Annotated in this window: 47 protein-coding genes and 2 pseudogenes (1 of these 49 only partly in view); 29 read left to right on the forward strand and 20 right to left on the reverse strand. The window is 72.9% G+C overall.

Features of this window, described 5'->3' with window-relative positions:
* On the reverse strand, window positions 1–1,260 hold a 1,260-nt coding region (locus C2142_RS40020; RefSeq protein WP_241002664.1), incomplete at its 3' end, for a DnaA/Hda family protein.
* Between the two features lie 475 nt (window positions 1,261–1,735).
* On the opposite strand from C2142_RS40020, the gene rpmH reads away from it, so the two are divergent.
* The 9 genes from rpmH (at window position 1,736) to C2142_RS19415 (ending at window position 8,603) form a co-directional block, all read left to right on the forward strand.
* A complete protein-coding gene (gene rpmH, locus C2142_RS19375; protein WP_148643823.1) occupies window positions 1,736–1,873 on the forward strand; it encodes a 50S ribosomal protein L34 in 138 nt (45 codons plus the stop codon).
* A gap of 18 nt (window positions 1,874–1,891) precedes the next feature.
* Window positions 1,892–2,320 carry a ribonuclease P protein component gene (gene rnpA / locus C2142_RS19380; protein WP_148643824.1) on the forward strand — a complete coding sequence of 143 codons (429 nt, stop codon included), beginning with the start codon at window positions 1,892–1,894 and terminating at the stop codon, window positions 2,318–2,320.
* A complete protein-coding gene (gene yidD, locus C2142_RS19385; RefSeq protein ID WP_148643825.1) occupies window positions 2,317–2,688 on the forward strand; it encodes a membrane protein insertion efficiency factor YidD in 372 nt (123 codons plus the stop codon). The genes rnpA and yidD overlap by 4 nt, the downstream gene beginning before the upstream one ends.
* Window positions 2,685–3,854, forward strand: a complete 1,170-nt coding sequence (gene yidC / locus C2142_RS19390) for a membrane protein insertase YidC (protein ID WP_148643826.1) — start codon at window positions 2,685–2,687, stop codon at window positions 3,852–3,854. The genes yidD and yidC overlap by 4 nt, the downstream gene beginning before the upstream one ends.
* 82 nt (window positions 3,855–3,936) lie before the next feature.
* Window positions 3,937–4,470, forward strand: coding sequence for a R3H domain-containing nucleic acid-binding protein (locus tag C2142_RS19395; RefSeq protein WP_148643827.1), 534 nt, complete (start codon window positions 3,937–3,939; stop codon window positions 4,468–4,470).
* Window positions 4,471–4,650: 180 nt separating this feature from the next.
* Complete coding sequence (gene rsmG, locus C2142_RS19400) at window positions 4,651–5,502, forward strand: 16S rRNA (guanine(527)-N(7))-methyltransferase RsmG (protein ID WP_148643828.1); 852 nt, start codon at window positions 4,651–4,653, stop codon at window positions 5,500–5,502.
* 322 nt (window positions 5,503–5,824) lie between these two features.
* The gene (locus C2142_RS19405; RefSeq protein WP_148644884.1) at window positions 5,825–6,775 is read left to right on the forward strand and encodes a ParA family protein; all 951 of its coding nucleotides are present in this window, start codon (window positions 5,825–5,827) and stop codon (window positions 6,773–6,775) included.
* The gene (locus C2142_RS19410) at window positions 6,772–7,863 is read left to right on the forward strand and encodes a ParB/RepB/Spo0J family partition protein (protein ID WP_148643829.1); all 1,092 of its coding nucleotides are present in this window, start codon (window positions 6,772–6,774) and stop codon (window positions 7,861–7,863) included. Before C2142_RS19405 ends, C2142_RS19410 begins: the two co-directional genes overlap by 4 nt.
* Before the next feature lie 122 nt (window positions 7,864–7,985).
* Window positions 7,986–8,603 carry a GNAT family N-acetyltransferase gene (locus C2142_RS19415; RefSeq protein ID WP_148643830.1) on the forward strand — a complete coding sequence of 206 codons (618 nt, stop codon included), beginning with the start codon at window positions 7,986–7,988 and terminating at the stop codon, window positions 8,601–8,603.
* Between the two features lie 177 nt (window positions 8,604–8,780).
* On the opposite strand, the gene trxA is transcribed toward C2142_RS19415, so the two are convergent.
* From trxA to C2142_RS19450, 7 genes are all read right to left on the reverse strand, one after another.
* The gene (trxA, locus tag C2142_RS19420; protein ID WP_148643831.1) at window positions 8,781–9,107 is read right to left on the reverse strand and encodes a thioredoxin; all 327 of its coding nucleotides are present in this window, start codon (window positions 9,105–9,107) and stop codon (window positions 8,781–8,783) included.
* 136 nt (window positions 9,108–9,243) lie between these two features.
* A complete protein-coding gene (gene trxB, locus C2142_RS19425) occupies window positions 9,244–10,209 on the reverse strand; it encodes a thioredoxin-disulfide reductase (protein ID WP_148643832.1) in 966 nt (321 codons plus the stop codon).
* Window positions 10,210–10,382: 173 nt separating this feature from the next.
* Window positions 10,383–11,381, reverse strand: a complete 999-nt coding sequence (locus C2142_RS19430; protein ID WP_148643833.1) for a zf-HC2 domain-containing protein — start codon at window positions 11,379–11,381, stop codon at window positions 10,383–10,385.
* A complete protein-coding gene (sigM, locus tag C2142_RS19435) occupies window positions 11,378–12,130 on the reverse strand; it encodes an RNA polymerase sigma factor SigM (protein WP_148643834.1) in 753 nt (250 codons plus the stop codon). Before sigM ends, C2142_RS19430 begins: the two co-directional genes overlap by 4 nt.
* A gap of 51 nt (window positions 12,131–12,181) precedes the next feature.
* Entirely contained in the window at window positions 12,182–14,188 is a 2,007-nt protein-coding gene (locus tag C2142_RS41630; RefSeq protein WP_148643835.1) for a protein kinase family protein, read from the reverse strand.
* A gap of 308 nt (window positions 14,189–14,496) precedes the next feature.
* Window positions 14,497–17,058, reverse strand: a complete 2,562-nt coding sequence (murJ, locus tag C2142_RS19445) for a murein biosynthesis integral membrane protein MurJ (RefSeq protein ID WP_148643836.1) — start codon at window positions 17,056–17,058, stop codon at window positions 14,497–14,499.
* 58 nt (window positions 17,059–17,116) lie between these two features.
* Window positions 17,117–19,585 (reverse strand): DUF6049 family protein, encoded by a 2,469-nt coding sequence (locus tag C2142_RS19450; protein WP_153882799.1) that lies wholly within the window; start codon window positions 19,583–19,585, stop codon window positions 17,117–17,119.
* 378 nt (window positions 19,586–19,963) lie between these two features.
* Between C2142_RS19450 and C2142_RS19455 the strand changes: the two genes are divergently transcribed.
* Window positions 19,964–21,388, forward strand: coding sequence for a CCA tRNA nucleotidyltransferase (locus C2142_RS19455; RefSeq protein WP_148644885.1), 1,425 nt, complete (start codon window positions 19,964–19,966; stop codon window positions 21,386–21,388).
* Window positions 21,389–21,486: 98 nt separating this feature from the next.
* On the opposite strand, the gene C2142_RS19460 is transcribed toward C2142_RS19455, so the two are convergent.
* From C2142_RS19460 to C2142_RS19480, 5 genes are all read right to left on the reverse strand, one after another.
* Window positions 21,487–22,515 (reverse strand): hypothetical protein, encoded by a 1,029-nt coding sequence (locus tag C2142_RS19460; RefSeq protein ID WP_148643837.1) that lies wholly within the window; start codon window positions 22,513–22,515, stop codon window positions 21,487–21,489.
* 52 nt (window positions 22,516–22,567) lie between these two features.
* Window positions 22,568–23,233 (reverse strand): hypothetical protein, encoded by a 666-nt coding sequence (locus C2142_RS19465; protein ID WP_148643838.1) that lies wholly within the window; start codon window positions 23,231–23,233, stop codon window positions 22,568–22,570.
* 97 nt (window positions 23,234–23,330) lie between these two features.
* The gene (locus C2142_RS19470; protein WP_241002665.1) at window positions 23,331–24,668 is read right to left on the reverse strand and encodes an MFS transporter; all 1,338 of its coding nucleotides are present in this window, start codon (window positions 24,666–24,668) and stop codon (window positions 23,331–23,333) included.
* Between the two features lie 121 nt (window positions 24,669–24,789).
* On the reverse strand, window positions 24,790–25,872 hold the full coding sequence (locus C2142_RS19475) for an inositol-3-phosphate synthase (RefSeq protein WP_148643840.1): 1,083 nt from the start codon (window positions 25,870–25,872) through the stop codon (window positions 24,790–24,792).
* Between the two features lie 127 nt (window positions 25,873–25,999).
* A complete protein-coding gene (locus C2142_RS19480; RefSeq protein WP_148643841.1) occupies window positions 26,000–26,701 on the reverse strand; it encodes a PadR family transcriptional regulator in 702 nt (233 codons plus the stop codon).
* Window positions 26,702–27,054: 353 nt separating this feature from the next.
* On the opposite strand from C2142_RS19480, the gene C2142_RS19485 reads away from it, so the two are divergent.
* Both C2142_RS19485 and C2142_RS19490 read left to right on the forward strand, forming a co-directional pair.
* Window positions 27,055–29,706 (forward strand): transglycosylase domain-containing protein, encoded by a 2,652-nt coding sequence (locus tag C2142_RS19485; protein ID WP_241002666.1) that lies wholly within the window; start codon window positions 27,055–27,057, stop codon window positions 29,704–29,706.
* A 161-nt stretch (window positions 29,707–29,867) separates the two neighbouring features.
* Entirely contained in the window at window positions 29,868–31,472 is a 1,605-nt protein-coding gene (locus C2142_RS19490; RefSeq protein WP_148643842.1) for a glycosyltransferase 87 family protein, read from the forward strand.
* A 6-nt stretch (window positions 31,473–31,478) separates the two neighbouring features.
* Here C2142_RS19490 and C2142_RS19495 read toward each other — a convergent pair whose 3' ends face one another.
* The 3 genes from C2142_RS19495 to C2142_RS19505 all read right to left on the reverse strand — a co-directional run bounded on the left by C2142_RS19495 (window position 31,479) and on the right by C2142_RS19505 (window position 34,192).
* Entirely contained in the window at window positions 31,479–32,513 is a 1,035-nt protein-coding gene (locus C2142_RS19495; protein WP_148643843.1) for an alanine racemase, read from the reverse strand.
* Window positions 32,514–32,559: 46 nt separating this feature from the next.
* Entirely contained in the window at window positions 32,560–33,678 is a 1,119-nt protein-coding gene (locus C2142_RS19500; RefSeq protein WP_148643844.1) for a peptidoglycan bridge formation glycyltransferase FemA/FemB family protein, read from the reverse strand.
* Between the two features lie 217 nt (window positions 33,679–33,895).
* Window positions 33,896–34,192 carry a hypothetical protein gene (locus tag C2142_RS19505; RefSeq protein ID WP_148643845.1) on the reverse strand — a complete coding sequence of 99 codons (297 nt, stop codon included), beginning with the start codon at window positions 34,190–34,192 and terminating at the stop codon, window positions 33,896–33,898.
* Between the two features lie 299 nt (window positions 34,193–34,491).
* Between C2142_RS19505 and rpsF the strand changes: the two genes are divergently transcribed.
* From rpsF to rplI, 4 genes are all read left to right on the forward strand, one after another.
* Window positions 34,492–34,782 (forward strand): 30S ribosomal protein S6, encoded by a 291-nt coding sequence (gene rpsF, locus C2142_RS19510; RefSeq protein WP_148643846.1) that lies wholly within the window; start codon window positions 34,492–34,494, stop codon window positions 34,780–34,782.
* Between the two features lie 96 nt (window positions 34,783–34,878).
* Window positions 34,879–35,478, forward strand: coding sequence for a single-stranded DNA-binding protein (locus tag C2142_RS19515; protein WP_148643847.1), 600 nt, complete (start codon window positions 34,879–34,881; stop codon window positions 35,476–35,478).
* Window positions 35,479–35,557: 79 nt separating this feature from the next.
* A complete protein-coding gene (rpsR, locus tag C2142_RS19520) occupies window positions 35,558–35,794 on the forward strand; it encodes a 30S ribosomal protein S18 (RefSeq protein WP_030304537.1) in 237 nt (78 codons plus the stop codon).
* Window positions 35,795–35,811: 17 nt separating this feature from the next.
* The gene (gene rplI, locus C2142_RS19525) at window positions 35,812–36,258 is read left to right on the forward strand and encodes a 50S ribosomal protein L9 (protein WP_148643848.1); all 447 of its coding nucleotides are present in this window, start codon (window positions 35,812–35,814) and stop codon (window positions 36,256–36,258) included.
* An 86-nt stretch (window positions 36,259–36,344) separates the two neighbouring features.
* Here rplI and C2142_RS19530 read toward each other — a convergent pair whose 3' ends face one another.
* Window positions 36,345–37,673 (reverse strand): MATE family efflux transporter, encoded by a 1,329-nt coding sequence (locus C2142_RS19530; RefSeq protein ID WP_148643849.1) that lies wholly within the window; start codon window positions 37,671–37,673, stop codon window positions 36,345–36,347.
* A gap of 471 nt (window positions 37,674–38,144) precedes the next feature.
* Between C2142_RS19530 and dnaB the strand changes: the two genes are divergently transcribed.
* From dnaB to C2142_RS19545, 3 genes are all read left to right on the forward strand, one after another.
* On the forward strand, window positions 38,145–39,740 hold the full coding sequence (gene dnaB, locus C2142_RS19535; protein WP_174315664.1) for a replicative DNA helicase: 1,596 nt from the start codon (window positions 38,145–38,147) through the stop codon (window positions 39,738–39,740).
* Between the two features lie 118 nt (window positions 39,741–39,858).
* A complete protein-coding gene (locus tag C2142_RS19540; RefSeq protein ID WP_153882800.1) occupies window positions 39,859–41,541 on the forward strand; it encodes a hypothetical protein in 1,683 nt (560 codons plus the stop codon).
* Window positions 41,542–41,679: 138 nt separating this feature from the next.
* Window positions 41,680–43,068 carry an acyltransferase gene (locus tag C2142_RS19545; RefSeq protein WP_162002506.1) on the forward strand — a complete coding sequence of 463 codons (1,389 nt, stop codon included), beginning with the start codon at window positions 41,680–41,682 and terminating at the stop codon, window positions 43,066–43,068.
* A gap of 100 nt (window positions 43,069–43,168) precedes the next feature.
* Here the strand turns inward: C2142_RS19545 and manA are convergent, their stop codons facing one another.
* On the reverse strand, window positions 43,169–44,368 hold the full coding sequence (gene manA / locus C2142_RS19550; RefSeq protein ID WP_148643853.1) for a mannose-6-phosphate isomerase, class I: 1,200 nt from the start codon (window positions 44,366–44,368) through the stop codon (window positions 43,169–43,171).
* Between the two features lie 291 nt (window positions 44,369–44,659).
* Between manA and C2142_RS19555 the strand changes: the two genes are divergently transcribed.
* The 5 genes and pseudogenes from C2142_RS19555 (at window position 44,660) to C2142_RS19575 (ending at window position 49,063) form a co-directional block, all read left to right on the forward strand.
* Window positions 44,660–45,433, forward strand: a complete 774-nt coding sequence (locus tag C2142_RS19555) for a polyprenol monophosphomannose synthase (RefSeq protein ID WP_194235793.1) — start codon at window positions 44,660–44,662, stop codon at window positions 45,431–45,433.
* Window positions 45,434–45,839: 406 nt separating this feature from the next.
* Entirely contained in the window at window positions 45,840–46,811 is a 972-nt protein-coding gene (locus C2142_RS19560) for an MBL fold metallo-hydrolase (protein WP_162002507.1), read from the forward strand.
* Window positions 46,812–46,845: 34 nt separating this feature from the next.
* Window positions 46,846–47,421: pseudogene (locus tag C2142_RS19565) on the forward strand (NTP transferase domain-containing protein); the annotation flags it as partial.
* A 182-nt stretch (window positions 47,422–47,603) separates the two neighbouring features.
* Window positions 47,604–47,855: pseudogene (locus tag C2142_RS19570) on the forward strand (DUF6457 domain-containing protein); the annotation flags it as partial.
* Window positions 47,852–49,063, forward strand: coding sequence for a molybdopterin molybdotransferase MoeA (locus tag C2142_RS19575; RefSeq protein ID WP_241002667.1), 1,212 nt, complete (start codon window positions 47,852–47,854; stop codon window positions 49,061–49,063). The pseudogene C2142_RS19570 and the gene C2142_RS19575, both read left to right, overlap by 4 nt.
* Window positions 49,064–49,108: 45 nt before the next feature.
* Here C2142_RS19575 and C2142_RS19580 read toward each other — a convergent pair whose 3' ends face one another.
* Window positions 49,109–50,128, reverse strand: coding sequence for a potassium channel family protein (locus tag C2142_RS19580; RefSeq protein WP_241003228.1), 1,020 nt, complete (start codon window positions 50,126–50,128; stop codon window positions 49,109–49,111).
* Window positions 50,129–50,426: 298 nt separating this feature from the next.
* Between C2142_RS19580 and C2142_RS19585 the strand changes: the two genes are divergently transcribed.
* From C2142_RS19585 to C2142_RS19605, 5 genes are all read left to right on the forward strand, one after another.
* On the forward strand, window positions 50,427–51,404 hold the full coding sequence (locus C2142_RS19585; RefSeq protein ID WP_148643859.1) for an NAD(P)H-quinone oxidoreductase: 978 nt from the start codon (window positions 50,427–50,429) through the stop codon (window positions 51,402–51,404).
* Window positions 51,405–51,554: 150 nt separating this feature from the next.
* Window positions 51,555–52,652 (forward strand): hypothetical protein, encoded by a 1,098-nt coding sequence (locus C2142_RS19590; protein WP_148643860.1) that lies wholly within the window; start codon window positions 51,555–51,557, stop codon window positions 52,650–52,652.
* A 210-nt stretch (window positions 52,653–52,862) separates the two neighbouring features.
* Window positions 52,863–53,423, forward strand: a complete 561-nt coding sequence (locus C2142_RS19595; RefSeq protein ID WP_148644887.1) for a bacterial proteasome activator family protein — start codon at window positions 52,863–52,865, stop codon at window positions 53,421–53,423.
* A gap of 304 nt (window positions 53,424–53,727) precedes the next feature.
* Window positions 53,728–55,119: a protein kinase gene (locus C2142_RS19600; RefSeq protein ID WP_148643861.1), complete on the forward strand. Its 1,392-nt coding sequence runs from the start codon at window positions 53,728–53,730 to the stop codon at window positions 55,117–55,119.
* A gap of 111 nt (window positions 55,120–55,230) precedes the next feature.
* Window positions 55,231–57,024, forward strand: a complete 1,794-nt coding sequence (locus C2142_RS19605) for a protein kinase (RefSeq protein WP_148643862.1) — start codon at window positions 55,231–55,233, stop codon at window positions 57,022–57,024.
* Between the two features lie 137 nt (window positions 57,025–57,161).
* Here the strand turns inward: C2142_RS19605 and C2142_RS19610 are convergent, their stop codons facing one another.
* Window positions 57,162–57,671: the 3' portion of a phosphotransferase gene (locus C2142_RS19610; protein WP_148643863.1), read on the reverse strand. It continues 579 nt past the right edge of the window; the window shows 510 of its 1,089 coding nt (coding positions 580–1,089); the start codon falls outside the window, past its right edge; it ends in the stop codon at window positions 57,162–57,164.

Genomic DNA, 57,671 nt, shown 5'->3' on the forward strand with positions numbered 1-57,671 from the left:
TGCTTGTTGGTGCAGGGTGTTGAAGGTGTGGAAGAACTCCTCCTGCGTGGACTCCTTGCTCGCCAGGAACTGCACGTCGTCCACGAGCAGGATGTCCATGTCCCGGTAGCGCTTGCGGAACGCGTCCGCCTTGCCGTCCCGGATCGAGTTGATGAACTCGTTGGTGAACTCCTCCGAGGACACGTAGCGCACCCGGGTCCCCGGGAAGAGGCTGCGCGAGTAGTGCCCGATGGCGTGCAGCAGGTGGGTCTTGCCCAGCCCGGACTCGCCGTAGATGAAGAGCGGGTTGTACGCCTTGGCCGGGGCCTCGGCGACCGCCACCGCAGCCGCGTGCGCGAAGCGGTTGCTCGCGCCGATGACGAAGGTGTCGAAGAGGTACTTGGGGTTCAGCCGGGCGGCCGGCTCGTCCTTGCGGGAGCCGCCGGCCGGAGGGGCGCCGGGCGGGGCCGGGACGCCGGGCACGGCCGGACGGTCGGTGGCGCGCTCGGCCGGGGCCTTGTCCGAGGGACGGCCGGGGGCCGGGCGGCCCGAGGGGGAGCGGCGGCCGGCGGCGGTCCGCGGGTGCTCGCCGGGGCCGGGGCCGTAGGCGCCGCCGAACAGGTCGCCCTGGGTGGTCGCGGGCGGACCGGGGACCGGACGGGGAGCCGGGCGCGAGGTCGGCGGCTCGGGCTCGGGATAGCCGGGGGACTGCTCCGGGTACCCCTGGTGGCTCTCCCACGGCTGCTGGGCCGGCCCGCCGTAGGGCGAGGGCTGGCCGCCGTACGCGGGGCCCTGGTGCTCCTCGTAGCCGCCCGCCCCGTAGTGGTCCTGCTCGTACTCGGACTCGTACGGCCGTTCGTACGGGTGGCCGGGGTGACCCGGGTGGGGCTGGCGGGCCTGGTGGGACTGGTGGGCCTGGTGGCCGTACTCGCCGCCGCCCTCGGAGCGCGTCCACGGCTCGGCGGCCTGCGGTTCGGCGGTCGGCGGTTCGGCCGGGGCCGGCGCGGTGGGCACGGCGTTGGCGTCGACCATCACGGCGATCCGGACGGGACGGCTGAGCTCGCGGCTGAGGGCCTCGGTCAGCTGCGGCAGCAGCCGGCCCTCCAGCACCTGCTTGGCCCGCTCGTTCGGGGTCGCCAGCAGGGCGGTGTCGTGCATCATCCACATCGGCTGGGTGCGCTGCACCCACTGCTTGTCCATCTCCCCGATGTCCGGGTCGCCGACCAGCCGCTCGACGACTCTCGCCCAGACCGGGACGAGGTCGCTGTTGACATCAGCCACTGGTGCACGCTTTCTCGGGTCCCCGCGGCTCCAGCAGGGGTAATGGATCAAGAGACTGTGGAGCTGTGGTTCGTTGGCGTCCGACGACGCAGAACAAACCAGACAAGTCCTGCAACGGTAGTCAGCGAACAGAGCCGGATCAAGTCGTTGTCCACAGGCTGTGGGCGACGGGGTCGGTGGGTGGGACGGCCGCGGGCCGCCGGGCGGGTCCGGGCCCGCCCGGCGCGAACGGCTGGTTTGACCCTCGTGCCCCGTCCCGCGTACCGTAACCAGGTCGAGTTGTCGATGGCCGCTGCCGCATGTCCGCGGGTCCACCCGCTCCATAAGGCGCGCAGCACGGGCGCCGTGGATTGCCTCAAACCCCAGCCGAACTGGGGCGATGGGCCGGATTTCCGTATCAGGGGAGATCACGCGGACGCACGGTGACGGCCAAGCGACATCCCGTCATCCTACGATTCACCTCAGGAGCCCCCGAGTGAGCAAGCGCACCTTCCAGCCGAACAACCGTCGCCGCGCGAAGACCCACGGCTTCCGGCTGCGTATGCGTACCCGCGCCGGCCGCGCCATCCTGGCCGCCCGCCGTGGCAAGGGCCGCAGCGCCATCTCCGCCTGATCCGCGCCAGAGTCTGTTGTGCTGCCCACCGAGAATCGGCTGCGGCGGCGCCAGGACTTCGCGACCGCGGTGAAACGCGGTCGCCGGGCCGGCCGGCCCCTACTGGTCGTCCATCTCAGCAGAGAGGGTGACCCGAAGGGGCAGGCCGACCGGACCAGCGACTCCCGCCCGCACGTCGCCGAGGGGACTCCTTCGGCGCGTGCGGGTTTCGTCGTGAGCAAGGCCGTCGGCCCGGCCGTCGTCCGGAACCTGGTCAAGCGCCGGCTTCGCCATCTCGTCCGTGATCGTCTGTCCAGGCTGCCCGCCGGTAGCCTGATAGTGGTGCGTGCGCTGCCCCAGGCCGCGTCCGCCTCGTACCAGGACCTGGAACGCGATCTGGACGCGGCGCTCAAGCGGTTGCTGAAGGCGGAGCCCGCCGTGACGGCGCCGACGGGAGCAGGGCGATGAAGTACCTGCTGATGGGTCTGATCCGGGTCTACCAGTGGACCATCAGCCCACTGCTCGGTCCGGTGTGCCGTTACTACCCCTCCTGTTCGCACTACGGCTTCGAGGCCGTGAAGGTGCACGGGGCGGTCAAGGGCGGCGGCCTGACCGTCTGGCGCATCCTGCGCTGCAATCCGTGGACGCCCGGCGGGGTCGATCATGTCCCGCCGCGCAAGCACCCGGTGTGGCACCGCCGACTGCGAGACCTGCTGAACAGCCGGTCCGCCGCCGGGCAGCCGGTGACCACGCCCCCCGCCGGTCCGGACCCCGAGGGCCCGGCGACCATTGGTCCCTTGGGGCCGATCCCAATGTCCAAGGAGCCTGACCGGTGACCTTCTCCTTCCTGAATCCCCTGTACACAGCGGTGTCCTGGATCATCGTCCAGTTCCACTCGCTGTACAGCCACATCTTCGACCCGGACGGTGGCTGGGCCTGGGGTCTGGCCATCGCCTCCATGGTGGTCGTGATCCGGATCTGCCTGATCCCGCTCTTCGTGAAGCAGATCAAGGCGACCCGGGCCATGCAGGCGATCCAGCCGAAGATGAAGGCCATCCAGGAGCGCTACAAGAACGACAAGCAGCGCCAGTCCGAAGAGATGATGAAGCTGTACAAGGAGGCGGGTACCAACCCGTTCTCCAGCTGCCTTCCCATCCTCGTGCAGGCGCCGTTCTTCACCGCCCTCTACGGCGTGCTGGCCTCGGTCGCCAAGGGCAAGCCGATCGGTGTCATCCACGGCGACCTGCTGGTGAGCGCCGGCAAGGCGCACATCTTCGGTGCCCCGCTCTCCGCGACCTTCGTCGGCAGCACCGAGACCAGCGTCAAGATCGTCACCGCGGTGATGATCATCCTGATGTCGCTGTCGCAGTTCATCACGCAGCGCCAGCTGATGACCAAGAACGTGGACCTCACGGTCAAGACGCCGTTCATGCAGCAGCAGAAGATGCTGATGTACGTCTTCCCGATCATGTTCGCCGTGATGGGCATCAACTTCCCCGTCGGTGTGCTGGTCTACTGGCTGACCACCAACGTCTGGTCCATGGGCCAGCAGCTGATCGTCATCCGCAACAACCCGACTCCGGGCAGCAAGGCCTGGGACGAGCGCCAGGCCCGCCTGAAGAAGCAGGGCCGGCTCAACCCGGACGGCTCGGTGATCAAGGGCTCGCTCTGGGGCATCCTGCCGCCGAAGAAGACGGCGGCGACCTCCGCCGAGGCCGTGGTCGAGGACGCCGTGCAGGTGCGCCGCCAGCAGCCGCGGAAGCAGACCAAGGCCCAGCGCCAGCACAGCGGCGGCGCCCAGACCGCCAGCCTGACCAAGGACGACGCGGCCCCGGCCGAGGAGCCCGTGGAGTCCGCGGGAACCGTTCAGGCCGACTCCGGCAGCGCCAAGCCGGCCGCGAGCCGGCCCGGTGGCGCCAAGTCGGGCCCGGCCCGGCAGGGCGGCCGGCAGCAGCCGAGGCGCGGTGGGCAGGGCGGCCAGAGGCCGAAGAAGAAGTCCTGACCGGATCGGCCGGCCCCGCCCGGCGGCCCCCGAACCTCGTTCCCGGCCCACCACCCGGGCCCATCCTTGAAGGAGTCCATCAGTGACGGAAGGCACCACCACCTCCGCCGTCGAGGTCGAGGACGCTGCCAGCGCCGACGAGAGCCTCGTCTCGCGTCTGGAGCAGGAGGGCGACATCGCGGCGGACTACCTGGAGGGTCTGCTCGACATCGCCGACCTCGACGGTGACATCGACATGGACGTGGAGGGCGACCGCGCCCTGGTGTCCATCGTCAGCGACGGCAACGACCGCGCGCTGCAGCGCCTGGTGGGCCAGGACGGCGAGGTGCTGGAGGCGCTGCAGGAGCTGACCCGGTTGGCTGTCCACCGGGAGACCGGCGAGCGCAGCCGCCTCATGCTGGACATTGCCGGCTTCCGGGCCCGCAAGCGGTCCGAGCTGGCCGCGCTCGGGGCCAAGGCCGCGGAGCAGGCCAAGAGCACGGGGGAGCAGGTCAAGCTGCAGCCGATGACGCCGTTCGAGCGCAAGGTCGTCCACGACGCGGTGGCCGCGGCCGGACTGCGCAGCGAGTCGGAGGGCGAGGAGCCCCAGCGGTGCGTGGTCGTGCTGCCGGCCTGAGCCAGGGGAAGTCGATGACCGGCCGCGCAGGCGACCGGTGACCGTCAGAGGACTCGACCCCGTCCGCCTCGTGCGGGCGGGGTCGTCGTCCCTTCGCGGGGTGTTGCTGCCCGCGAGAGATGTTTCACGTGAAACGGTGCGGAGAACGGGTCGGTGGATCCGGGGAGCAGAGAGGTCGAGATGGACACGGAGAGCGCGGCTGCCGGAGGACCGGTGGCGGGTGCCGGCGGTTCCGGAGCCGAGGGTCCGGCGGGTCCGGGCACCGATGGCGCGGCCGACACGGCCGCCGAGGGGCTGGCCCCGGCCCCGGCCGTGGCCCGGGAGGTCTTCGGTGACCGCTTCGACGCCGCGGTCCGCTACACCGAGCTGCTGGCCACCTCGGGCGTCCAGCGCGGGCTGATCGGCCCCCGCGAGGTGCCCCGGCTCTGGGACCGCCACGTGCTGAACTGCGCGGTGCTGGCCGAGCTGTTGCCGCCCGGCTCCACCCTGTGCGACGTCGGCTCCGGAGCCGGGCTGCCCGGCATCCCGGTGGCGCTGGCCCGCCCGGACGTCTCGGTGACGCTGCTGGAGCCACTGCTGCGCCGGACCACCTTCCTGGAGGAGGTCGTCCGGGAGCTGGGGCTGGAGAACGTCACGGTGCTGCGCGGCCGGGCCGAGGAGATGGTCGGCAAGCTCGCGGTGGACGTGGTGACGGCCCGCGCGGTCGCGCCGCTGGAGCGGCTGGCCGGCTGGGGCCTGCCGCTGCTCCGCCCGCACGGGCAGATGCTGGCGCTCAAGGGTGACAGTGCCGAGCAGGAGCTGGCGGAGTCGCGGGCCGGCCTGGCCAAGCTGGGCGCGGTCGAGTGGACGGTGATCTCGGTCGGCGAGGGCACCCTGGAGACCTCGACCCGGGTGGTCCAGGTCAAGGCGGGGGAGAGCCCCGGCGGCGTGAAGGCGGCCACCCGGCGGGCCAAGGCGGCCCGGGCCGGGCGCAACGCCGGTGCGGTGCGCGGGGCCGGGACCGGCCGCGGCGGGCGGCGCCGCAGCCGCTGAGGCCGCTGCGAGACGGTGTTCCACCCCGGGCGGGTGGTCCTCGGACCACCCGCCCGGCGGCTTTCGGGGGCTTCCCGGGTCGTCGGCGACGGGCGGGTGACGGGCGGGGGCCGTCCGGGTGACGGAATCCCATCGGAGTGTCGCACCGTCAGATTTCCGACATAGCGGGCATGGTTTTCACGTGAAACGTCGCTCTCTCCTCACGGACAGTTTGGATCTGCGGCTCCGCCGCGGGCTCGGTATCTTCCGGGCGGCGACTGTTGCCGCTCCGGTTTCACGTGAAACACTGACCTCCATGCAGGACTCGGAGACCATCGACCAGATCGATGACACGCCCATCGCGCGTGCTGCCCAGGCTGCGGTCCAGGCGATCGGCCGAGCGGGCGAAGGGCTGCCCCGGCCCGCCGCCACCCGCGTGATCGTGGTGGCCAACCAGAAGGGCGGGGTGGGGAAGACCACCTCGACCGTCAACATGGCCGCCGCGCTCGCCATGCACGGACTGCGCGTCCTGGTGGTGGACCTCGATCCGCAGGGCAACGCCTCCACCGCGCTCGGCATCGACCACCACGCCGAGGTGCCGTCCATCTACGACGTCCTGGTCGAGGGAAAGCCGCTGGCCGACGTGGTGCAGCCGGTGGTGGACGTCGAGGGCCTGTTCTGCGTCCCCGCCACCATCGACCTGGCCGGTGCGGAGATCGAGCTGGTCTCCCTGGTCGCCCGGGAGAGCAGGCTCCAGCGCGCCATCGCCGCGTACGAGCAGCCGCTGGACTACATCCTGATCGACTGCCCGCCCTCGCTCGGCCTGCTGACGGTCAACGCGCTGGTCGCCGGCCTGGAGGTGCTGATCCCGATCCAGTGCGAGTACTACGCGCTGGAGGGCCTCGGGCAGTTGCTGCGCAACGTCGAGCTGGTCAGGGCGCACCTCAACCCCACGCTGCACGTCTCCACCATCCTGCTCACGATGTACGACGCCCGCACCCGGCTGGCCGCCCAGGTCGCCGAGGAGGTCCGGACGCACTTCCAGCAGGAGGTGCTGCACACCGCGATCCCACGCTCGGTCCGGATCTCGGAGGCACCGAGCTACGGTCAGACGGTGCTCACCTACGACCCGGGCTCGACCGGTGCGCTCTCCTACCTGGAGGCGGCCCGGGAGCTGGCGATGCGGGCGGTGCCCGCAGGAGGCGGCGGCTCGTTGGTGGGGCAGCAGCGGGACGGCGAGCCGGGGCGGAGCGCCCCGATGGCACAGCACGGTACGACGGAGGGCAATCGGTGAGTGGTCGCAGCAGGGGTCTGGGTCGGGGGCTCAACGCACTGATCCCGGCCGGTACGCCGACGGCGGGCGCGACGGCGGTACAGCCCGCGGCGGCCGCGGTGATGGCGACCGGCACGGTGTCGCCGACAGCGGTGCCGGTACTGCCGAACGGCCGGGGCACGGTGGCGGCCCGGGCGGCCGCGGAGACCCTGCGCGAGCAGGCGGAGCAGGACGGTGCGGTGGCCGGGACGGAGCCGGCGCAGGAGGTCACCGCCTTCTTCGCCGAGCTGCCGCTGGACTCGATCACGCCCAACCCGCGCCAGCCGCGGGACGTCTTCGACGAGGACAAGCTGGCCGAGCTGGTCGCCTCGATCAAGGAGGTGGGCCTGCTCCAGCCGGTCGTGGTGCGCCAGGTCGCGCCGGAGCGCTTCGAGCTCGTCATGGGAGAGCGCCGCTGGCGGGCCTCCCGGGAGGCCGGGCTGGAGCAGATCCCGGCGATCGTCCGGGCCACCGAGGACGACAAGCTGCTGCTGGACGCCCTGCTGGAGAACCTGCACCGGGCGGAGCTGAACCCGCTGGAGGAGGCCGCCGCCTACGACCAGTTGCTGCGGGACTTCTCCTGCACCCATGACGAGCTGGCCGACCGGGTCGGCCGCTCGCGTCCGCACGTGACCAACACCCTGCGGCTGCTGAAGCTCTCGCCGTCCGTGCAGCGCCGGGTCGCCGCCGGGGTGCTGACCGCGGGCCACGCCAAGGCCCTCGTCGGCGTGCCGGACGCGGAGCGGCAGGAGGAGCTGGCGAAGCGGATCGTCGCGGAGGGCCTCTCGGTGCGGACCACCGAGGAGATCGTGAAGCTGATGGACCCCGAGCCGCAGCAGCAGCGCCCGGCCGGGCCGAAGGCCGGCAAGCTGCTCTCCCCGGCCTTCAACGACCTGGCGAGCCGCCTCTCCGACCACTTCGACACCCGGGTCAAGGTCGAGGTCTCGCAGCGCGGCGGCAAGCTGGGCAAGGGCAAGGTCGTGCTGGAGTTCGGCTCGGTGGAGGACCTCAACCGGATCCTGGACAGCCTGGCCCCGGGCGAGGACGGTCTGCGGCTGTCGCAGGGCTGATCAGGCCGAGGCGGCGACCCGATGGGTGCATGTTCCACGTGAGCGGTGTTTCACGTGAAACATGCACCCATCGCCGTTCGGAGGGAATGCTCGACTGTGGAGTGGACGAGGAGGTACGGGGAATGGGACGCCGGATCGCTCCGCTGACACTGGACAACCTCGCGGATCTGCCGACCACCTGCCGCTCCTGCGTGTTCTGGGAGCTGGACCCGGTGAGCGGCCGCGCGGCGGTGGAGGCCGGGAAGCCGGAGCTGGAGAAGGAGGGGTGGATCTCCGCGGTGCTGCTGGAGTGGGGCTCGTGCGGCCGGATCGTCTACGTGGACGACAACCCCGTCGGCTTCGTGCTCTACGCCCCGCCCGCGTACGTCCCGCGGTCGCAGTCGTTCCCGACCAGTCCGGTCTCACCCGACGCCGTCCAGCTGATGATCAGCCGGGTGCTGCCGGGCTACCAGCGGCAGGGGCTGGGCCGGGTGCTGGTGCAGACGGTGGCCAAGGACCTGCTGGGGCGGGGGGTGAAGGCGATCGAGGCGTTCGGCGCCGTCGGGCGGCAGCCGCCGAGCTGCGTCCTGCCCGCCGACCACCTGCTCGCGGTCGGCTTCAAGACCGTCCGCCCGCACCAGCGCTACCCGCGGCTCCGGCTGGAGGCCCGCACCACGCTCTCCTGGCGCGGGGACGTGGAGGTGGCGTTGGAGCGGCTGCTGGGCGGTGGGCGCAAGGAGCCGGCCCTGAGGCCGTTCTAGCCCCGGAGCGGAGACGAAGCGGCCGGCAGGACGCGGGCCGGGAGCGTCGGGGCCGGGAGGACGCGGGCCGGCAGGACGCGGGCCGTGCGACCGCAGGCCGGGCGCGGACGGCGGATACGACGAGGGCGGGGCTCCCGGTGGGGAGCCCCGCCCTCGTGGCGTCGCGGTGGGCCGGACCTAGATGAACTCGGCCAGCTCGCGCAGCAGCGCGGCCTTCGGACGGGCACCGGTGATCGACTTCACCGGCTCGCCGCCCTTGTAGACGATCAGGGTCGGGATGGAGATCACGTTGTACGCCGCAGCGGTCTGCTGGTTGGCGTCGACATCGAGCTTGGCGATGGTCAGCTTGTCGGCGTGCTCGGACGCGATCTCTTCGAGGATCGGGGCGACCTGGCGGCACGGGCCGCACCAGGTGGCCCAGAAGTCGACCAGGACGGGCTTCTCGCTGTCCAGGACATCGGCCTTGAACGTCGCGTCGGTGACGGTGGTGGTGGCGCCGGCCACGGGGACTCCTCGGGGTCAAACGGAGAGGGCTGCTGCCAGGAGAACAACGGGCGGGCCCGTTCTGTTTCCTTCCTGGCCGGGGCGGGGGTGTTCCACGTGGAACACCCCCGTGGGGTCGGTCGGGTCGTGCGGGGGCTCAGACCGCGACGGTGGCGGCCTGGGCCTCCAGGTCGGCCAGCGAGGCCAGGTAGCGCTCGGCGTCCAGCGCGGAGGAGCAGCCGGTGCCGGCGGCGGTGATCGCCTGGCGGTAGGTGTGGTCGACGACGTCGCCGGCGCCGAAGACGCCCGGGATGTTGGTCCGGGTCGAGGGGGCCTCGACCTTGAGGTAGCCCTCGGCGTCGAGGTCCAGCTGGCCCTTGAACAGCTCGGTGCGCGGGTCGTGGCCGATGGCGATGAACAGACCGGTGACGGCCAGCTCGCGGGTCTCGCCGGTGGTGGTGTCGCGCAGGGTGACGCCGGTCAGCTTCGGGTCGCCGTGGATCGCCTCGACCGCGCTGTCCCACTCGAAGCGGATCTTCTCGTCGGCGAACGCACGCTCCTGCATCGCCTTGGAGGCGCGCAGGGTGTCCCGGCGGTGGATGATCGTGACGCTGCGGGCGAAGCGGGAGAGGAAGGTCGCCTCCTCCAGCGCGGTGTCACCGCCGCCGACCACCGCGATGTCCTGGTCGCGGAAGAAGAAGCCGTCGCAGGTGGCGCACCAGGAGACGCCGCGCCCGGAGAGCTTGTCCTCGTTCGGCAGGCCCAGCTTGCGGTGCTGCGAGCCGGTGGTGACGATCACGGCGCGGGCCTGGTGGACGTTGCCCTCGGAGTCGGTGACGGTCTTGATGTCGCCGGTGAGGTCGACCGCGACGATGTCGTCCGGGATCAGCTCGGCGCCGAACCGCTCGGCCTGGGCCCGCATGTTGTCCATCAGCTCGGGGCCCATGATGCCGTCGCGGAAGCCGGGGAAGTTCTCCACCTCGGTGGTGTTCATCAGCGCGCCACCGGCGGTGACGGCGCCCTCGAAGACCAGCGGCTTGAGGGAGGCACGGGCGGTGTAGAGCGCAGCCGTGTAGCCGGCCGGGCCGGAACCGATGATGATCACGTTACGGACGTCGCTCACTGCATCTCCTGGTTCGCATCGCGACCCGCGTTAGGTGCGGGGAGGGCGGTCCTGATCCGCCGCCCGGGACAACGACTCACCAGTCTCTCGCATTCCCAGGCGGATCCGTACCAGGCGCCCGCACTGTGGGAGCGTCGGACGGCCCCGGGCGTGGATCGCACGGGAACGGCCGTTCAGCGGGCCGGGACGGTGCGGTGCAGCAGGACGGGCCCGCAGCCGGGGGAGCGGAGGTAGACGTCGAGCTTCTGCGGCTGGTCCGGTACGGCGTACACCAGGACCTCGGCCGGGGCGCCGGAGTAGCTGCCCGTGTCGGTGGCGAGCAGCGGTCCGTCGGCGGGCGCCGGGCAGGCCGCGGTGCCGGGGCCTCCGGCGATGCCCTGCTGCGCGTCGGCGGGCGGTACCTCGGACTTGCCGGTGGACGGCCTGGAAGCCTGGCCGGACGGCTGGGCGGAGCCGTTGGGCGTGACGCCGGTCCGGGCGAGCAGCTGTTGGACCTGGGCCGCCAGCTGGTCGTCCCGGTAGACGGTGCCGCCGTTGGCGTGTTCCGCCCGGGCGCTCTTGGGCGTGCCGCTCGGCATGGCCCCGGCGGTGGGGGCGGCGGCGGAGACCGCTGCGGTGTCCGAGGCCTTCCGGTCGGCCCCGGAGAACAGCAGGGAGCCGCCGAGGCCCGCCGCGAGCAGGGCGGCCGCGGCGCCGAGCAGCAGGGCGGTCCGGCGTCGCCGTGAACGGGAGCGGCCGGGCCCGGTGGCCGCCGCCGGGGTGGCGGGCCGTCCGGGCGGCCCGAGGGGGGCAGGGGCGGGCCCGGACGGGCGGGCCGGGGCACTGGCCGGTCCGGCCGTCGCGGAGGCCTGCCGGGGGGCGCCGGGGCCTTCCGCGGCGGTGTCGCGCTCGTCGGCCGCCGCGGTCAGGGCGGCGTCCAGCCGGGCGGCGACGTCGGCGGGCATGGCCGGTGGCTCGGCGGAGCCGAGCAGGGCCTGCACCTCGGCGAGCGCCTCGGCGGTCTCGCGGCACTCGGCGCAGCCGGCCAGGTGGTTCCTGAGCGCCTCCGCGTCGTCGGCGGACCCGATCAGCCCTTCGGCGAGGTCGGCCAGCTCGTCGACGCAGGGGTGCGGTCCGGCGGCGTGCGGCTCCACCGGGTCGCCGTCGTCGGGGGAGGAGAGGGGGGCGGTCATCGCTTGCTCGCATCTCCTTCCAGAATCGGCCGGCCGGTGTCCGGGCCCGTCCTTGTGACGGCCCGCGCCCCGGACGGGTTCCCGGGCGGTGGGGCTGAGCCCCGCGGGGCGCGGGCCGCTCCCTCCGTTCCACGTGGAACGGGCTCGCCCGGTGCGGCGGCCGGCGCCGTGCCGTCCTCGCGCAGGTGGCGGACCAGCGGCAGCAGCCGGGCCCGGCCGCGGGCGCAGCGGCTCTTCACCGTGCCGACCGGGACGCCCAGCACCTCGGCCGCCTCGGCGACCGGGTAGCCCTGCATGTCGACCAGGACCAGTGCGGCCCGCTGCTCGGCCGGCAGCTCGGCGAGCGCCGCCGCCAGTTCCCGGTGCACCTCGGCGCGGACCACCGGGGAGTCGGCCGGTTCGGCCTGTCCGACCAGGGCGTCGAGGCGCTGCGGGTCGTCGTCGAGCGGTTTGGTGCGGCGGGAGGCGGTGCGCCGGGCGCGGTCCAGGCAGGCGTTGACGACGATCCGGTGCAGCCAGGTGGTGACGGCCGACCGGCCCTGGAAGGTGTGGGCGGCGCGGAAGGCGGAGACCAGGGCGTCCTGGAGCGCGTCGGCGGCCTCCTCGCGGTCGCCGAGGGTGCGCAGGGCGACCGCCCAGAGCCGGTCGCGGTGGCGGTCGACCAACGTGCCGAAGGCGTCCCGGTCACCGGCGACGTGCCGGGCGAGCAGCGCCGCGTCGTCGTCCGCCGGGACCGTTCCGTCCGCCACTGCCACCCCTCGTCGTGCCTGCCGTGCCCGTGCCACCGCAGCGGCCCCGCGTCAGCCGAAGACCTTCACCTCGGCGATCTGGCCGCGGTACTCGCCCTTATCCTTCGGCAGGCTGGTCAGCCAGATCAAGAGGTAGCGCGTGGTGACCGGGCTGTCGACGCTGTAGTCGACCGTGGTGCCGGACTTCTTCCCGAGGACGGTGAAGTCGCTCGGCCGGGCCCCCAGCGGATCGGCGGCGGCCGAGGCGCTCGGCACCCTCAGCTCGGCGGTGGTGGTGCCGACGAACTGGACGTTCACCGAGCTGACCGCCTGCGGCGAGCCGAGGTCGATCAGCAGGCCGGTGCCCTCCTTGAGCGGCTTGGTGGGGCCGAACGGATCCTGGTACCCGAAGGTGGTCCAGACGGTGGAGGTGTCCCCGTCGAAGGCCTTGGAGAGGGAGAAGGTGCCCTCGGGGCCCTGGGTGCCCAGCGGGTTGTACGACTGGGCCTCCTTGATGGGGATCCCCACGGGGGCGTGCGTGGCGGTGTGCGCGCTGGGGGTGGCGGAGCTGACCGTGGGGTTGGGGGCGGCCGAGATGGTCTGCCCGTTGTTGCGCAGGCTGTCCACCAGTTGCCAGGAGGCGACGCCGATCGCGCCGAGGGCGACCGTCCAGGCCGTCATCTTGGCGACCCGGCGCAGCCGCCGCCGGGTCCGCCGGACCGGGGCCGTCCGGGCCGGGGCGGGGGCCGTGGCGGCGCCGGGGGCGGCGATCACCCGGGTCGGGTTGGGCGCGGTGGGCAGCGCGTGGGTGTTGTGCCGCGGCGGGGCGGTGAAGGCGGGCAGCTCCGGCTCGGGCTGGCGGATGCGCGGCATCAGCGCGATCGCCTTGGCGAGCTGCTCGGGGGTGGTGATCGGCTCGGCGTGGTGCGGCGGGTGGTCGAACAGGGCGCGCGCGGCCAGCTCGGAGAGGCCCTTGTGGACCCCGGCCCGGACCTGGTCCGGCGGCACGTCGCGGAGGTTCCTCGGCAGGCCCCTGAGGTCGTAGCGGTCCTCGGGGAACGGCCAGCGGTGGGTGAGCGCGGCGAACAGCAGGGCGCCGATGGCGCGGGTGTCGGTGCGCTCGGCGTCCTCGCCGCCCCCGTCGGGCAGGCCGCGCAGGGCGGCGTCGACCGCGATGCCGTTGATCCGGTACTGGCCGCTGTCGGTGCGCAGCACGCAGCGCGGCGTCAGGCGCAGATGGGCCTGGCCGCGCCGGTGGGCGGCGGCGACCGCGTCGGTGACCTGGCGGACCATCTGGTACGCGTCGTGCGGCTCCATCGGGCCGTCGGCGAGCAGCTTGGCGAGGTCGGAGGCGTGCGGCAGCCACTCCCGCACGACGTAGACCAGCTCGCCCTCCTGGACGGCGTCCAGCACCTGGACGAAGCGGGGGTCGCCGAGCAGCGCGGCGGACTTCGCGGCGGCCAGGACCTTGCGGGCCCGCTGGTGGCCGGAGGCCATCAGGTGCACGCCGACGGCCCGGCGGAGCTTCTCGTCGACGGCGCGCCAGCTGCTGAAGGTCTCGGTGTGGGAGATGCACTCCTCCAGCCGGTACCGGTGGCCGATCTTGTCGCCGCTGTGCCGCAGCGGGGCCGGCAGGGTCTTCGGCAGGGTGCCCGTCGCGCGCGGGTCGTGGGTGGGCTGCGGGTCCTGCGGCGGCCGGCCGGGGCGGTGGGCCGGTGTGGCCTTCGCGGCGGCGGCCTTGCGCGCGGCGCCCGCGGCCAGTTCGGCGCGGATCTCGTCGGCCGAGAGCGGCGCGGTGATCTCCGAGGTCTCCTCGCTGACGGAGGTCGCGGTGGACGGCTCGTCGTCGCCGCGGTCGTCACTCGCGTCGGTGCCGGCGTCACCCGCCTCGCCGCGGTCGTCACCCGCCTCGGCGACGGCGTCGGACGCGCCGGTCCGGCCGGTGTCGGTGCTCGTGCCGGCCGTGGTGGCCCGGGCCGTCCCGTCGGCGAGCTCGTCGATCGCCGCGGCCAGTGCGGCCTCGTCCGCCGCCCCGTCAGCTGCTGACGTGTCGACGACCGCCTTGGTGCCATCAGCCACCGTGGTCCTGCCTCCCCTTGTGTCGCCCCGGCCTGAGAGAGTCGTTGGAGCGGACCGGGCCGAGGCCCTGTGCTCCAGGACAATTGTGCCCACTCTTCTCCACCGGGTACGACCGCTGAAAGGTCCGCGTGGTTGCGCGATGGTGGAGAGATGTGGTGCAGATCCGGCACTGGGCCGCCGCTCCGGGCCCGGGAGGACCCGGGGTGCGGAGGGCGGCCCAGCACCAGCCCCGATGGGGCGGAGAACCCCGTCCGTCCGGTTGACGCCCGGTCAGGGCGGTGGCCGGGACGGCCGGTTGGTACGGCGGGTCAGCGGCCCAGTCGGCCGCGGACCATGCCCAGCATGGCGTTCAGCTCCTCGATCCGCAGCTTCTTCGCGATCAGCACGAAGACGGCGAGCTGGAGGCCGCCGGCCAGGACGATGGTGAGCACACTTCCCAGCCAGCCGCCGAGGACCTGCTGGACCGCCAGGCTGACGCCGACCCCGACCAGCGCGGCCGGCACGCAGGCGGCGATCAGCCGGGCGTAGGACTTGCCGATCCGCTTGGTGTCCAGCCCGCCGATCTTCTTCTTCAGCTTGGGCACCGCCACCGTCACTCCGACGGCGTACGCGAGACCGTAGCCGAAGGCCATTCCGACCACCGTCCACTCGGCGGGCAGCAGGAACCAGCAGGCGAGCGAGAAGACGGCCTGGCAGGCCGCCACCCAGACGGTGTTGGAGAACGGCGTCCGGGTGTCCTCGTAGGCGTAGAACCCGCGCAGCATCACGTACTGCGCCGAGTACGGGATCAGGCCCAGGGCGAAGGCCGAGAGCATCAGACCCACGTTGGTCGCGCTGTCGAGGGCCGTCTCGCTGCCGCCCACCGCGTAGATGGCACGGCCGATCGCCGGCCCGAGGGACAGGAAGAGGAAGGCGCCCGGGACGACCGCCACCGCCGTGGTCCGCAGCCCGTACGAGATGTCGTCGCGCACCGCGCCGGCGTCGTCGTCGGCGGCGGCCCGGGAGAGCCGGGGGAGCACCGCGCTCATCAGGGAGACGACGATGACGGCCTGCGGGAGCTGCCAGATCAGCAGGGCGTTGGAGAAGGCGGCCAGGCCGACGCCGTTGTGGCCGCCCTTCTCCGCGGCGCTGCCGGCCGCGGTCGCCAGCTGGGTGATGACCAGGTACCCGGCCTGGTTGGCGAGGACGAAGAAGAACGTCCACTTGGCGAGCCGGGCGGCCTTGCCCAGGCCGTGGCCGCGCCAGTCGAAGCGCGGCCGGAAGTGGAAGTCGGCGGCCCGCAGGTACGGGATCATCGCGAGCGACTGGACGACGAGGCCGACCAGGGTGCCGATGCCGAGCAGCCGGACGCCCTCGGGGCTGATGCCCTCCGGGGTGACGTGGGTTTCGCCGAAACCGCCGTAGACCCAGATGTAGGCGCCGAAGGTGAAGATCACCACGATGTTGTTGAGGACCGGGGTCCACATCATCGCGCCGAACCGGCCCCGGGCGTTGAGGATCTGGCCCATCACCACGTGGATGCCCATGAAGAAGATGGTCGGCAGGCAGTACCGGGCCAGCGCCACGGTGGTGTCCGCCCGGGCCGGGTTCGCCATCATCGGGTGCGAGATCAGCTGCACCAGCAGCGGGGCACCGGCGACGGCCAGCAGCACCACGGCGCCGAGGCCGACCATCACCAGGGTGAGCAGCCGGCTGGCGTAGGCGGTGCCGCCGTCCGCGTCGTTCTTCATGCTGCGGACCAGCTGCGGCACGAACACCGCGTTCAGGGCGCCGCCGCCGATCAGGATGTAGAGCAGGGTCGGCAGGGTGCCCGCCGCGTTGTAGGAGTCACCCATGATGCCGACGCCGATCGCGGCCGTGATCACCATGGTCCGGACGAAGCCGGTACCGCGGGAGACCAGGGTGCCGGCCGCCATGATGGCGCTGGAGTTGAGCAGGCTGGCGACCTTGCCGCCGCCGGCCGCCGGAGCGGGCGCCGCGGGGGCGTGCTCCTCGGCCGCCAGGTCCTCCAGCGGCTCCACCGCGGGCGGGATCTGGACCGCCGCCACCTGCATGGTGGCCTCCTCCTCGGAGAGCGGCGGGTCGAACTCGATCGGCGGGACGAAGACGGACGGGCGCTGCCCGTCCTGGCCGTTCGGGCCGCCCGGGTGGCCGTGCCCGCCCGGACCGCCCGGTCCTCCCGGACCGCCCCGGTACGCGTCGGCCGGGGGGAACGGCGCGGACGAGGGGTGCGGCGCGGGGGCGACGGGCGGCTGGGCGAGCAGGGGCTGGACCTGCGGCTGCTGGACCGGGGGCTGCTGGGCGGGCGGCCGGACCTCGGCGGCCGGGTCGGCGAGGCCGGTCCGGCCGCCGCCGAACAGCGCGTCGACGCCCACGTACTCGGTGGACTCGGAGTCCCAGGCCGAGTGCGCCGGGCCCGGCTGCCACTGCTGGTGCCCGTGCTGCTGCTGCTCGTGCTGCTGACCCTGCTGCGGTCCGGCCCACTGGCCGCCGACCGGTGCGGGCCGCTCCCACGCGGAAGGGGCGTCCGGCCAGTCCGCCGCCGGCTCCTGCGGCGGGGTGTCCCAGCCGGGCTGCACCGGCGGGACGGGCGGGGCGAACGACGCCGGCGGCACCGGCGTGGGGTAGCCGCCGCCCTGCGGCGGAAGCTGCGGCGGCACGTCGTACGCGGCGGCCTGCTGCTGCGGCGCGGCGGGCCGGGCGGCCCGCAGGCCGTACGGGTCCTGGCCGTCCTCGGGGCCCTGGTACGCATCGGCCGCGTACGGGTCCTGGGAGTAGGTGTCGGCCACGTACCAGTCGCCGGACGGCGACTCGGCGCCCGGCCGGCCCTCACCACGGCCCGGCGGCCGCTCCTCGCTGCGCCCGGTCATGTCACCTCTTCGCTGTCGTGGGGGAGGCCGACCCGGCATCGGGCGGGTGTCGGCGGTATCAAGGACCAACCTTCTCATTGCCGACGGCCCGATCCCGGCCATCTGCGGTGCTGGCGCGCGGTGTCTGCCCGTCGCCGTCGGGTTCCCCTCCCCCGGCGGGGCCGGTGCCCCGCCCCCCGGTCTCCGCGGCGCCGGCCCCGGCGCCGTCCCGGTCCCCGGCCCCGGCGTCGTCCGCCGGGTCGTCGGCGAGCGGGGCGTCGCCGACCGGCTCGCCGTCGTCGCCGTTCTCCGCGCGGCGCTTGCGCTGGCGGAAGAAGCGCAGCGCCGCCAGCAGGAGCAGCACCAGGCCGCCCCCGAAGACGTAGAGCACGCCGTTGGTCACCGAGGTGACCTCCACCGTGAACGTCTGCGCCGTGCCGTACAGCTGCGGGTTAGGCCCGGTGGTCCAGAGCTCGGCGGTCACGGTCACCGGACCGTTGTTCTGTGCCTCGGCGGGGAAGCGCAGGGTGACGCTCTGCGAGGCGGGCAGCACCAGCTCCTCGGCCGGGTGGATCTTGAGCCGGTTGGCCTGGGTCGGGCGCAGCACCAGCTTGAGGTTGGTGACCGGCTGGGTCAGGTCGTTGCGGACGCTGACCTGGAGCACGCCGGTGTCGCCGGCGAAGGTGATGGAGGTCTTCTGCGGGACGTTCACCGCCTTGATCAGCTCGTCGAGGTAGGCGTCGACCCCCTGCCGGTAGAGGGCGCCGGCCGGGGCCTCGGTCCGCCACTCGGTCGACATCGACCGGACCATGGCGGCGCTGAACGGGCCGCGCACCCGCTGCGGCAGGGTCAGGACGCGCATCAGCATGTCCAGCTTGGACTGGATGCCGGTGGTGTCGGTCAGCGCCGAGGACGGCAGCTCCGAGGCCCGGGCCTGCGCCGGGTAGTCGGTGGCGGCCGGGACGCTGCCGTTGGCCTTCGGGTCGGCGGGGCCCTGGGCGAGCACGTCCAGCTTGACCGGCTCCACCCACTTGCCGGCCTGCGCCGCCTGCACGGCGGTGGCCAGCACCCTGGCGGTCTCGGCGCTGAGCCCGCGCGGCGGCATGACCATCAGGCCGCGCGGGTTCTGCGGCTCCTGCCGGGAGATCACGAAGGTCTCGGCGAGGAAGCGCTGCACCGCCAGGGTCTGTGCCTGCGGGGTGTTGAGGTCACCGGCGAACAGGTCCGAGACCTCCTCGTCGGCCACCACCGCGGTCTGCCCGTTCCCGATCGGCCGGACCGCGTTCGGGGTGTACTTCAGCGAGTCGGGCTCCGGCAGGCTCGCGCCGTTCACCAGCAGCAGCCCGCTGCCGACGCGCTGGGCCATGCCCGCGATCTGCTGGTCCAGGTACCCCTGGTACGGCCAGGCGACGTCCGAGCGGGTGTCCACCGCGAGCCGGCCCTCGACGGTCAGCCGGCCGGCCGTGGCCGCCTTGCCGAGCGCGGTGTCCACCCCCTGGAGCTCGGCGGCGTTGTGCGCGATCGAGGCGAGGTCCGGGTCGGCGTACGGCAGCGCGACCACCTGGCTGCCGTTCTTGGCCACCGCGGCCCGCAGCTTCTCCAGCCAGGCCGTGGCGGCGGCCGTGCCGGTGCCGTCGACCGTGTTCTCCTCCTTCGCCGCCTTCTTCTTGCTGTCGCCGATGCCGGGCTTCTGCACCCGGTACCGCTTGGTCATCGCGAACGCGGTGTCCAGCAGGTCGGGGTCGATCACCCAGGTCAGGCCGTTCAGCGACGAGCCGGTCTCGACCAGCTCGTACAGCCGGCCGCCCGGCGCGAACTCGGCCGCCAGGCTGTCGTCGCGCAGCACCGGGATGGTCAGGTCGTTGTCGGACATGGTCTGCGCGACCAGCACCGGCGCGTGCACCAGCGGCCAGAGGGTGGTGACCTTGGACGGCTGGGCCTCGGTCGGCGTCGGGTCGTACGGCAGGAAGGTCCGGGCGATGCCCAGCGCCCGGTCGCGCTGGTTGTCCGCGGTCGAGCCCCAGACGTCCACCGCCAGCTCGTAGACGCCCTCACCGGAGAGCTGGAGGTCGCTCACGGCGACGCTCAGGGTGTACGGCTGGCTCTGGCCCGGGCCGAGCTCGTTGAGCGCGTACTGCGGGCTCTCCAGGGCGACGCCGTCCCAGCTGGACGGGTTGGTCCGGCCGACGACCGAGGCCAGCTCGCTGCGCGTGGTCAGCGGCTTGCCCCCCGCCGGCTTGCGGACCGCCGCGTGGGCGGACTTGAGGACGGACCTGCCGCCGTTGGTGATGTGCCCGGAGATCGTCACGGTGCCGTTCGGAACGGCCACCGGCTTGTTCACCGACTCGATGGTCATCGCCACCGGGTACTCCGCGGAGACCCCGGACTCGGCGGCCGGGCGGGTGCCCCCGGCGGGCAGCGCGGCGGCCGGCAGCGCCGGGAGCAGCACCAGCGCGGCGCCCAGCGCGGCGGCGAACCGCCGTACGGTCCGCGCCGTGCGGCGCCCGGGCAGGCGGTCGTCCCCGGCTCGCTCGCTACGCCCGCTCATGCGCTACGCCCTCGCTCATGGGCTTCGCCCTCGCCGTTCTCGATCGCTTGCTGCTCGATGCTGTGATGCCGCGGACTCCCCGCCCGCCGGGAGGGCCGGCCGGGTGGATCAGCGGTGGAGAAACGCGACCGGGCATGGCCCGGCCGACCGTACTGGCACGCGGCACCGCTGCCCCTCGTCGGTGCCCGCGACCCGCTCCACCGGCATGGTAACGATGCAGCCGGGGGTGCAGTGTTGCGGGCCTTGGGGTGAGCACCGGAAAACGCGCGGGCGGCGGGGCCGCCGGGGCACGTACCCTTGTGAGCCGTGTCCACTGCCAATGAGCCCCACGAGTCCGGCGTCCATCATTCCAGCACCGCCACCCAGGTCGTCCCAGGCCTGAGCGAGGCGCAGGCCCTGGGTCTGCAGGAGCTGCTGCGGGTGTCCCCGGTCGCCGACGAGATCGCCCGCCGCTTCCAGGCGGCCGGTCACCGGCTCGCGCTGGTCGGCGGCTCGGTCCGGGACGCACTGCTCGGCCGGCTCGGCAACGACCTGGACTTCACCACCGACGCCCGTCCGCAGCAGATCCTCAAGCTGGTCAAGGGCTGGGCGGACGCCGTCTGGGACGTCGGCATCGCCTTCGGCACGGTGGGCGCGCGCAAGGACACCCCGGAGGGGTCCTTCCTGATCGAGATCACCACGTACCGCTCCGAGGCGTACGACCGCAGCTCGCGCAAGCCCGAGGTGACCTACGGCGACACCATCGAGCAGGACCTCGTCCGGCGCGACTTCACCGTCAACGCGATGGCCGTCGACCTGCCCGGCCGGGGCTTCGTCGACCCGCACCGCGGTCTGGAGGACCTGGAGGCCCGGGTGCTGCGCACCCCCGCCACCCCCGAGGAGTCCTTCTCCGACGACCCGCTGCGGATGATGCGGGCCGCCCGCTTCGCCGCCCAGCTGGACTTCGAGCCGGCCCCCGAGGTCGTCGCCGCGATGACCGCGATGGCCGAGCGGATCACCATCGTCTCGGCGGAGCGGGTCCAGGCCGAGCTGAACAAGCTGCTGCTGGCCGCCCACCCGGTGAAGGGCCTGCGGCTGCTGGTCGAGACCGGGCTGGCCGGCCACGTGCTGCCCGAGCTGCCGGCGCTCCAGCTGGAGCGGGACGAGCACCACCGGCACAAGGACGTCTACGAGCACTCGCTGACCGTCCTGGAGCAGGCCATCGACCTGGAGCAGGACGGCCCCGACCTCACCCTGCGGCTGGCGGCGCTGCTGCACGACATCGGCAAGCCGCGCACCCGCCGCTTCGAGTCGGACGGCCGGGTGTCCTTCCACCACCACGAGGTGGTCGGCGCCAAGATGACCCGCAAGCGGATGCGCGAGCTGAAGTACTCGAAGGAGCTGACCGAGGACGTCTCGCGCCTGGTCGAGCTGCACCTGCGCTTCCACGGCTACGGCGGCGGCGAGTGGACGGACTCGGCGGTGCGCCGCTACGTCACCGACGCCGGGCCGCTGCTGGAACGCCTGCACAAGCTCACCCGCTCCGACTGCACCACCCGCAACCGCAAGAAGGCCGCCGCGCTCTCCCGCACCTACGACGGGCTGGAGGAGCGGATCACCGAGCTGAGGGCGCAGGAGGAGCTGGACGCCGTGCGTCCGGCGCTGGACGGCAACCAGATCATGGAGCTGCTGGAGCTCAAGCCGGGCCCGCAGGTCGGCAGGGCGTACAAGCACATGCTGGAGCTGCGCCTGGAGCACGGCCCGATGGAGCACGACGAGGCCGTCGCCGCGCTGCGTGCCTGGTGGGCCGCCCAGCAGGGCTGATCGCCGACGCATGCGGAAGGGGTGGCTCCGGAATTCCGGGGCCACCCCTTCCCTGTGTTCCACGTGCGTCGCGGCGGGCCGTCAGCCCTTGAGGCCGCTCAGGTGCCGTTGATCCCCTTCAGGCAGAGCACGTAGCTCAGTGCGGCGGAGGACGAGGTGCGCGTGTAGCTGCTGTCCGATTCGGGCACGTTGTCGCAGGCCTTGTCGTCGCTGGTGGCGAGCAGCTTGCGGAGCACCTTGTACTGGGCGCGCGAGTCGCTGCAGGGCAGCATGGTGATCCGCGGGTTGGGGTCGTGGGTCGCGGAGGTGCCGTTCTCGTTGCGCAGGCAGTCGCCGACCTTGGCACTGTCGATGTCGTCCGCCACCTTGCTCGGCGCGGCCGGGGTGGAGGGCTTCGCAGCGCCCGGGGTGGTGATCTCCGGGATCGGCGGCAGCGAGAACGACGGCATCGGGGGCATGGTCACCGCGCTCGGCGTGGGGATCACGATCGGGTGGTACGGCCTGGAGTTGTTGTCGTGGTTGTTGTTCAGCAGGGCGCCGGTGGCGAGCAGCACGATGAGCGAGATGATCCAGAGGACCGGCAGCAGCAGCATCAGCGCGTGCGGCCGCCTCATCAGCGGGGCGCCCGGGTCGAGCTGGGGGCCGTGCGTGCCGGGGGCCGGCGGCGGCAGGTCCTTGATCTTGTTGTGCGCGGCGAGGTTCCGCAGCAGGGTGACCAGCGTGAAGATCGAGCCCAGGTAGCTCCACCAGCCCTGGACCATCGTGCGGGCCGACATGTCGCGGACCATCGCGGTGCCGCAGGTGCGGCAGAACGGTCCCGGCTGCCTCAGGAACCGCATGATGATGATGATGCCCTGGTGCCCGCGGACGGTGGTGTCCACGGCCGGGAAGCCGCCGCAGAACCGGCAGACCGGTCCGCCGTGCGGGGCCTGCGGGGCGTAGCCGGCCTGCTGGGGTGCGGCCGGGTAGCCGTAGCCGGGCGGGGCGGCCTGCGGCGGCACGCCGTACCCGGGCGCGGCCGGCGGGGGTGCGGCCGGGTAGCCGTAGCCGGGCTGCTGGGCGCCGTACGGGTTGCCGGCGGCGTACGGGTTGCTGTTGTCGGCGGGCGGAGGCGCGCCGTACGGCATCTGGGGCGGTGGAACGGACAAAGGGTCCCCCGGGGAAGGTGGGTCGAAAGGGTCAGGACTTCTTGGCCGGCGGCACGCCGGGCGACAGCGGGCCGAGGCAGAGGACGTACCGCTTCTTGTTCCAGCGGCGGCCGCTCTTGCCGGAGACCGTGCTGGTGGTTCCGGCGGTCTGCTTGCAGCGGTTGGTGTCGGTGGTGCCGGAGAACGTCGCCAGCACCTTGTAGTTCGCCTTGGCGTCGGTGCACTTGACGATCTCGACGTCACGCGAGCCGCTGGCCTTGACGCAGTCGCCGGCCTTGGCGCTGCTGACGCTCGGACCGCTGACGAAGTAGCCGACGATCAGCGCGATGCCACCGAGCACACCACCGACGATCTTCAGCTTGGCCTTGCCGCTGGTCCTCTTCGCAGGCCCGGCCGGCATCGGTGCCGTCGGTTGCTGCCCGTACGGCGCCTGCTGCCCGTACGGGGGTTGCCCGTAGGGCGGCTGCCCCCCGGGTGGCGGTCCGTACGGGGACTGCTGCCCGTACGGGGGAGCGAGCGGGCCGGGCGGGGGCGCGGCCGGCTGGCCGTACGCCGGGGGCTGTCCGTAACCGGCCGGGACCTGCTGGGGCCCGCCGTACTGCGGAGGCGGAGCACCGTACGCCTGGGGGGCCGGCGGCGGCGCCTGCGGGTAGCCGTACTGGGGCGGCGGCCCGTAGGGGCCGGGCGGTGTGCTCATCAGGTTGTCCCCCGAGACAGAGTGCTGTCGCTCCGACAGATCTGACGTACCTTAGCGACTCGCGCGGACGCCGCCGGTTTCGAGGGGGCGCAGCCTCTCAGACCGCCTGGTCACCGGGGAGCGGGCCGGTGCGCCGCGCCGCCCGCAGGTAGAGGACGGCGGCGAGCGCGTACACCAGGGCCACGCCGCCGACCACCACCACCGATCGGCCGGAGAGCGGCAGCACCAGGGCCGTCACCAGGGCGGCCGCCACGAAGGCGACGTTGAACAGCACGTCGTAGATGGCGAAGACGCGTCCGCGGTAGTCGTCCTCCACCGACTCCTGGACCACGGTGTCGGCGCAGATCTTGGTGCCCTGGGTGACCACGCCGAGCAGCAGCGCCGCGATCAGGCACGGCACCAGCGAGAATCCCAGGCTGAGCGCGGGCACGAAGACGACCGGGGCCACCAGGCAGAGCGTCATCCAGCCGGCCAGCCCGAACCGCCGCGTGCACCAGGGGCTGATCACCGCCGCCACGAAGAAGCCGGTCGCGGAGAGGCCGACCGCCTGGCCCAGGGTGGCCAGCCCGGCCGAGCTGTCGGCGGGGTCGTTGAAGGTGTAGCGGGCGAGCATCACCACCACGACGATCAGCACGCCGTAGCAGAACCGGGCGGCGGTGACGGCGGCCAGCGCGTGGACGGCGGGCCGGCAGTCCCGCACCAGGTGGGTGACGGCCGCGCCCAGGTCGCGGGCGGCCCGGGCCAGTGCCTGGCGGAGCGCGGGGCGGTCCGGGTGGTGCTCGGGGCCGAGGAGGTCCCGGTGCATCCGGCGGGCCGCCAGCGCCGCCGAGAGGTAGAGGACGGCGGCGACCGTGACCAGCGCCGCGTCGGCCCTCGGCCCGGGGGGCATCACCTGGTGCAGGACGAAGCCCACGCCGCCGCCGACGGCCGCGGCGACCGTCCCCAGGGTGGGGGAGAGCGCGTTGGCGGTGACCAGCTGCCGCTGGCGTACCACCCGGGGCAGGGCTGCGGAGAGGCCGGCCAGGATGAACCGGTTGAGCGCGGTGACCAGCAGCGCGGAGGCGAAGAAGAGCCAGGTCGGCGCCTCGGCCAGGAGCAGCGCCCCGGTGACCAGGCCGAGCCCGAACCGGGCCAGGTTGCCGTAGAACAGCACCTGGCGGCGGCGCCAGCGGTCCAGCAGCACCCCGGCGAACGGGCCGATCACCGAGAACGGCAGCAGCATCACGGCCAGCACCGAGGCGATGTCGGCGGGGGAGGACTGCTTCTCCGGGGAGAAGACCACGTAGGCGGCGAGCGAGACCTGGAAGACGCCGTCGGAGAGCTGGGAGAGCACCCGCGCGGTCAGCAGCCGGCGGAAGTCACGCCCGCGGAGCAGGTCGAGGAGCGTGGCGCGCTGCGCGGTCTGGTGGGTGTTGCCGTTCTCCGTGATCGCCACCCGCCCAGACTGCCATGGAACCGGCCTGTGTTTCACGTGAAACATTCGCCGGGAAAGGTGAACGGGCCCACGGTCGAAGACCGTGGGCCCGTTCAGGCCGTACGAGCGATCAGCCCGTGGCTCAGCGCTCGACCTCGCCGCGGATGAACTTCTCGACGTTCTCCTTGGCCTCGTCGTCGAAGTACTGGACCGGCGGGGACTTCATGAAGTACGAGGACGCCGACAGGATCGGGCCACCGATGCCGCGGTCCTTGGCGATCTTCGCGGCGCGCACGGCGTCGATGATGACACCGGCGGAGTTCGGGGAGTCCCAGACCTCGAGCTTGTACTCCAGGTTCAGCGGGACGTCACCGAAGGCACGGCCCTCGAGGCGGACGTACGCCCACTTGCGGTCGTCCAGCCACGCCACGTAGTCCGACGGGCCGATGTGGACGTTGTTGGCGCCCAGCTCGCGGTCGCGGATCTGCGAGGTGACGGCCTGCGTCTTGGAGATCTTCTTGGACTCCAGGCGCTCGCGCTCGAGCATGTTCTTGAAGTCCATGTTGCCGCCGACGTTCAGCTGCATGGTGCGCTCGAGGATGACACCGCGGTCCTCGAACAGCTTGGCCATCACGCGGTGCGTGATGGTGGCGCCGACCTGGGACTTGATGTCGTCACCGACGATCGGCACGCCGGCCTCGGTGAACTTGTCCGCCCACTCCTTGGTGCCCGCGATGAACACCGGCAGGGCGTTCACGAAGCCGACCTTGGCGTCGATGGCGCACTGGGCGTAGAACTTGGCCGCGGCCTCGGAGCCCACGGGCAGGTAGCAGACCAGGACGTCGACCTTCTGGTCCTTGAGGACCTGGACGACGTCGACCGGGGCCTCGTCGGACTCCTCGATGGTCTCCCGGTAGTACTTGCCCAGGCCGTCGAGGGTGTGGCCGCGCTGGACGGTGACGCCGGTCGGCGGCACGTCGCAGATCTTGATGGTGTTGTTCTCGCTGCTGCCGATGGCGTCGGACAGGTCGAAGCCGACCTTCTTGGCGTCGACGTCGAAGGCGGCGACGAACTCCACGTCACGGACGTGGTAGTCACCGAACTGGACGTGCATCAGCCCGGGGACCTTGCCGGCCGGGTCGGCGTCCTTGTAGTACTCGACACCCTGCACCAGCGACGAGGCGCAGTTGCCCACGCCCACGATGGCTACGCGAACCGAACCCATTCCGGTTGCTCCCTGTGATCTCATGAGGGCCGCCGGGCCTCGGCGGCACTCGTCCTGCTTCTTCGATGACTGCTTTGACGGGCGCGAGGCGCCCACTCCTGCCGCGCGGCACAGGGCTTGCGCGGTGTCAGCGCTCCTGGGCGGAGCGCCCCGGGCGGTCGTACGGTGGCCCGGGCGGATCCGGGGATCCGGCCTCCTGGCCACGGCCGTCCGAAGTCTTGTCGGGTCCTGCGGTGTCCGGGCCGCCGGTGGACGGCCCGGTGCGGCCGGTGCGGTTGGCCCGCTCGGTCTCGATCAGCTCGTTGAGCCACCGGACCTCGCGCTCGACCGACTCCAGGCCGTGCCGCTGCAGTTCGACGGTGTAGTCGTCGAACCGCTCGCGCGCCCTCGCGAGCGAGTTGCGCATCCGCTCCAGTCGCTCCTCCAGCCGGCTGCGGCGCCCCTCCAGGACGCGCATCCGTACGGCCCGGTCGGTCTGGCCGAAGAACGCGAAGTGGACGCCGAAGTGCTCGTCCTCCCACGCGTCGGGGCCGGAGTCGGCGAGCAGTTCCTCGAACCGCTGCTTGCCCTCGGGGGAGAGCCGGTAGACGATCTTGGACCGCTTGCCGTTCAGCGCGGTGGCCGGGACGTACTCGACGTCCGGGTTGTCCTCGACCAGGAAACCCTGGGCCACCAGGCTCTTCAGACACGGGTAGAGCGTTCCGTAGGAGAACGCGCGGAACGAGCCGAGCAGGACGTTGAGCCGCTTCCGCAGCTCGTACCCGTGCATCGGTGCGTCATGGAGCAGGCCGAGAACGGCGAACTCCAGCACTCCTGAGCGCCTGCCCAATGCCGTCGTCCTCCTTCCCCTCGGCCGGTCCGTGACCCGCCGTCTCCGGCGGTATGCCGCTCCGATGTATCGGCTCGATATATCGAGAACAGTAAACCGGGGTCCCCGGCTGGGCAAGGGGGGCACGCGTGAATGTGATCACAAGGCGACGCGCGGGTGTGCTTGGCAACGGGCGTGTAATGATCTGCCGCCGTTTTGCGGCCATTGGCACTTGATGCCCGATTAGTTGCGATTCTCGGCTGCGTACGCTGTCGCGTGTGCACGAGGACCACCTCCGGGGTTAGGGCGGTTACGGGCATTCGGACGTGAACCCTGCCTTCAGGCTCGACGGCCTGGCGAGGAGTAGCTGGAACATGAGCGAACGACGGCGCAGGTCGCCCAACGACGGGCAGCCCCCGGGCGACAGCGGCCGACCGGGCGGATCCGGGGGCGACGAGCTCAGCTCGGGCGGCCTCGGTCGCAGGCGCCCCCCGGGCGTCCGCGAGACCGCCCAGCAGCCCCGGATGACGCGTGCCGAGATGCGCAAGGCGGCCCAGAAGGTCGGCAAGCGCGGCGGCGCCGAGAGTGCCGGTACGGGCGGCGGCGAGGGCGGCAGGCCCGGCAAGAAGCGGTTCATCGACTACCCGCGCTTCGGCAAGGAGGGCTTCCGCCGCTGGCTGCCGTCCTGGCGGCAGTGGCTGACCGCGTTCCTGGTCGTCTTCGCGGCGTGCGTCGGCACGGTCTTCTTCGTCTACCAGAGCACCACGATCCCGCCGCTGAAGGATCTGGTGAAGGACCAGAACAACATCTACTACTGGGCCGACGGCACGGAGATGACCCGCAAGGGCGAGACCAACCGGCAGATCGTCGAACTCGCGGACATCAGCCCCAACCTGCAGAACGCGGTCATCGCGGCGGAGAACGAGACCTTCCGCACCGACAGCGGCATCGACCCGAAGGGCATGGCGCGGGCGCTCTACAACATGGCCAAGGGCGGCGAGACGCAGGGCGCCTCGACCATCACCCAGCAGTACGTGAAGAACGCCTACCTCAGCCAGGAGCAGACGCTCGACCGCAAGGTGAAGGAGTTCTTCATCACCCTGAAGCTCAATCAGGAGTACGAGAAGCCCGAAATCCTGAAGGGCTATCTGAACACCAGCTGGTTCGGCCGCGGAACGGGCGCGCAGGCCGCCGCCCAGGCGTACTACGGCGTCAACGCCAAGGACCTGGACCTCTGCCAGAGTGCGATGCTGGCCGGCCTGCTCAAGGGCGCCAACCTGTACGACCCGAGCATCAAGGGCAACCACGAGCGCGCCGAAGACCGGTGGAACTGGATCCTCAAGCGGATGGTGGAGACGAAGAACGCCACCCCCGAGGAGCGTGCCAAGTGCACGACCTTCCCCGAGCCGATCAAGAAGGTCCCGCCGAGCAACATGAACGGCCAGATCAGCTACCTGGTCGACATCGCCAACCGGTACGTCACCTCGAAGGACTCGTCGATCAACCAGCAGGCGCTCGACAAGGGCGGCTACAAGATCTACACCACCTTTGAGAAGGACAAGGTCGACGCCCTCAAGAAGGCCGTGGACGACGTCAAGGGCGAGACGCTCAACGTGCAGAAGCGCCCGGACAACGACAACTTCGTCCAGTTCGCCGCGGCCAGCATCCGCCCCGGTGACGGCGCGCTCGTCGCGATCTACGGCGGCGACGGCGTCGAGAACCAGCACTTCGACAACAACGCCGACGCCCAGGGCGTCCAGGTCGGCTCGACCTTCAAGCCCTTCGTGCTCGCCGCGGCGATGCAGGTCGGCGTGCAGACCGAGACCGAGAACGGCAAGCCCAAGCGGATCAACGCCGACAGCCGCTACCTGGCCGACGACCTCTCCGAGATCCGCAAGCCCGACGGCTCGCTGGTGATGGGCGACGACGGCAAGCCGTACCGGCAGAAGAACGAGGACAAGCGCAAGCCCGGCTACGTCTCGCTGCGCCAGGCCATGCAGTGGTCGTACAACGTGCCGTTCGTCCAGCTCAACCAGGACGTCGGCGGCCAGCAGGTGGCCGACATCGCCGAGGCGATGGGCGTGCGCAAGGAGAGCTTCGTCGACACGAAGACCGCGACCTTCCCGCTCGGCACCTCCGGCATCAGCCCGATCCGGATGGCCGACGCCTACGCCACCCTCGCGGCCAGCGGCAAGCAGACCGACCCCTACTCGGTGACCAAGGTCGAGTGGCAGGGCACCGCCCGCGCCGGCTTCGCCAAGCCGGCGGCGAAGCAGGCGCTGGAGGCGGTCGTCGCGGACAACGTCACCGACGTGCTGGTGAACGTGGCGAAGAACGGTACCGGTAAGAACAGCAACCTGCTGGGCCGCCCGGTGGCCGGCAAGACCGGTACCACCGACCAGAACAAGTCGGCCTGGTGGGTCGGCTACACCCCGCAGCTGGCCACCAGCGTCGCGATGTGGCGCGAGGACCCGACCAAGCACGAGCGGCTCTCGCTGAACGGCACCGGCGGCAAGGACTCGGTCCACGGTGGTGACACCCCGACCGACATCTTCACCCGGTACATGAAGGCGGCGCTGGCCAACGAGAAGAAGATGGACTTCCCGACCCCGCAGCCGGTCGGCAGCCAGGTCGACTCCTCCGGCGCCCCGAGCACGGCGAGCCCCACCACCTCGCCCTCGGCCACCGAGACCATGGCGACCACCCCGCCGGACGCCGGCGCGCCCCAGCCCCCGGTGCCGACCACGACCCAGGGCCCGTCCTGCGTCCCCGGCGTGGACTGCCCGGGCACGGTGCCCACCCCGTCCGCGACCAAGACCAACCCGGGCGGTGGCGGCGGCAACGGCGGTGGCAACGGCGGCGGTGGCGGTGGCGGCTCCTCGCCGACCTGCCTCATCCCGGGGCTGTGCGGCTCGACCCAGCCGTCGCCGTCCTCGTCCTCCGCCAGCCCCTCCAGCAGCAAGCCGGGCAAGCCGACCACGTCGTCGTCGGCGACCCCGGGCGGCGGCGGGCAGGCGGCACCCTGACGCACCGGGAGGCGCTCGGACGCGCCGACTCGTGGTGAACGGCGGTGGCGGTCCTCTTCGGAGGGCCGCCACCGCCGTTTCGTCACGATTGGCCGGTTCGGCCGGAAGCCGCTCAGGGGGCCTCCTCGTCCAGCAGGGGGAGGTGCGGCAGGATGTCCGGCATGACGTCGAGCGCTCCTGACGAATCCGTCGGCCAGATCGGGCCCATCGAGGCCGCCGGGGTGGCTCCCGCAGCGCCCGGCACGGCCCCCGCCGCCCCCGAGGTGGCCGCGCCACCGGCCAACACCGTGGTCGTCCCGGCGGACGAGGACCCGGTCGCCGCGGCCGGCAGCGAGGTGATCGGCGGCCCGCCCGGCCGGCGCGCGCTGCTCGGCGTCTCCTGGTGGATCCCGGCGCGCTTCCTGGCGCTGGTGGTGATCGTGGTCTCGGTGCTGGGCATGGCGCAGAAGCTGCCCTGCTACGACGGCGCCTGGTTCCAGCCGGGGTCGCCGCAGTACATCCACGCCTGCTACAGCGACATCCCGCACCTGTTCAGCGGGCGCGGCTTCGCGGCCGGGCTGCACCCGTACGTGGACCGGATCCCGGGCACCTCCGGCGATCTGCAGTACCTCGAGTACCCGGTGCTGACCGGTCTGTTCATGCAGGTCGCGGCCTGGCTGACGCCCGGCGGCGGCACCCAGCAGAGCCAGGAGCAGTGGTTCTGGGCGATCAACGCCGGCCTGCTGATGGCCTGCGCGGTGGTCGCGGTGGTCGCGGTCTCCCGGACCCACCGGCGCCGTCCGTGGGACGCCCTGCTGTTCGCGCTCGCTCCCGGCCTGCTGCTGAACTCCACCGTCAACTGGGACCTCCTGGCGGTCGCGCTGGCCGCCGTCGCGCTGGCCTGGTGGGCCGGATCGCGGCCGGTCTGGGCCGGTGTCTTCATCGGCCTGGCCGCCGCCGCCAAGCTCTACCCGCTGCTGCTGCTCGGCCCGCTGGTGATGCTCTGCTGGAGGGCCGGCAAGTGGCGCGAGTGCCGGGCGCTGCTGGGCGGCGCGGTCGGGGCCTGGCTGCTGGTGAACCTGCCGATCATGCTGGCCAACTGGCAGGGCTGGTCGACCTTCTACGTCTTCAGCAAGCACCGCAAGGAGGACTACGGCTCCTTCTGGCTGATCCTGATGCAGACCCGGGGCGTGGGGCTGGAGAACCTCGACCTCGTCATCGGGGTGCTGATGGTGCTCGGCTGCCTGGGGATAGGGTGGCTCGCCCTCTCGGCGCCCCGCCGCCCGCGCGTCACGCAGCTGGCCTTCCTGGTGGTGGCCGCGTTCGTCCTGGTCAACAAGGTGTACTCGCCGCAGTACGTGCTCTGGCTGATCCCGCTCGCGGTGCTGGCCCGGCCGCGCTGGCGGGACTTCCTGATCTGGCAGGCCTGCGAGGTGCTCTACACCCTGGGCATCTGGTCCCACCTGGGCTTCGTCACCGGGCCCAAGCAGCACGGGATCGGCGACTCCTGGTACCACTTCGCCATCGTGCTGCACCTGCTCGGCACGCTCTACCTGGTCGTCATGGTGATCCGCGACGTGCTGCTGCCGGACCGCGACCCGGTGCGCTGGGACGGCAGCGACGACCCGTCCGGCGGGGTGCTCGACCAGGCCCCGGACGTCTTCGTGCTCGGCAACGCCCGGCAGCTGCGCGAGGAGGCCAGCTACGCCGGGTACGCGCCGGCCGGTCCGGAGCAGTGGCTCGACGAGCCGCACGCCCCGGAACCGGCCGACAGCACCAGGCCGTAGCGGCGGCTAGCGGTCCACCACGCGGTCGAAGTGCGTGGTGGTGTGCCGGACCTGGAGGATCAGCTCGTCGCCGACCGCCGGCGGCTTGGTCTCGCCGTCCAGGAGGAGCAGCGAGACCTGCATGTGCGGCGGCTCGGCGAACCAGAGCTGCTTGCCGGCCCAGTTGAACGGCGACTTGGTCTTGTTGACCGTCGCCAGGCCGGCCCGGGCGATCCCCTTGGCCCGCGAGGACATGCCCTGCACGTACTTGGGCGCCTCCAGGCCGATGCCGTGCGCGGTGCCGCCGGCGACCACCAGCAGGTGGCCGTCGGACGGCGCCGGGTGCTGGCGGTAGCCGTAGCGGTCGCCCTTGGCGACCGGGGTGACGTCCAGGACCGTCGCCCGGACCTCCAGGGCGCCGTGGTCGCCGAGCCAGAGCCGGGTACCGATCCGGGCCCGGAAGACGGTGTCCGGGTAGCGCCGGCCCAGCTCCTCCATGCCCGCCGCGCCGAGGTGGCTGACGAACACGGTGTGCACCGGCACCCCGGCCGCCCGGGCGGTGTCCACCCAGTGGGCGACCTCGTCCACCGAGGAGGAACCGTCCGGCCGGTCCATCGGCAGGTGCAGCGCCAGACCCTCGAAGGAGACGCCCTCCAGCTCGGCCGCGACCACCGGGAGGTCGGCCGCGCTCACGCCGTGCCGGCGCATGGTGGTCATGCACTCCAGCACCACCCGGGAGCCGCGCAGCGCGCGCAGCCCGTCCAGGTTCGCCACCGTCCGGATCACCCGGGCGTGCGGCAGCGGCAGGACCTCCTCGCCGACCCGGTAGGGGGTGAGGACCAGCAGCTCGCCGCCGTACCAGTCGGCCGCGTCGGCCGCCTCGTACGCGGTGCCGACGGCCAGCACACCGGTGCCGAGGAGGGTCGCCTCCTCGGCCAGCCGGTGGTTGCCCAGGCCGTAGCCGTTGCCCTTCGCCACCGGCACCAGGCCGGGGAACTCGGCCAGGACGGAGCGCTGGTGGGTGCGCCAGCGTTCGGTGTCGAGATAGAGCGACAGCGTCATCGGGTCATCTCCCAGAGGGTGTTGGGCACGGCGGGGCGCGGGCTGCTCAGCGGCGCGACATGTAGAGGTCGAGTGCCTTGTGCAGCAGCTTGTTGAGCGGGAAGTCCCACTCGCCGAGGTACTCGGCGGCCTGGCCGCCGGTGCCGACCTTGAACTGGATCAGGCCGAACAGGTGGTCGTCCTCGTCCAGGGTGTCGCTGATGCCGCGCAGGTCGTACACGCCGCCGCCGAGCGCGTACGAGTCGCGCATCATCCGCCACTGGATGGCGTTGGACGGCTTGACCTCGCGCTTGTGGTTGGCCGAGGCGCCGTAGGAGTACCAGACGTGCTCGCCGACCACCAGCATCGTGGTCGCGGCCAGCGGCTCGCCCTCGTGGTAGGCGATGTAGAGCCGCATGCGGTTCGGGTCCTCGGCGGTGAGCGCCTTCCACATCCGCTGGAAGTACGACAGCGGGCGCGGGGTGAACTTGTCCCGCTCGGCGGTCACCAGGTAGAGCTGGTGGAAGATCGGCAGCTCGTCGTAGCCGCCCTGGACCACCTCGACGCCGCTCTTCTCGGCCTTCTTGATGTTGCGCCGCCAGAGCTGGTTGAAGCCCTTCTGGATGTCGTCCAGCGAGCGGTTGGCCAGCGGCACCTGGAAGACGTAGCGCGGCTGGACGTCGCCGAAGCCGGCGCCGCCGTCGTCGCCCTGCAGCCAGCCGGCCTTGCGGAGCCGGTCGGCCACCTCGAAGGCGCGCGGCTCGTACCAGTCGGCCTCGACGTCGCGCAGGCGCTTGGCCTGCTTGGCGGCGATGGCCTCCTTGATGGTCGGCGCGTTCCAGCGGCGGATCACCACCGGCGGGCCCATCTTCACCGAGAACGCGCCCTGCGACTTCAGGTGCGCCAGCATCGGCGTGAGCCAGCGGTCCAGGTCGCGGTCGAACCAGTCGATGACCGGGCCCTCGGGCAGGTACGCCAGGTAGCGCTTGAGCTTCGGCAGCTGCCGGTAGAGCACCAGGCCGGCGCCGACGATCTGGTGGGAGTCGTCGATCCAGCCGATCGACTCCGAGCGCCATTCGGCCTTCACATCGCCCCAGGACGGCACCTGCATGTGGCTGGCCGAGGCGCGGCTCCTGATGAAGGCGAGGTGCTCCTCGCGGGTGATCGTCCTCAGGCGCAGGCTCATGCTCGGTGCTCCTCGTCGGTCGGGCTCGGTGGGGCCCCAGGTTCTCGGGGGTGACTTTATCCTCCGGGGCCCGTTCGGCTGCGGGCGCGGCAGCGCCCCCGCCGGGTACCTGTCTCCATCAGGTAGGTACGCGACGGGGGCGCCGAGGGTTCCTCGTGGGGCGGACGGGGCCGTTTCTGTCGGGCGCAGCGGGCCGGCGGACCGGCCGGTGGGAGGGTCAGCCCAGGAAGCCGCCGCGGGCGATACCCAGGTAGAGGCCCCACGCGGAGGCGACGACCGTGATCATGAGGACGAAGCGCTCGGCCGTGGTGACGGAGACGAACTGTCCCCAGAGGCCGGTGACGATGCCGAAGAGCCCGGTCCACGCGCTCACTGCGTGGAGGCCGTGGAAGAACGAGGTCGTGAAGGCCACCACGCCCAGGACGGCGGTGATGCCGACCAGGGTGTTCTCCCGGGGGTGCCGGTGGCCGTCGGTGTTCAGGGTGAGCGGGAGCCCGTGGATGGTCAGAGCCATGAGTCCTACCTCCTGGCGAGGAGACGAACGAGCAGGAAACCCGTTCCGTCCAGATTGCGGCGGTTGGGTGGGGATCACAACCCCTATGCGTTTTGTTCGTCCGTCCGAGTGCAGGTAGGCTGTGCCGTCTGCACTGGTGTAGTTGTGCCCCCTTACGCCCTCTTCCGGGTCGGCGGGGCCCGATTGTCGGACCCGGCCGTTACGGTGGCCGGTGTCGTCACTACTCCGGTGCCGACGCTGCACAACCCTCCTGCCACGGAGAGACCGTGGCCGCTGAGTCCAAAGGAGGTGGGTTACTCATGCGTCACTACGAGCTGATGGTCATCCTCGACCCCTCGGTTGAGGAGCGCGCTGTCGCCCCCCTGATCGAGAACTTCCTCACCGTCGTCCGCAACGGCGGCGGCAAGGTGGAGAAGGTCGACACCTGGGGCCGTCGCCGTCTGGCTTACGAGATCAACAAGCAGTCCGAGGGCATCTACTCGGTCATCGACCTGAAGGCCACGCCTGAGGTCGTCAAGGAGCTCGACCGCCAGCTTGGCCTGAGCGAGTCGGTTCTGCGGACCAAGGTCCTGCGCCCGGACACCCACTGAGCCACCTCTGAGGCCCTCGGGCCTCGGGTAGCTCGCGTCCGCTGTTTCACGTGAAACAGCGGTGAACGGAACTCTTCCGGAGAGGTCATCACCACCATGGCAGGCGAGACCGTCATCACCCTCGTCGGCAATCTCGTCGACGACCCCGAGCTGCGCTTCACCCCGTCGGGTGCGGCGGTCGCGAAGTTCCGCATCGCGTCCACCCCCCGCACCTTCGACCGCCAGACGAACGAGTGGAAGGACGGCGAGAGCCTCTTCCTCACGTGCAACGTCTGGCGGCAGCCGGCGGAGAACGTGGCCGAGTCGCTGCAGCGCGGCATGCGCGTCATCGTGCAGGGCCGACTGCGCCAGCGGTCTTACGAGACCAAGGAAGGCGAGAAGCGGACGGTCTTCGAGGTCGAGGTCGACGAGGTGGGCCCGAGCCTGCGCTCGGCGACCGCGAAGGTCACCCGGGCCAACCGGTCCGGCGCTCCCGGTGGCGGCGGCTTCGGCGGCGGCCAGCAGGGCGGCGGCCAGGGCGGTAACTGGGGCGGCGGTGGCGGCCAGCAGGGCGGCGGCTGGGGTGGCAACTCCGGCGGCCAGTCCGGCCCGTCCGACGACCCGTGGGCGTCCAGCGCTCCCTCTGGTGGCAACCAGGGTGGCGGCAGCTGGGGTGCCCCGTCCGGTGGCGGCTTCTCGGAAGAGCCCCCGTTCTAAGAGCTGACAGATTTCGTGCGGCCCGGCGGCCGGCGTCGTGAGACGCCTGCCGGGCCGTGAACCCCAAATGGAGCACACAATGGCGAAGCCGCCTGCTCGCAAGCCGAAGAAGAAGGTTTGCGTCTTCTGCAAGGACAAGGTCAACTACGTTGACTACAAGGACACGAACCTGCTGCGGAAGTTCATCTCCGACCGCGGCAAGATCCGTGCCCGCCGGGTCACCGGCAACTGCACCCAGCACCAGCGTGACGTCGCCACGGCCGTGAAGAACAGCCGTGAGATGGCGCTGCTGCCCTACACCAGCACCGCGCGCTAAGAGAGGGTGACCAAGTAATGAAGATCATCCTCACGCACGAGGTGCCGGGTCTCGGCTCCGCCGGCGAGGTCGTCGAGGTCAAGGACGGCTACGGCCGCAACTTCCTGGTCCCGCGTGGCTTCGCCATCCGCTGGACCAAGGGTGGCCAGAAGGACGTCGACGCCATCCGTCGCGCCCGCAAGATCCACGAGATCCAGACCCTTGAGGCCGCCACCGAGGTCAAGGGCAAGCTGGAGGGCGTCCAGGTCAAGCTGGCCGTTCGTTCCGGCGAGGCCGGCCGTCTGTTCGGCTCGGTCACCCAGGCCGACGTCGTCGAGGCCATCAAGGCCGCCGGCGGCCCGGCTGTGGACAAGCGCGCCGTCGCGATCGCCTCGCCGATCAAGACCGTGGGCACCCACAAGGTCTCGGTCAAGCTGCACGCCGACGTCCAGGCCAACCTCGACGTCGCCGTCGTCGCTGCCTGAGTTCCGTAGCAGTGGCCCGAGGGCCGGTCTCCCCTTCCGGGGAGACCGGCCCTCGGTCGTTCCCGCCGTCCGCGGCCCGTGGCGGTTCAGGCCCGCACGGCGCCGGTCACCAGCCACTCGCCGCCGCGGGCCCGCCAGGCCAGGAAGCCGCCGCGGACCAGCATGAAGAGGTTCATCGCCCACCAGAGCCCGGCCAGCCCGGTGCCGCTGGCCGGCACCGCGAAGGCCACCGGGGCGAAGACGGCCAGCGTGGCGAGCATCGCCCAGGCCAGGTAGGTGCCGTCCCCGGCGCCCATCAGCACGCCGTCCAGCACGAAGACCAGGCCGGCGACCGGCTGGCAGAGCGCGAGCAGCAGCAGGACGGTGTTCAGCTGCGCCTGGACCGCCGGGTCGGGGGTGAACAGCGGGACGTAGAGCGGCCGGGCGGCCACGACCAGCAGGCCGAGCACCAGACCGGAGCCGACGCCCCACTCGATCATCCGCCGGGTGGCCGCCTTCGCCCCCGGGACGTCCTCGGCGCCCAGGTAGCGGCCGATGATGGCCTGGCCGGCGATCGCGATGGCGTCCAGCGCGAAGGCGATGAAGAGGAACACCGTCATGGCGATCTGATGGGCCGCGATCTCGTCGTCGCCGAGGCCCGCCGCCACGGCGGTGGCGATCATCAGGATGGCGCGCAGGCTCAGCGTGCGGACCATCAGCGGGCCGCCGGCCCGGGCACAGGCCCGGATGCCGGCCGCGTCCGGCCGCAGCGAGGCGCGCTCCCGGCGGGCCCCGCGCACCACCACGAACAGGTAGGCGCCGGCCATCCCGGTCTGCGCCAGCACCGTGCCCCAGGCCGAGCCGGCCACGCCGAGCCCGGCGCCGTAGACCAGGCCGGCGTTCAGGCCGAGGTTGGCGGTGAAGCCCGCCACGGCGACCAGCAGCGGGGTCCGGGTGTCCTGGAGCCCGCGCAGCACGCCGGTGGCGGCCATCACCATCAGGATCGCCGGGATGCCGAGAGCGCTGATCCGCAGGTACGTCACGGCGTACGGCGCGGCGGTGGCCGAGGCGCCCAGGACGTCGGCCACCCACGGCGCCAGCAGCAGGGTCAGGGCGACGACGCCGGCCGAGAGCGCCAGGGCGAGCCAGATGCCGTCGATCCCCTGCTGGACGGCGGCGCGGCGGTCCCCGGCGCCGATCCGGCGGGCGACCGCCGCCGTGGTGGCGTAGGCGAGGAAGACGAAGACCCCGGTGGCGGTGGTGAGCGCGGCCGAGGCGACGCCGACACCGGCCAGCTGCGCGGTGCCGAGGTGGCCCACGATGGCCGAGTCGGCCATCAGGAACAGCGGCTCGGCGACCAGGGCGCCGAAGGCCGGGACGGCGAGGGCGAGGATCTCCCGGTCGTGCCGGCGGCGGTCGGTGGTGGGGACGGTCATGCGGTCAAGGCTACTCATCCACAGGTAATGAGCGCCAGCCGGTTTGAGGTGTTACTCGAAATCCTGAGCGACGGCTGCGGTGCGGTGTGTGTCCACGGCCACCCGGGTGTGTGTGAAGAATTTCTCATGCACAGCCCCGGGAAGGGGTAATCGCAGGTCAGCTGGTTGACGGTGGACTGATGGTCTGGTTATCCACAGGTCTTTCCACAGGGGTGTCCACAGGTTTGCGGCACTTCTCCACAGTCTCGGGGTACTCGTCCACACCCCCTGTGGATAACCGTCTTGGCCGAAGGGCTCCCGGCGCCTTAGCGTGGGCTTTCCGGCCGACACTCCCGCCCCGCCCCGGCGTCCGATTCGTCGGTGCGGTGGCTGTAGAAATGCGGTGGCGCACCATGGGAAGCGCGGCCTCGCTCCACCCAGCCACCGGCAAGGCCCGCTCCAACTCGCACCACTGCTGATCGGGGAACACGCGTGACCGGCCCCCAGTACGACGACCACGACGCCCCGCCGCCGGAGGAGGACTGGCCCACGGCCGAGGACCCCTTCCCCGCCGGAGCCTTCGCCGACGCGCCGTTCCCGGACGGCCCCGGCGACCGGCTTCCGGTCTCGCGCGGGCGCGGCAACGGCGGCGGCCAGGGCGGCGGCCAGGGCGGTTTCCAGAAGGGCGGCAAGGGCTCCGGAGGCTTCCAGCGCGACGGCAAGCGGCGCCAGGGCGACGACGAGCGTCCCGAGGGCGTCGACGGCTTCGAGCGGGTCCCCCCGCAGGACCTCGCCGCCGAGCAGTCCGTCCTCGGCGGCATGCTGCTCTCCAAGGACGCCATCGCCGACGTCGTCGAGGTGCTCAAGCCGGCCGACTACTACCGGCCCGCCCACGAGCTGATCCACGGCGCGATCCTCGACCTCTACGCCCGCGGCGAGCCGGCCGACCCGATCACCGTGGCCGACGAGCTGACCAAGCGGGGCGAGCTCGCCAGGGTCGGCGGCCCGGGGTACCTACACACCCTGGTCAACTCCGTCCCGACCGCGGCCAACGCCGAGTACTACGCCGAGATCGTCCACGAGCGCGCGGTGCTGCGCCGGCTGGTCGAGGCCGGCACCCGGATCGCCGGCATGGGCTACGCCGCCGAGGGCGACGTCGACGAGATCGTCAACGCGGCCCAGGCCGAGATCTACGCCGTCACCGAGCAGCGCACCAACGAGGACTACGCGCCGCTCGCCGACATCATGGAGGGCGCCCTCGACGAGATCGAGGCGATCGGCTCCCGCAACGGCCAGATGTCCGGCGTCCCGACCGGCTTCGCCGACTTCGACCAGCTGACCAACGGCCTGCACCCCGGCCAGATGATCGTCATCGCCGCCCGTCCGGCCATGGGCAAGTCCACCCTGGCGCTGGACTTCGCCCGGGCCTGCTCGATCCACAACAAGCTGCCGAGCGTGATCTTCTCGCTCGAAATGGGGCGCAACGAGATCGCCATGCGTCTGCTCTCCGCCGAGGCCCGGGTCGCCCTGCACCACATGCGGTCCGGGAACATGACGGACGACGACTGGACGCGGGTCGCCCGCCGGATGCCGGACGTCAGCGAGGCGCCGCTCTTCATCGACGACTCGCCGAACCTGTCGATGATGGAGATCCGCGCCAAGTGCCGCCGGCTCAAGCAGCGCAACGACATCAAGCTGGTCGTCATCGACTACCTCCAGCTGATGCAGTCCGGCGGCTCCCGCCGGGCCGAGAACCGTCAGCAGGAGGTCTCCGACATGTCGCGAAACCTGAAGCTGCTGGCCAAGGAGCTGGAGGTCCCGGTGATCGCGCTCTCCCAGCTGAACCGTGGTCCCGAGCAGCGCACCGACAAGCGGCCGATGGTCTCCGACCTGCGTGAGTCCGGCTCGATCGAGCAGGACGCCGACATGGTCATCCTGCTCCACCGCGAGGACGCGTACGAGAAGGAGTCCCCGCGCGCGGGCGAGGCCGACCTGATCGTCGCCAAGCACCGAAACGGTCCGACGGCCACCATCACCGTGGCTTTCCAGGGTCACTATTCCCGCTTTGTCGACATGACGAGGGACTGACCGTTTCCTGCCCCAGTCCCGTTGCAGGGCAAGGAAATTGGCTTTGTTTCGTACCCGGGCCTTCTGTACGCTGTGCGAGCGTTATTTGATGATCATTCAATAACCCTTGGGGGGTACGGTGCCTCGCCACCGTCTTATCGTCATCGCGGCCGCCGTTGCGGCCGGTGTCGCTGTCGTTCCGGGGCCGGCCCAGGCCGCCGATTCGCCCGCTCCCTCCGCCGGTGCCCACGGTGCGAGCACCACGCCGGCGAACAAGATCTCCAGCTCGGCGTTCAAGACCGTCAGCAGCCCCGTCGAGGCCTCGGTCGCGAAGCCCCGCGCGGCCGCGCCGGCCGCCCAGAACGGGCCCGCCGCGCAGGAGACCACGGGCGCCCCGGCCGCCACCCCCAACCTGGGGACCAGCGTGCTGGTGCAGGGCACCACCGCCTACGGCGTCAGCCTGAAGGCCGACATCGTCAGCGACCCCGTCGCCGTCAACGTCGTGATCTCATGGGGCGACGGCACCACGACCCAGGTGTTCACCAACGGCACCAGCACGGTCGAGCGCACGCACACCTACGCGAAGCTCGGCGTGTACGACGTCAAGGTGGAGCTCTCCACCGCCACCGCCACCGCGTCCAACGGCGTGACCATCGCGACCCCGGGTTCGGCCTACACCCCGGCCGGTCCGGCGCGTCTGCTGGACACCCGTGACGGCACCGGCGTGGATTCCGCCGCCAAGGTGCTGCCCGACCACTCGGTCCGGGTGAAGATCGCCGGCAACGCCGGGGTCCCGGCCGGGGCCACCGCCGTGGCGCTCAACATCACGGTCACCGACCCGGTCGGCGGCGCGGGCCACATCATCGCGTTCCCGGACGGCACCGAGCGGCCGACCACGTCGAACGTCAACTACACCGAGGGCCAGACCGTCCCGAACCTGGCCATCGTGCCGGTCGGCGCCGACGGCTACGTCACCCTGTACAACCGCGGTGCGGCCTCGGTGAACCTGATCGCCGACATCGCCGGCTACTTCAGCCACGCCCCGGCCGCCGGCTACACCGGCGTCTCCCCCACCCGCGTGGTCGACACCCGGGAGGGCCTCGGCACCGCCCGCGGCCAGGTCGCCGGCTGGGCGTCGTTCCCGGTCCAGGTGCGCGGCGCCGCCGGCGTTCCGTACGGGGCCAAGGCCGTGGCGCTCAACGTCACCGTGACCGACCCGAAGACCGACGGTCACCTGACCGTCTACCCGGGCGGCCAGGGGGCCCCGACCGCCTCCAACGTGAACTTCCGCGCCGGCCAGACCGTCGCCAACTCGGTGATCGTGCCGATCGGCGCGGACGGCCGGATCCAGGTGCTCAACGGCGCCGCGGGCGCGTCCGACGTGATCGTGGACGTCGTCGGCTACTACAGCGACGACAGCAAGAGCGCCTTCCTGCCGGTCCTCCCGCTGCGCCTGCTGGACACCCGCGAGGCCTCCTGGGGCTTCGGCCCGCTGCCCGGCCAGAACTACATCTACATGCCGCTGTCGGACGGGCACCCGCAGTTCACCGGCTTCGTGCTCAACAGCACGGTGACCAACACCAAGGACGCCGGCCACCTGACGGTCTTCCCGGACCCGAACAGCATCGACCGGTACAACAACGGCACGGCCACCGTGCCCGCCAAGCCGAACACCTCCACACTGAACTGGAAGGCCGGGGACACCGTCCCGAACCTGGTCCAGGCGAACCCCGGGGCCAACGGCATCGTCGACTTCTGGAACGCCAGCGGCGGCGACATCGACCTGGTCGTCGACATGTTCGGCGTGTACCAGGACAACTGATCCGCGAGGGATGACCTCGAAGCCCCGGGGGTGGCCGTTGGGACGGCCACCCCCGGGCGCTTCCCGTGCCCGGGGCCCGGCTGCGGAGCCGGTGCTCCGGGGACGACGGGTTCCGGTGGATGGACTACTGTCCTCGCCGTGACTCAAACACGACTGCGGCTTCCCGGTAGAGCCGGGGGGACTACGCGAGGGGCGGCGGCCGTAGGAGCCGGATCCCGGCTCGGATGGCTCGACGCCCTGCGGGGTCTGGCCGCCCTGGTGGTGGCGCTGCACCACTTCGGCATCCTCGAAATGCTGCCGTTCGGCGGCGCGATCTGGTGGCACTTCGACCTGGGCCTGTACGGCGTGATGCTGTTCTTCCTGGTCAGCGGCTACATCATCCCGGCCTCGCTGGAACGCCGGGGTGACGTGCGGGCCTTCTGGGTGGGGCGCCTGTTCCGCATCTACCCGGCGCTGATCGCCACCTTCGCAGTGTCGATCATGATGCTTCCCAAGGGCGACGGCTCGGTGGCGCTGTTCCGCACCGGCCACAACCTCATCTCGCTCGTCGCCAACGCGACGATGCTCCAGGACATGCTGAACGTGGTCAACGGCATGGGCGTGACCTGGACGCTCACCTACGAGATGATCTTCTACTTCCTCGTCACCGGCCTGTTCACCCTCGGCTGGCACAAGCGCAGCAGCAGCTTCGCCGTCGGCTTCGCCGCCGTGGGGCTGGTGTTCGGCGGTTCGCTCGCCACCACCACGATCGCCCACGACCTGGGCACGACCCGCAACCTCGTCCTGGCGGCGGCCCTGATCGTGGTGATGGGCTTCGCCTGCATGCTCAGCGGCAACCCGGTGCTGACCCGCACCGGCGGTGTCCTGGTGGCCGGGCTCGCAGTGGTGCTGCTGCTCAACAACAGCCGGGCCCCCGTCTTCGAGACCCTGCTGATCTTCGCCACGATGTTCGCCGGCACGGTGCTGTACCGGGCCGAGCACGGCCAGATCGACCGCCTGCAGGCGTGGCTGTGCTGCGGGTTCGTGGTGGTCGCGGGGGTGGCGATCGGCTGGATGTACAACCGTAACGGCGTCGAGCAGAACACCTGGAACTCGGGCTGGATCGCCTGGTCGGCGTCCTACACCGGGGCCTGGGCGACCTTCCTCGGCGGGATGGCGCTGCGCAAGCGGCGGTTCCCGAAGGTGCTCACCTGGCTCGGCGCGGTCAGCTTCTCGCTGTACCTGCTCCACGTCCCGCTGCTGCACACCATCGCCCCGCTGCTGGCGCACCCGGCCCCGACCACGCCCGGTGCGAAGACGCTGTGGGTGCTGGAGTACCTGGCCATCGCGCTGGCCGCCGCCTACCTGATGTACCGGCTGGTGGAGCTGCCCTTCCAGAAGCTGGGCCGCAAGCTGCTGAAGGCGGTCGAGCGGCGGTTCCCCGGCGAGCCGCCGGCCGCACCGCAGGGCTCCGCCCGCCCGGAGGCGGCCCCGGCGCCCGCCGAACCCGTCCGGATACCGGCCGAGGTCGGTTCCGGCACGAGCTGATCCCGGCTCCTGACCCGAGGTGGGCGGCCGGCCGCGTGACAGACGCGGCCGGCCGCCCACCGGCGTTCCGGGGTGCGGCCCCGCCCCCGGGGCGCGGCCGTCAGAGGGTGACGGTGGCGCGGAAGAGCGTCGCGCCGGTGCCGGTCAGCCTGGTGCCGGTGCCGGTCGCGGGGAGGAAGGCGGACTCACCGCTCGCGAGGTCCAGGGTGGTGCCGTCGGCGGCGGTGAGGCGGGCGGCGCCGGCGGTGCAGAGCAGGATCTGCGGGGCCCGGCCGTCGATCTCGCGCTCGCGGCCGTCCAGGGTGAAGCGGGAGAGCCGGAACTCGTCGATCGGGACGGGGTAGAGCTCCTCGCCGGGGGTGGCGTCGACGGCGGTCGGGAGCAGCAGGTCCGGGGCGCCGGAGGAGAACTCGACGACCTTGAGCAGTTCCGGCACGTCGATGTGCTTGGGGGTGAGGCCGGCCCGCAGCACGTTGTCGGAGTTGGCCTGCAGTTCGACGCAGGAGCCGTGCAGATAGGCGTGCGGCACACCGGCGCCGAGGTAGAGCGCCTGGCCGGCCCGGAGCCGGACGGCGTTGAGCAGCAGCGCGGCGATCAGGCCGCGGTCGCCGGGGAAGTCGCGGGTGATCCGGGTGTACAGCGCGTACGGGCCGTCCGGGTCCTCGGCGGCGGCCTTGTCGACCGCCTCGGCGGTGTCCCGGACGGTCGCGGCGGCGGTGGCCCCGTCCATGGTGAGGATCGCGGCCAGGGTGCTGCGCAGCGCCTCGGACTCGTCCTCGGCGCCCAGCAGGGCGATCAGCGGGTCGAGCGCCGGCACCTGGAGCCCGGCCATCACGGCGGCCGCGCCGGCCGGGGTGCGGAAGCCGCAGAGGCCGTCGAAGTCACCGAGTGCGCAGATGAGTTCGGGCTTGTGGTTGGCGTCGCGGTAGCTGCGGTGCGGGGCGTCCAGGGGGATGCCCAGGGCGTTCTCCGCGGCGTACCCGGCCCGGGCCTGGTCGAGGCTCGGGTGGGCCTGGATCGAGAGCGGGAGGCCGGCGGTCAGGACCTTGAACAGGAACGGGAGCACGGGGCCGAACCGGGCCACGGTGGCGGCGCCCAGCTCGCCCTCGGGGTCGGCGGCGATCAGCTCGTCCAGGGGACGGGGGCCGTCACCGCGGTCGGCCCGTGAGGGTGCGCCAGGGTGGGCGCCCATCCAGAGCTCGGCCTGCGGTTCACCGGTGGGTTCCTGCCCGAGCAGCTCCGGGAGTGCGGTGACCGACCCCCAGGCGTACGGGCGGACAGTGTTGACGAGCCTGTCCATGCGCGCGGTCCTGCTCCTCTGCTGCAGTGGCTGGTGTGCCGGATCGCCGGTTCGCCGGAGGCGGACCCGCGTGCGGGCGGTCCGGGCAAAGGCCGGGCATCGACCCTAGCCGACCGGTGCCGCCACCGGGGAAACGGCCGGGGCGGGCGGGGAGTGCCGTAGCCGTACCGGCGGCCCGAGGGTGCGGTAGTAGGATGCCAGGACGCAGTGGTTTCCACAGTGGTGACCAGCTCGGCGGGATGCCGAAGGGGACTGCGTTCCAGAGCCCGCCACCGGCCGAGAGGTTTGTACGTGACCGTGAACCAGCAGAGTTTTGCTGATCTCGGCAGGGTGCTGGTGATCATTCCGACGTTCAACGAGGCGGAGAACGTCGAGCGGATCGTCGGCCGGGTCCGTGCCGCGGTGCCCGAGGCCCACGTCCTGGTCGCCGACGACAACAGCCCCGACGGCACCGGTGAGCTGGCCGACAAGCTGGCCGCCGAGGACCTGAACGTGCACGTCATGCACCGGCTGGGCAAGGAAGGCCTGGGCGCCGCCTACCTGGCCGGGTTCGCCTGGGGCATCGAGCACGGCTACGACGTCCTGGTCGAGATGGACGCGGACGGTTCGCACCAGCCCGAGGAGCTCGACCGGCTGCTGGGCGCGCTGCGCGGTGCCGACCTGGTGCTGGGCTCGCGCTGGGTGCCGGGCGGCCGGGTGGTGAACTGGCCGAAGTCGCGGCTGCTGCTCTCGCGCGGCGGGTCGACGTACTCGCGGCTGATGCTGAACGTGCCGATCCGCGACGTCACCGGCGGTTACCGGGCGTTCCGCAAGGAGACCCTGCTCGGCCTGGGCATGGACGAGGTCGCCTCGGCCGGCTACTGCTTCCAGGTCGACCTGGCCTGGCGGACGGTGAAGGCCGGCTTCAAGGTGGCCGAGGTGCCGATCACCTTCGTCGAGCGCGAGCTGGGCGCGTCCAAGATGAGCCGGCACATCGTGATCGAGGCGCTCTGGCGGGTCACCGCCTGGGGCGTCACCGACCGGATCGCCAAGCTGACCGGCCGCGGTGCCGGCCACAAGGGCTGACGGTCGCAGAAGAGCAGAGCCGACCCGGTGGCAGAGCCGGGGCGGTGGAGGAGTCGAAGAGCGCTCGGGCCCGCCTGTGGGAAACAGGCGGGCCCGAGCGCTCTTCGCCGTTCCGGGGCGGGGCCGTCCGGGCCGCGGTTCAGCAGCCGCCGGGCGGCCTGAGCGCGCTCGCCGGCAGGTGGCGGTCGGCCCAGAGGGCGAGCTCGGTGAGGGCGGGGCGCGCAAGGCCAAGGCGCTCGCCGCCTGAGACCCGGCCCGTCCGGTGACGCCCGCGGCCGCTCACGCGGCGGCGGGCGTCACCGTGGAAGGCGCGCCCCGCCGGGCGCGCCTTCCGGGCATTCGGCGGGTCGTACTCCCATGCTGTAGGGCGCAGGAAGTCCGACCGCCGAACCAGAGGGAGCAGCCAGTGACGTCGTCCCCGCCCGAGAACAGCGCGGGAGCGGAGCGTGCGGGCGCCGCGGACGCCACCGGCACCGGCCCGGGGAGGAACGGGTCCGCCGAGGCGCCGGCGGCCGGGCCGCTGGAGACCGCCGTCTTCACCGGCCCCGAATCGGCCTTCTTCGCCACCTCCACCCTGATCCTCGGTGAGCGCACCGCGATCCTGGTCGACGCCCAGCTCACCCGCAGCGCCGGCCGCGAACTGGCCGAGTGGGTGGCCGGCAAGGGCCGCCGGCTGCTGGCCATCGTCATCACCCACCACCACCCCGACCACTACTTCGGCGCGGAGGAGGTGCTCAGGCTCTTCCCGGACGCGCAGCTGCTCGCCGCCCCGCCGGTGGTGGACGGCATCCTGCAGACCGCCGCCGCCAAGGTCGCCCAGTGGAAGCCGGTCTACGGGGACGACATCCCCGACCACCCGCTGGTGCCCGCCCCGCTGCTGCCCCAGCCGCTGATGATCGACCGTCAGGCGATCCCGGTGCTGCTGCTCGGCCAGGGCGACTGCGGGGGCTCCACCGTGGTGCACGTGCCCGGCATCCGCACCGTGATCGCCGGGGACTTCGTCTACAACGGCACCCACGTCTGGACCGCCGACACCACCCCGGCGGAGCGCGTCGTCTGGAGCCGCAACCTCGGCCGGATCGCCGAACTCGGCGCCGAGCGGGTGATCGCCGGCCACCGGGCGCCCGGCCAGGGCGACGACGCGGGCCGGGTGCTCGCCTTCACCGGCGAGTACCTGCAGGACTTCGACCGGCTGCTCGCCGAGCACCCGGACGACCCGGAGGAGCTGGCCACCGCGATGAACGAGCGGTACGGGGAGCTGACCCTGCCGGCCATCCTGGAGCTGAGCGCCGCCGCCAACACCGCCCGCCACCGGCAGCCGGAGGAGGACGACGGGATCGTCGACGCCGAGATCGTCGAGGACGATCCCGAGAACTGACCGGGCCCGGCCGGACCGGGCGGATACTGGCCGCATGACGCCGTTCGACGTGATCGTGCCGGCCGGTGGCGCCGCCCGCCGGCTCGGGGGAGTGGACAAGCCCGGCCTCACCGTCGGCGAGACGACCCTGCTCGACCGGGTGCTCACCGCCTGCGCCGGAGCCCGGACGGCCGTGGTGGTCGGCCCGGCCCGGCCCACCACCCGCACCGGCGTGCGCTGGACCCGTGAGCGGCCCCCGGGCGGCGGGCCGGTGGCGGCCGTCGCGGCCGGCCTCGCCGAGGTCACGGCCGAGGCGGTGCTGCTGTTCGCCGCCGACCTGCCGTTCCTGGACGAGCGGACCGTCCGCCGGCTCGCCGCCGCGCTCGCCGGGGCGGACCGGGAGACCGAGGCCGTCGTCATGGTCGACGCCGGCGGCCGCGACCAGCCGCTCGCCGCCGCTTACCGCACCGCCGCCCTGCGCACGGCCCTGGCCGCCCTCGGCGAACCGGCCGGCCTCCCGCTGCGCCGCCTGACCGGCGGCCTGCGGACGCTGCGGCTGGCCGACACCGACGACGTCACCTACGACTGCGACACCTGGGAGGACCTGGAGCGCGCCCGCGAGCGGGAGAGGGCGTAGGCCGGGGCCGACGGTCCGCACCGGGCGCACACCCGGGCGGACCCGTTCCGGGGGCCCGGTACGAGGGGCCTCACGGTGCCCCCGTACCCGTGTGAGGGAAACGACGCGCGCCGCTCACCGGGCAAACACCCCCGCGAAACCGGTGATCAGGCAGCATGGGGCCCATGGAGCGCACGCTGGATGACTGGATCGCCGAGGTCGCGGAAGAGCTGGGGATCGACCTGGACGTCGACGTCCACGGACTGCTCGACCTCGCCCGGGTGGTCGCACACGGGGTGGCCCGGCCCGCCGCGCCGCTGACCGCCTTCCTGGTCGGCTACGCGGCGGCGCAGCAGGGCGGCGGCCCGGAGGCGGTCGCCGCGGCGTCCCGGCGCACGGCCGAGCTGGCCGGGCGCTGGGTGGCGGCGGCCGGGCCGGAACAGCCGTGAGCACGGCCGAGGAGGCCCCCGTGCTCGGCCTGAAGCCCGCCGGACCGCCGTCGCTCACCTGGGCGCAGGCCCGGGAGACCGCCCGCCGGGCCGGGTCGCGCCCGCTGCCGCCCGAGCTGCTCGACCTGGCCGGGGCACTCGGCCGCACCCTGGCCGAGCCGCTCACCGCGCTCACCGACCTGCCCGCCTTCGACACCTCGGCGATGGACGGCTGGGCCGTCTCCGGACCGGGCCCCTGGCGGGTCGCCGGGAGGCTGCTGGCCGGTGAGCCGGCCGGGGCGCCGCTGGCCGACGGCGCGGCCGTCGAGATCGCCACCGGTGCCCAGCTGCCGCCCGGCGCCACGGCCGTGCTCCGGCGCGAGCACGGCGGGCAGGACGGCGTGCTGCTGCACGACCGGACCCCGGGCTCGCTGACCACCGGTCAGGACGTCCGCCCGCGCGGCCAGGAGTGCCGCCGGGGCGAGGTGCTGCTCCCGGTCGGTACGCGGGTCGGCCCGGCCGTGCTGGGCCTGGCCGCGGCCAGCGGCCACGACCGGCTGGCCGTCCGCCGCCGGCCGGTGGTCGAACTCCTCGTGCTGGGCGACGAACTGCTCGGCTCCGGGCTGCCGCGCCCCGGCCTCGTCCGGGACGCGCTCGGCCCGCTGCTGCCGCCGTGGCTGCGCGCGGCCGGCGCCGAGGTGGGCGCGGTGCGCGCCGTCCGGGACGACTTCGGGCTGCTCCGGGACGCCGTCCGGCACTCCGCCGCGGACGTGGTGGTCACCACCGGGGGGACGGCCGCCGGGCCGGTCGACTTCCTGCACCGGGCGCTCGCCGAGGCCGGCGGCCGGCTGCTGGTGGACGGGGTGGCCGTCCGCCCCGGTCATCCGATGCTGCTCGCCGAGCTCCCGGGCGGCCGCCACCTGGTGGGCCTGCCCGGCAATCCGTTGGCCGCGGTGGCCGGCACCGTCACGCTGGCCCTGCCGCTGCTGCACGCCCGCGGCGGCCGGTCGGCCGGCGAGCCGGTGCTCGCGCCCGCCGCCGTCGAGCTGCCCGGCCACCCGGCGGACACCCGGCTGCTGCCGGTCCGCCGGACCCTGCGCGGCGCCGTCCCGCTGGCCTTCGACGGGCCGGCGATGCTGCGCGGCCTGGCCCGGGCCGAGGCGCTCGCGGTGGTGCCGCCCGGCGGGGTGGCGGCCGGCGAGGCGGTGGAGCTGCTGGACACCCCCTGACCGGCCGGATCCCGGGGCCGTCCGGATCCGGGGCCGTTCCGGGCCTCAGCCGGCGGGCGTGACGGCCGGCCTGATGGTGATGACCCGGTCGGTGAGCTGGAGGGTGGCGGCCTCCGGGTCGTTGAAGTTGAGCACCCGCCGGCCGCGCACCACCGCGACGACGAGGTCCGCGCACTCGCGCGGGCTGTGCCCGGCCTCGGCCCGGATGACCGGCCGCTCGTAGATGTCGAGGCCGGTGCCGTAGGTGAGCAGGTCCTCCATCACCGCGCCGGCGTGCGGGCTGAGCATCGACATGCCGAGCAGCCGGCCGGCCGAGCTGGAGCTGGTGACCACGACGTCGGCGCCGCTCTGCCGGAGCAGCGGGGCGTTCTCGTCCTCCCGCACGGCGGCGACCACGGTGGCGGCCTTGTTGAGCTGGCGGGCGGTCAGGGTGATCAGGACGGCGGTGTCGTCGCGTTCGGGGGCGACGACGACGCGGGAGGCGCGGGGGAGTTCGGCGCGCAGCAGGGTGTCGGTACGGGTCGCGTCGCCGACCACGCCGACCAGTCCGTCCAGGGTGGCCTGCTCGATGACCTTGCGCTGCGGGTCGACGACCACGATCTCGTCCCGGCGGACGCCCTGGCCGAGCAGGGTGTCGACGGCGCTGCGGCCCTTGGTGCCGTAGCCGATCACGACGGTGTGTTCCCTCACTGCGGACCTCCAGCGTCCGATCCGCCACTGCAGGCGGGTGCGTTCGGTGAGCACTTCGAGCGTGGTGCCGACCAGGATGATCAGGAAGAGCACGCGCAGCGGTGTGATCACGAAGATGTTGGTGAGCCGGGCGCTGTCGCTGAACGGGGTGATGTCGCCGTACCCGGTGGTGGAGAGCGTCACGGTGGCGTAGTAGGCCGCGTCGAGGAAGTCCACGCCCCCGCCCGCGTTGTCGTTGTAGCCGGCGCGGTCCAGCCAGACGATCACGGTGGTGGCCACCAGCACGCCGAGTGCCAGCAGCAGCCGCCCCGACACCTGGCGCAGCGGTGCCCGGGGCTTGCGCGCGGGCATGATGACCCGGTCGCCCGCCTCCACGTCGGACTCCGCACGGCCGGTGCGGCGTCCCGGCAGGCGGTGCCGGACGCCGGTTTCGTCCGGTTCGGAGGGCTGCTCACCATTCGTCACCCGTCCAGGATGGCGTGGCCGCCGGGTGGCGGAGGACCGGGGTGGCTGCCCGGGCGTGTCGGTACCGGGGCGGTGCCGCCGGGCGGAGCAGGTGTCACGGCCCGGAAACCACGGCCCCGTTCGGCGGCGGCGGCCGGTCGCGGCGGCCGGCGGCCCGGGCCGCGCGGGGCGCCTCCGCGCGCCGGCCGGTACGCAGTAGCTTCGGGGCATGTACGCGATGACGATTCCTGAACCCGGCGGGCCCGAGGCACTGGTCTGGGCCGAGGTGCCGGACCCGGTGCCCGGCGAGGGCGAGGTCCTGGTCGAGGTGGCGGCCACCGCGGTCAACCGCGCCGACCTGCTCCAGCGGCAGGGCTTCTACAACCCCCCGCCCGGCAGCCCGTCCTACCCCGGACTGGAGTGCGCGGGCCGGATCGTCGCGCTCGGGCCCGGGGTGGCCGGCTGGGCGGTCGGCGACGAGGTCTGCGCGCTGCTGGCCGGCGGCGGCTACGCGCAGCTGGTGGCGGTGCCGTCCGGGCAGCTGCTGCCGGTGCCGAAGGGCCTCACCGTCGAGGAGGCCGCGGCGCTGCCCGAGGTGGTCTCGACGGTCTGGTCCAACGTCTTCCTCACCGCCCACCTGCGGCCGGGCGAGACGGTGCTGGTGCACGGCGGTGCCAGCGGCATCGGGACGATGGCGATCCAGCTGGCCAAGGCGGTCGGCGCCCGGGTGGCGGTGACGGCGGGCAGCGCGGAGAAGCTGGCGCGGTGCGCCGAGCTGGGCGCGGACATCACGATCAACTACCGCGAGCAGGACTTCGTCGAGGTGCTCCGGGAGGCCACCGGCGGCGCCGGTGCGGACGTGATCCTGGACATCATGGGCGCCAAGTACCTCCAGCGGAACGTGGACGCACTGGCGGTCAACGGCCGGCTGGTGATCATCGGGCTGCAGGGCGGCGTGCAGGGCGAGATCGACCTCAACACGCTGCTGCGCAAGCGCGGCGCGGTGATCGCCACCAACCTGCGCGGGCGGCCGCTGGCGGAGAAGGCCGCGATCGTGGCGGCGGTGCGCGAGCACGTCTGGCCGCTGGTCGAGTCGGGGGTGGTCAGGCCGGTGATCGACCGGGTGCTGCCGCTGACCGGCGCCGCCGAGGCGCACCGGGTGCTGGCCGCCGGCGAGCAGGTCGGCAAGGTGGTGCTGCGGGCCTGACGGCGGTTGCCGCGGGAGCGGGGGCGGCGGGGCGGTCGGTGCACGGCCGTCCGGAATGCCTGGAATGCCGGATTGTGTGAATCTGGTCGGGAGCTGTCCCGCCGCCGACCCCGCCCCCGTGCGCGGTCGGCCGTCGGAAGGACCTCGACCGTGGCCGCACCTTCGAAGACGTTCCCCGGGCTGCTGCCCGCCGCGCCGTGCCGCCGCTGTACCCGGGGCCGCGGCCGACCCACCCGCAGGGACGCCGGCCGTCGCCGGGCCGGCCGCCGGCTCCGGCTGCTGCTGGCGGTGGCGGCGCTCGGGCTCGCCGTGCCGCTGGGCATCGCTCCGGTGGCGGTCGCGGCGACGGCGGCCCCCTCGGAACAACCGTCCGGGGCGGGGGCGGCCTTCGAGGCCGGCGTCCCGGCCGGTCCGTCCGTGGCGGCCGGTCCGTCCGTGGCGGCCGGTCCGTCCGTAGTGGCCGATCCGGCGGAGCCCTCGGCGTCCGCAGAGCCGTCGACACCGTCCGGGCCGTCGACACCGTCCGGGCCGTCGACACCGTCCGGGCCGTCGACGCCGTCCGGGCCGTCCGGAGCCGTCAGTGCGCCGGCCACCGGTCCGGGGCGGTCCGGCTCGCCGTCCGCGGGGGCCGTGACCGACCCCTCGCCCCCGGCCGGGCCGTTCTCCGGGGCCGCGCCGACGCCGAGCGACGTGCCGGCGGACGAGCCGAGTGCGCCGCCGACCGGCCCGCCCGTGCCCGTACCCGCGCCCGCCGCGGCCCCGGTCCCGGGACCGGCGGCGGAGCCCTCGTCGGACGTCCCCGGACCGGCCGCCGCACCACCGCGGCACCAGGGCGTCCGCCCCCGTCCGGGGACGGGGGCGGACGGGCCTTGGGCGGACGCGGCCGGACACCGGCACCGGCTGGCATCGGCGCCCGAGCGGGCCGACGCCGCCCCGGACCGGACCCGGGACCGGGCCCCCGCGCAGGCTCCCGACCGGCAGCCGGAGCAGGCCCCCGCCCAGCCCGCCGAGGCCGGTTCGGCCCAGGTGGTGGCCGGACCCGACGCCACCGCTCCGGACGGGGACGCCGCCCCCGACAGCGCGGCGCTGGCGGCCGGCCCGGCCGCCCAGCAGGCCGCTGCGACCGGCCCCGCCGTGATCCCCGCCCGGTGGGGCGACGCCTCCACGCTCCAGCTGCCGCTAGGTGCCGGGCTCGGGCTGATCGGCTGCGGGCTGGGACTGATCGGCCTGCGCCTGCGCAAGGGCTGACCCCGGGCGGGTCCCGACGCCCCCGCGCGAACTGAGTATCCGTACGGATGCCGGGACGCCGCGCGGGGGCGTACGGTCGTGCCCGGTGACGGGCGGAACGGCCGGAGACGGGGCGGCCGGGGGCTTCCGTCCGGGCAACCCCAGTGAGGGAGAATGTTGTTCATGACGAATCCGATGAACGAGCGCTCGCCGCAGGAGCTGTACCAGGCCATGGGCGGGCAGTCGCAGGACGGCCAGAAGGTGCTGATCGTCGGACCGGACGGGCTGCCGGTGGGCCACGGTTTCGCGGGCTCGGCGGGGGACGACGACGGCGACGGGCCGCGCGAACTCCCGGTGACCGAGATGGTGGAACAGCCCGCCAAGGTCATGCGGATCGGCAGCATGATCAAGCAGCTGCTGGAGGAGGTCCGGGCGGCCCCCCTCGACGAGGCCAGCCGGGCCCGGCTGAAGGACATCCACGCCAGCTCCATCAAGGAGCTCGAACTCGGCCTGGCGCCCGAACTGGTCGCCGAGCTGGAACGGTTGTCGCTGCCGTTCACCGAGGACTCCATCCCCACCGAGGCCGAGCTGCGGATCGCGCAGGCCCAGCTGGTGGGCTGGCTGGAGGGGCTGTTCCACGGCATCCAGACCGCGCTGTTCGCCCAGCAGATGGCGGCGCGGGCGCAGCTGGAGCAGATGCGCCGGGCGCTGCCGCCCGGTCTGCACGGCGGCGAGCAGGAGGGCGAGGAGCCCGGCGAGGGCCGCGGCATCCGTTCCGGCCCGTACCTGTAGGCCCTTCCCGCCGCTGCGGGTCCCGGCCGGGGGCGGCCCGGGCGGTGGGACGTACCGCCACCACCCGCTGCCGGACGGACCGGCGCACGCAGGACCACCGGGTGCCGGATCGCGGCTCGGACACAGTGTCGGCCCTGCGCCGATCACCGTCGCCGCGAGCCGATACCCTTGGCCCCTGTCGCAGGCCGGGTGAGCCGCCGCGACAGGGGCGGGCAGGCCGGCGGGCCGGGCCCGCAGTACGCACGGACGAGACCGAACGTCACGGTTGCGGCGCCACGGCCGCGCCGAGGGGGAGCAGAGGACCATGAGCGAGCACGGCAACGCGGCGGTCGAGGGCCACTCCCTGGGCAACGGCAGGTACGTGCTGCAGCGGGTGCTCGGCGAGGGCGGCATGGCCTCGGTGCACCTCGCCTACGACAACGTGCTGGACCGCCAGGTCGCACTGAAGAGCATGCACGCCGAGCTGGGCCGGGACGACACCTTCAAGGAGCGGTTCCGCCGCGAGGCGCAGTCGGTGGCCCGGCTGGAGCACACCAACATCGTCACCGTCTACGACAGCGGCGAGGACATCGCCCCGGACGGTTCCAGCACCCCGTTCATCGTGATGCAGCTGGTCGACGGCAAGGGCCTGCGCGACGCGATCAACGAGGCGGTCGCGCAGTACGGCGCGATGCCCGTCGAGGAGGCGCTGCGGATCACCGTCGGCGTGCTGAACGCGCTGGAGGCCTCGCACGACCAGGGCCTGGTGCACCGTGACATCAAGCCCGGCAACGTCATGTTCGACCGCAAGGGCACCGTCAAGGTGATGGACTTCGGCATCGCCCGCGCGCTGGACAGCGGCGTCACCTCGATGACCCAGACCGGCATGGTCGTCGGCACGCCGCAGTACCTCTCGCCCGAGCAGGCGCTCGGCAAGCCGGTGGACGCCCGCTCCGACCTCTACTCGGTCGGCGTGATGCTCTTCGAGATGCTCACCGGCCGGCTGGTCTTCGACGGCGACTCGGCGTTCTCGATCGCCTACAAGCACGTCCAGGAGGAGCCGTCCGCGCCGTCCGCCATCAACCGGGCGGTCGGCCCGGCGGTGGACGCCTTCGTCGCGCAGGCGCTGCGCAAGGACCCGGCGCACCGGTTCCCGAGCGCGGCGGCGATGCGCGACGAGGCGGAGCGGCTGATCGCGGCGGAGAAGGGCGGCGGCAACGGCAACTCCCTCGCCGCCAGCACCCCGCTGCTGATCACCGACGGCCCGCGCTCGGTGCACGCCGCACCGCAGGCGCCGCAGACCCCGCAGCCGTTCCAGCAGCAGTTCCAGACGCCGCCGCCGGCCTTCCAGACCCCGCCCCCGCACCTCCAGCAGACGCCGCAGCCCTTCCCGCAGCAGTTCCAGACGCCGCCGCCGGCCTTCCAGACCCCGCCCCCGCACCTCCAGCAGACCCCGCAGCCCTTCCCGCAGCAGGCGCACACCCCGCCGCCGCAGCCGATGCCGCCGTTCCAGCCGGCCCCCGCGTCGAACAGCGGCGGCTGCTCCACGGCGCTGGTGATCGTCGGCATCATCATCGGCGTGATCGTGCTGGCGATCATCATCATCGCCATCGTGGTGACCAAGTCGGAGAAGACCACCGGTACCACCAAGAGCCCGCGCGGGACGGCCGCCGTTCTCCACCTGGACATCCCGGCCGACCGGAATGGCCTGCTCTGACGCGGTACGCCCGTATCGGGCGTGCTACGGGTGACGGCCGGAGGCGGTAGCGTTCGGGGACACGAAGCGACAGGGCACCGCGATCCGAGCGAAGGCCCGGGGCGAGGAGCGATGGCACAGACGCAGCAGCCGGACGACGAGGGTGCCCGGGCGTCCGGTCCGGCCGGCGAGGCTCCGTACCCGCCCGGTGCCGGTAACGACAGCGCCGCCACCACTGCACTCCCGCCGTACGTCGGAGGCCCGCACACGCCCGGTCGCGGCACCGCGGCCCCGCTCGGCACGGTCGGCGACGGCCGCTACCGGCTGACCCACCGGCTCGGCCGCGGCGGCATGGCCGAGGTGTTCGCCGCCCAGGACATCCGGCTCGGCCGGACCGTCGCCGTCAAGCTGCTCCGCGGCGAACTCGCCCAGGACGACATCGCCCGGCTGCGCTTCACGCGCGAGGCGCACGCCGTCGCGGCGCTCAACCACCACTCGATCGTCGCGGTCTACGACACCGGCGAGGAGTACGTCGGGGACGAGTCGACGCCGTACATCGTGATGGAGCTGGTCGAGGGCCGCACCGTCCGCGAGCTGCTGGTGGACGAGGAGGCGCCGCCCGTCGACCAGGCGCTGATCATCATCGCCGGGGTGCTGGAGGCGCTCGCCTACAGCCACCGGCACGGCATCGTGCACCGCGACATCAAGCCGGCCAACGTCATCATCACCACCACCGGCGCGGTCAAGGTGATGGACTTCGGCATCGCCCGCGCGCTGACCGGCACCGCCAGCACCATGACCCAGACCGGCATGGTCATGGGCACCCCGCAGTACCTCTCGCCCGAGCAGGCGCTCGGCAAGCCGGTCGACCACCGCTCCGACCTGTACGCGGCCGGCTGCATGCTCTACGAGCTGCTGACGCTGCGCCCGCCGTTCACCGGCGACACCCCGCTCTCGGTGGTCTACCAGCACGTGCAGGACATGCCGGTGCCGCCGTCGCAGGCCAACCCGCGGGTGCCGGCGGGGCTCGACCCGCTGGTGCTGCGCTCGCTGGCGAAGAACCCGGACGACCGCTTCCAGGACGCCGACGAGTTCCGCGCCCACCTCCAGCACGCGCTGCGCGAGATGCACGGCGCCGGCGGGGCCTGGGCGGCCGGTGCCGCGGCGGCCGGGCTGGCGGCAGCCGGCCAGGGCCACAGCGGTGCCACCCCGGTCATCGGCACGGACGAGACGGCCGTCCTCGGGGCCGGGTCCGCCGTACCGGGCGACCAGACCACGATGCTGCCGTACCACCCGCCCGGCGGCCCGCACACGCCGGCCTCGCCCTACCCGGGTGTCGGCGGGCCGTACAACGGTGGCGGCGAGGGCCCGGGCGACGGCGGCGACGGTGACGGCGACGGCCACGGCCGGCGGCGCGGGCCGTGGGCCTGGCTGGCCGGTGCCGCGGCGGTGCTGGTGGCGTCGGGCGTCGGGATCGCGCTCGCGCTCAGCGGCAACGGAGGCGGAGGCGGCCACAACCCCACCCCGACGCCCAGCGCGCCGGTCTCGGTGGTCACCTCGCCGGAGGCCACCACGCCCACCACCGGTTCGACCTCGACCACGGCGCCGACCTCGCAGAGCAGCAGCCGGCGGCCGCAGCAGCCGACGGACAACGGGAACAACCAGAGCCCGGCGGCCAGCCAGCCCACCGGCAAGCACACGCAGACCCCGACCATGCCGGCCACCGGTACCAAGACGCCGACGTCCACCATGTCGGCGACCGGCACGCCCACCGGCGGTGCGACCAGCAGCCCGACGGGCGGCGGCGGGGCGACCGGCACGCCGACGACCGGCACCGGGGGCGGGGCGACCGGCACCGGGGCGCCGCCGACGAAGCCGGGGATCCCCACGAGTGGGGCGACCCCTCCGATCGGCGGCGGGAACTGACCACGCGGGCCGGCTGACGGCCCGCAGCGGGTACGGGTCCGGGCCGGTCGTCGGCCCGGACCCGTCGGCCGCCCGGCCGCCCGTCGCCCGGCCGCCCGTCGGCCGGGCGCCCGGGTCGGTTGGCCAAGGCGTGCAGGTCAGTTGGCGAAGGCGTCCAGGACCTGCTCGTACTCCTGGCACCACCACGCCAACTGGCCCGCCGAGGCGGGGTAGAGCGGGTCGGCCCGGTGGTCGGCCCGCTGGTAGCGCCACTGGAGCATCCAGAAGTCGTTGAGCCGTTCCCACCAGACCCGGTGCGCGGCGGCCGCCAGGTGCTCCGCCGTGGCGGCCCCGGTGGCCCGGTAGGCCTGCGAGTAGTGCCGGACCCGGACGAGGTCGAGCGCCCCCGTCGTCCGGTCGTTGAAGACCAGGGTGGCGGCGCGGACGGCCTCCTCGGCGCGCGGCTGCGGCCCCAGCTTGTCCCAGTCCAGGACGGCCGAGACCCGGCCGTCCAGGTGCAGCAGGTTGAGCCCGTGGAAGTCGCCGTGCGTCCAGCCGGTGGGCGGGGCGGCCTGCGGGGCCGGACGCCGGTGGGCGTACTCGGCGAGCAGGTCCAGCCGCTCGGTGAGGCGCCGCTCGACCAGCCCGTCCAGTTCGCCGTGCGGGCG

The sequence above is a fragment of the Streptomyces sp. CB01881 genome (assembly GCF_002953255.1).
GTDB lineage: Bacteria > Actinomycetota > Actinomycetes > Streptomycetales > Streptomycetaceae > Kitasatospora.

Excerpts from the sequence above, each read along its gene's own strand:
- yidD (WP_148643825.1), top strand. The coding sequence starts at position 2,317 with ATGAAGTACCTGCTGATGGGTCTGATCCGGGTCTACCAGTGGACCATC.
- rsmG (WP_148643828.1), top strand. The coding sequence starts at position 4,651 with ATGGACACGGAGAGCGCGGCTGCCGGAGGACCGGTGGCGGGTGCCGGC.
- C2142_RS19415 (WP_148643830.1), top strand. The coding sequence starts at position 7,986 with ATGGGACGCCGGATCGCTCCGCTGACACTGGACAACCTCGCGGATCTG.
- C2142_RS19430 (WP_148643833.1), bottom strand. The coding sequence starts at position 11,381 with ATGACCGCCCCCCTCTCCTCCCCCGACGACGGCGACCCGGTGGAGCCG.
- murJ (WP_148643836.1), bottom strand. The coding sequence starts at position 17,058 with ATGACCGGGCGCAGCGAGGAGCGGCCGCCGGGCCGTGGTGAGGGCCGG.
- C2142_RS19450 (WP_153882799.1), bottom strand. The coding sequence starts at position 19,585 with ATGAGCGGGCGTAGCGAGCGAGCCGGGGACGACCGCCTGCCCGGGCGC.
- C2142_RS19460 (WP_148643837.1), bottom strand. The coding sequence starts at position 22,515 with ATGCCGTACGGCGCGCCTCCGCCCGCCGACAACAGCAACCCGTACGCC.
- C2142_RS19465 (WP_148643838.1), bottom strand. The coding sequence starts at position 23,233 with ATGAGCACACCGCCCGGCCCCTACGGGCCGCCGCCCCAGTACGGCTAC.
- C2142_RS19475 (WP_148643840.1), bottom strand. The coding sequence starts at position 25,872 with ATGGGTTCGGTTCGCGTAGCCATCGTGGGCGTGGGCAACTGCGCCTCG.
- C2142_RS19485 (WP_241002666.1), top strand. The coding sequence starts at position 27,055 with ATGAGCGAACGACGGCGCAGGTCGCCCAACGACGGGCAGCCCCCGGGC.
- C2142_RS19490 (WP_148643842.1), top strand. The coding sequence starts at position 29,868 with ATGACGTCGAGCGCTCCTGACGAATCCGTCGGCCAGATCGGGCCCATC.
- C2142_RS19495 (WP_148643843.1), bottom strand. The coding sequence starts at position 32,513 with ATGACGCTGTCGCTCTATCTCGACACCGAACGCTGGCGCACCCACCAG.
- C2142_RS19500 (WP_148643844.1), bottom strand. The coding sequence starts at position 33,678 with ATGAGCCTGCGCCTGAGGACGATCACCCGCGAGGAGCACCTCGCCTTC.
- C2142_RS19505 (WP_148643845.1), bottom strand. The coding sequence starts at position 34,192 with ATGGCTCTGACCATCCACGGGCTCCCGCTCACCCTGAACACCGACGGC.
- rpsF (WP_148643846.1), top strand. The coding sequence starts at position 34,492 with ATGCGTCACTACGAGCTGATGGTCATCCTCGACCCCTCGGTTGAGGAG.
- C2142_RS19515 (WP_148643847.1), top strand. The coding sequence starts at position 34,879 with ATGGCAGGCGAGACCGTCATCACCCTCGTCGGCAATCTCGTCGACGAC.
- rpsR (WP_030304537.1), top strand. The coding sequence starts at position 35,558 with ATGGCGAAGCCGCCTGCTCGCAAGCCGAAGAAGAAGGTTTGCGTCTTC.
- rplI (WP_148643848.1), top strand. The coding sequence starts at position 35,812 with ATGAAGATCATCCTCACGCACGAGGTGCCGGGTCTCGGCTCCGCCGGC.
- C2142_RS19530 (WP_148643849.1), bottom strand. The coding sequence starts at position 37,673 with ATGACCGTCCCCACCACCGACCGCCGCCGGCACGACCGGGAGATCCTC.
- manA (WP_148643853.1), bottom strand. The coding sequence starts at position 44,368 with ATGGACAGGCTCGTCAACACTGTCCGCCCGTACGCCTGGGGGTCGGTC.
- C2142_RS19585 (WP_148643859.1), top strand. The coding sequence starts at position 50,427 with ATGTACGCGATGACGATTCCTGAACCCGGCGGGCCCGAGGCACTGGTC.
- C2142_RS19595 (WP_148644887.1), top strand. The coding sequence starts at position 52,863 with ATGGGCGGGCAGTCGCAGGACGGCCAGAAGGTGCTGATCGTCGGACCG.
- C2142_RS19600 (WP_148643861.1), top strand. The coding sequence starts at position 53,728 with ATGAGCGAGCACGGCAACGCGGCGGTCGAGGGCCACTCCCTGGGCAAC.
- C2142_RS19605 (WP_148643862.1), top strand. The coding sequence starts at position 55,231 with ATGGCACAGACGCAGCAGCCGGACGACGAGGGTGCCCGGGCGTCCGGT.